The 57,671-nt window shown below is 45.0% G+C and carries 38 protein-coding genes and 1 tRNA gene (2 of these 39 cut by a window edge); 34 read left to right on the forward strand and 5 right to left on the reverse strand.

What is annotated here, in order from left to right; genetic code table 11:
* From HRU80_07985 to HRU80_08045, 13 genes are all read left to right on the forward strand, one after another.
* Positions 1-117 carry the end of a rhamnogalacturonan acetylesterase gene (locus tag HRU80_07985; GenBank protein QOJ30490.1) on the forward strand. Its footprint begins 549 nt before the window's first position, so only the last 117 of its 666 coding nucleotides appear in the window; the start codon falls outside the window, past its left edge; it ends in the stop codon at positions 115-117.
* Between the two features lie 10 nt (positions 118-127).
* Positions 128-1,348 (forward strand): DUF4861 family protein, encoded by a 1,221-nt coding sequence (locus HRU80_07990; protein ID QOJ28825.1) that lies wholly within the window; start codon positions 128-130, stop codon positions 1,346-1,348.
* A gap of 11 nt (positions 1,349-1,359) precedes the next feature.
* Complete coding sequence (gene uxaC / locus HRU80_07995; GenBank protein QOJ28826.1) at positions 1,360-2,772, forward strand: glucuronate isomerase; 1,413 nt, start codon at positions 1,360-1,362, stop codon at positions 2,770-2,772.
* Positions 2,773-2,791: 19 nt separating this feature from the next.
* Positions 2,792-4,342 (forward strand): hypothetical protein, encoded by a 1,551-nt coding sequence (locus tag HRU80_08000; GenBank protein QOJ28827.1) that lies wholly within the window; start codon positions 2,792-2,794, stop codon positions 4,340-4,342.
* Entirely contained in the window at positions 4,339-4,995 is a 657-nt protein-coding gene (gene eda / locus HRU80_08005) for a bifunctional 4-hydroxy-2-oxoglutarate aldolase/2-dehydro-3-deoxy-phosphogluconate aldolase (GenBank protein QOJ28828.1), read from the forward strand. The genes HRU80_08000 and eda overlap by 4 nt, the downstream gene beginning before the upstream one ends.
* Positions 4,992-5,837, forward strand: coding sequence for an SDR family oxidoreductase (locus tag HRU80_08010; GenBank protein QOJ28829.1), 846 nt, complete (start codon positions 4,992-4,994; stop codon positions 5,835-5,837). The genes eda and HRU80_08010 overlap by 4 nt, the downstream gene beginning before the upstream one ends.
* Before the next feature lie 32 nt (positions 5,838-5,869).
* The gene (locus HRU80_08015; GenBank protein ID QOJ28830.1) at positions 5,870-6,949 is read left to right on the forward strand and encodes a sugar kinase; all 1,080 of its coding nucleotides are present in this window, start codon (positions 5,870-5,872) and stop codon (positions 6,947-6,949) included.
* A 79-nt stretch (positions 6,950-7,028) separates the two neighbouring features.
* Positions 7,029-7,919 (forward strand): HAD family hydrolase, encoded by an 891-nt coding sequence (locus tag HRU80_08020; GenBank protein ID QOJ28831.1) that lies wholly within the window; start codon positions 7,029-7,031, stop codon positions 7,917-7,919.
* A 2-nt stretch (positions 7,920-7,921) separates the two neighbouring features.
* Positions 7,922-9,196, forward strand: coding sequence for a DUF2088 domain-containing protein (locus HRU80_08025; GenBank protein ID QOJ28832.1), 1,275 nt, complete (start codon positions 7,922-7,924; stop codon positions 9,194-9,196).
* Positions 9,197-9,201: 5 nt separating this feature from the next.
* Positions 9,202-10,662, forward strand: a complete 1,461-nt coding sequence (gene gnd, locus HRU80_08030) for a decarboxylating NADP(+)-dependent phosphogluconate dehydrogenase (protein ID QOJ28833.1) — start codon at positions 9,202-9,204, stop codon at positions 10,660-10,662.
* 19 nt (positions 10,663-10,681) lie between these two features.
* Positions 10,682-11,206 (forward strand): hypothetical protein, encoded by a 525-nt coding sequence (locus HRU80_08035; GenBank protein ID QOJ28834.1) that lies wholly within the window; start codon positions 10,682-10,684, stop codon positions 11,204-11,206.
* Between the two features lie 36 nt (positions 11,207-11,242).
* Positions 11,243-12,076, forward strand: a complete 834-nt coding sequence (gene kduI, locus HRU80_08040) for a 5-dehydro-4-deoxy-D-glucuronate isomerase (GenBank protein QOJ28835.1) — start codon at positions 11,243-11,245, stop codon at positions 12,074-12,076.
* Positions 12,077-12,096: 20 nt separating this feature from the next.
* Positions 12,097-12,855, forward strand: coding sequence for an SDR family oxidoreductase (locus HRU80_08045; protein ID QOJ28836.1), 759 nt, complete (start codon positions 12,097-12,099; stop codon positions 12,853-12,855).
* A gap of 172 nt (positions 12,856-13,027) precedes the next feature.
* Here HRU80_08045 and HRU80_08050 read toward each other — a convergent pair whose 3' ends face one another.
* A complete protein-coding gene (locus tag HRU80_08050) occupies positions 13,028-14,788 on the reverse strand; it encodes a helix-turn-helix domain-containing protein (GenBank protein ID QOJ28837.1) in 1,761 nt (586 codons plus the stop codon).
* A gap of 419 nt (positions 14,789-15,207) precedes the next feature.
* On the opposite strand from HRU80_08050, the gene HRU80_08055 reads away from it, so the two are divergent.
* The 5 genes from HRU80_08055 to HRU80_08075 all read left to right on the forward strand — a co-directional run bounded on the left by HRU80_08055 (position 15,208) and on the right by HRU80_08075 (position 30,848).
* A complete protein-coding gene (locus tag HRU80_08055; protein ID QOJ28838.1) occupies positions 15,208-16,464 on the forward strand; it encodes a hypothetical protein in 1,257 nt (418 codons plus the stop codon).
* Between the two features lie 13 nt (positions 16,465-16,477).
* Positions 16,478-17,767: a hypothetical protein gene (locus tag HRU80_08060; protein ID QOJ28839.1), complete on the forward strand. Its 1,290-nt coding sequence runs from the start codon at positions 16,478-16,480 to the stop codon at positions 17,765-17,767.
* Positions 17,768-17,893: 126 nt separating this feature from the next.
* Positions 17,894-19,069, forward strand: a complete 1,176-nt coding sequence (locus HRU80_08065) for a hypothetical protein (protein QOJ28840.1) — start codon at positions 17,894-17,896, stop codon at positions 19,067-19,069.
* Positions 19,070-19,128: 59 nt separating this feature from the next.
* On the forward strand, positions 19,129-25,551 hold the full coding sequence (locus tag HRU80_08070; protein ID QOJ28841.1) for a T9SS type A sorting domain-containing protein: 6,423 nt from the start codon (positions 19,129-19,131) through the stop codon (positions 25,549-25,551).
* Positions 25,552-25,646: 95 nt separating this feature from the next.
* A complete protein-coding gene (locus HRU80_08075; GenBank protein QOJ28842.1) occupies positions 25,647-30,848 on the forward strand; it encodes a T9SS type A sorting domain-containing protein in 5,202 nt (1,733 codons plus the stop codon).
* A gap of 439 nt (positions 30,849-31,287) precedes the next feature.
* Here the strand turns inward: HRU80_08075 and HRU80_08080 are convergent, their stop codons facing one another.
* Both HRU80_08080 and HRU80_08085 read right to left on the reverse strand, forming a co-directional pair.
* On the reverse strand, positions 31,288-32,640 hold the full coding sequence (locus HRU80_08080) for a sigma-54-dependent Fis family transcriptional regulator (protein QOJ28843.1): 1,353 nt from the start codon (positions 32,638-32,640) through the stop codon (positions 31,288-31,290).
* A complete protein-coding gene (locus HRU80_08085) occupies positions 32,630-34,153 on the reverse strand; it encodes a hypothetical protein (GenBank protein ID QOJ28844.1) in 1,524 nt (507 codons plus the stop codon). Before HRU80_08085 ends, HRU80_08080 begins: the two co-directional genes overlap by 11 nt.
* Positions 34,154-34,463: 310 nt before the next feature.
* Between HRU80_08085 and HRU80_08090 the strand changes: the two genes are divergently transcribed.
* The 16 genes from HRU80_08090 (at position 34,464) to HRU80_08165 (ending at position 54,737) form a co-directional block, all read left to right on the forward strand.
* Positions 34,464-35,399: an aspartate/glutamate racemase family protein gene (locus tag HRU80_08090; protein QOJ28845.1), complete on the forward strand. Its 936-nt coding sequence runs from the start codon at positions 34,464-34,466 to the stop codon at positions 35,397-35,399.
* A gap of 1 nt (position 35,400) precedes the next feature.
* Entirely contained in the window at positions 35,401-36,600 is a 1,200-nt protein-coding gene (locus HRU80_08095; protein QOJ28846.1) for a hypothetical protein, read from the forward strand.
* 28 nt (positions 36,601-36,628) lie between these two features.
* The gene (locus HRU80_08100) at positions 36,629-38,476 is read left to right on the forward strand and encodes a hypothetical protein (protein ID QOJ28847.1); all 1,848 of its coding nucleotides are present in this window, start codon (positions 36,629-36,631) and stop codon (positions 38,474-38,476) included.
* A gap of 10 nt (positions 38,477-38,486) precedes the next feature.
* A complete protein-coding gene (locus HRU80_08105) occupies positions 38,487-39,755 on the forward strand; it encodes a hypothetical protein (protein ID QOJ28848.1) in 1,269 nt (422 codons plus the stop codon).
* 18 nt (positions 39,756-39,773) lie between these two features.
* Entirely contained in the window at positions 39,774-42,236 is a 2,463-nt protein-coding gene (locus HRU80_08110) for a T9SS type A sorting domain-containing protein (GenBank protein QOJ28849.1), read from the forward strand.
* Positions 42,237-42,247: 11 nt separating this feature from the next.
* A complete protein-coding gene (locus tag HRU80_08115; protein ID QOJ28850.1) occupies positions 42,248-44,983 on the forward strand; it encodes a T9SS type A sorting domain-containing protein in 2,736 nt (911 codons plus the stop codon).
* Between the two features lie 107 nt (positions 44,984-45,090).
* Complete coding sequence (locus tag HRU80_08120; GenBank protein ID QOJ28851.1) at positions 45,091-46,353, forward strand: TRAP transporter large permease subunit; 1,263 nt, start codon at positions 45,091-45,093, stop codon at positions 46,351-46,353.
* A gap of 12 nt (positions 46,354-46,365) precedes the next feature.
* The gene (locus tag HRU80_08125; protein ID QOJ28852.1) at positions 46,366-46,512 is read left to right on the forward strand and encodes a hypothetical protein; all 147 of its coding nucleotides are present in this window, start codon (positions 46,366-46,368) and stop codon (positions 46,510-46,512) included.
* A 1-nt stretch (position 46,513) separates the two neighbouring features.
* On the forward strand, positions 46,514-47,632 hold the full coding sequence (locus HRU80_08130) for a succinylglutamate desuccinylase/aspartoacylase family protein (protein ID QOJ28853.1): 1,119 nt from the start codon (positions 46,514-46,516) through the stop codon (positions 47,630-47,632).
* 18 nt (positions 47,633-47,650) lie between these two features.
* Positions 47,651-48,196, forward strand: a complete 546-nt coding sequence (locus tag HRU80_08135) for a hypothetical protein (GenBank protein ID QOJ28854.1) — start codon at positions 47,651-47,653, stop codon at positions 48,194-48,196.
* Positions 48,197-48,222: 26 nt separating this feature from the next.
* On the forward strand, positions 48,223-50,136 hold the full coding sequence (locus tag HRU80_08140) for a gamma-glutamyltransferase family protein (GenBank protein ID QOJ28855.1): 1,914 nt from the start codon (positions 48,223-48,225) through the stop codon (positions 50,134-50,136).
* A gap of 179 nt (positions 50,137-50,315) precedes the next feature.
* Entirely contained in the window at positions 50,316-51,302 is a 987-nt protein-coding gene (locus HRU80_08145) for a hypothetical protein (GenBank protein ID QOJ28856.1), read from the forward strand.
* On the forward strand, positions 51,299-51,727 hold the full coding sequence (gene pgsC / locus HRU80_08150; GenBank protein ID QOJ28857.1) for a poly-gamma-glutamate biosynthesis protein PgsC: 429 nt from the start codon (positions 51,299-51,301) through the stop codon (positions 51,725-51,727). The genes HRU80_08145 and pgsC overlap by 4 nt, the downstream gene beginning before the upstream one ends.
* Positions 51,724-52,779, forward strand: coding sequence for a poly-gamma-glutamate system protein (pgsW, locus tag HRU80_08155; protein QOJ28858.1), 1,056 nt, complete (start codon positions 51,724-51,726; stop codon positions 52,777-52,779). Before pgsC ends, pgsW begins: the two co-directional genes overlap by 4 nt.
* Before the next feature lie 1,165 nt (positions 52,780-53,944).
* Positions 53,945-54,100, forward strand: coding sequence for a hypothetical protein (locus HRU80_08160; GenBank protein QOJ28859.1), 156 nt, complete (start codon positions 53,945-53,947; stop codon positions 54,098-54,100).
* Between the two features lie 400 nt (positions 54,101-54,500).
* The gene (locus HRU80_08165) at positions 54,501-54,737 is read left to right on the forward strand and encodes a hypothetical protein (GenBank protein ID QOJ28860.1); all 237 of its coding nucleotides are present in this window, start codon (positions 54,501-54,503) and stop codon (positions 54,735-54,737) included.
* A 307-nt stretch (positions 54,738-55,044) separates the two neighbouring features.
* On the opposite strand, the gene HRU80_08170 is transcribed toward HRU80_08165, so the two are convergent.
* Positions 55,045-55,117, reverse strand: a tRNA-Ala gene (locus tag HRU80_08170).
* Between the two features lie 101 nt (positions 55,118-55,218).
* Positions 55,219-57,671, reverse strand: the 3' portion of a protein-coding gene (locus HRU80_08175) for a T9SS type A sorting domain-containing protein (GenBank protein ID QOJ28861.1). Its footprint extends 202 nt past the window's final position; only the last 2,453 of its 2,655 coding nucleotides appear in the window; the start codon falls outside the window, past its right edge; the stop codon is at positions 55,219-55,221.

Below are 57,671 nucleotides of genomic sequence, written 5' to 3' on the forward strand. Positions count from 1 at the left end.
GAAGGGAAAAAAGATGATACCCATTTCTCTCCGTATGGCGCTTTCAGGATTTGTGATCTGGCATTGAGAGAAATAAAAGAAAAAATTCCTGCCCTTCTTCCGTATATAAAAGAGTGAGTGTTCCGATATGAAAGCACTATATGTACCTCTGATGGTTATTTTCTTATTACTGCATATTACAGTCCCCGGGCAGAAAAAGGGAGAAATATTCTCCTATACGAACAACACCGGCTATTCAGTGGACGATGTATTCCTTACTGCAGAGATTCCGGATGATGGCGGGTTGTATCTTCTGTTTTCAGATGGAAAAGAAATTCCTTCTCAGATTATTACTGAAAAGGGAAAACGGTTTGCAGCTTTTACGCTAAATTTTGCGGCAGGTGAGACAAAACTGATTGAAATAAAAAAAGGTGATTTTGCCAACAGACCCGCTTATAAAGCCCGCACCTATGCAGAACTCTCCATGAAACAGACGAATGTCTATTATGACGGGCGCTTCAGAGGAGACCGTTTTGTTAATGTGCAAAAGATTACAGTTCCCGCTATACATAAAGATCATGATGCACTCTTTCGCTATGAGGGGCCGGGCTGGGAATCGGAAAAAGTGGCATACAGATTTTATCTTGACTGGAGAAATGCAACCGATATTTTTGGCAAAAAAACCAATGAACTGATACTGCATACTGTTGGGGTGCATGATACCGTAGCAAAAGATGATTCCTACCATACAATGCAGCCATGGGGAATGGATATCTACAAAGTAGGTTCGACACTCGGTCTTGGCTCAGTTGGTATGTGGAAAAACGCATCTGTTCAGCGGGTTTCTGTTACAGACAGCATCTGGTGTGAAATAGCTGAAAACGGACCCGTGAGATCCATGGTGAGAACAAGTTATTTTGGATGGAATGTATCCGGAAGCAGAAATAACCTGATAACGGATTATTCAATCACAGCCGGAAGCCGTCTGACCTATGCAGTTCAGAAAATTACTCCTTCGCAGGATACACTGGTAACTGGTTTTCCAAAGGCAAAAAGAACCAGCTATTTTACGGAGCCGGGAGAAGGGGAATGGGGATATATTGCCCTTTACGGCACACAGACGCTTGTAAACGATCATGACAATATGGGAATCGCAATCTTTTATAAAAAATCGCAGTCTGCAGCAATAACAGAAGATTCGCAGAGCCATGTAATACTTTTTAAGCCGGGGCAGACCGAAATTTCCTATTATTTTTGTGCAGCCTGGGAACAGGAGCTTTCAGGCATAAAAAGTGAATCTGAATTCAGGGAATATCTTAATCAGACACTCATGCTTCTTAACAATCCTATTACAATTAAACTTCAATAAAGCATAAATTTATGCAAACACTGCTGCTCAACGAAGACCGCTTTTTTAGTCCCGTTCCTGAAGTACGAAAACTCGCGCGGGAGCTGTACGAAAGCGTAAAAAATTTTCCCATTGTAAGCCCCCACGGACATGTTGATCCGGCAATCTTTTCGGAGAATAAACCATTTCCGGATCCGGCGCGGCTTTTTCTCCTGCCTGATCATTATCTTTACCGGATGCTCTATTCACAGGGTATTCCGATGGAGTCACTGGGCATTCTTGATAAGGAAGGGAGGGGAGAGGAAACCGATGCGCGTAAGATCTGGCGGTTATTCGCAAGTAAGTACCACTTGTTCAGGGGAACACCCTCACGCGCCTGGCTTGATTATGAATTCCATATAGTATTCGGAATAGATGAACGCCTTAGCGCGGAGTCCGCAGATCGTATATATGATGAACTGCAGGAAAAGATTAATTCTTCTGAATTTCTGCCAAGAGCGCTTTTTGAAAAATTCAATATCGAGGCGCTTAATACTACCGATGCAGCATCAGATAATCTGATACACCATATACAGATGAGGAAAGACGGCTGGGAAGGAAAGGTTCTGCCCTGCTTCAGACCGGATGCAGTGACAGATCTAACTAATCCTTCATGGTATGCCAATATCAAACTGCTGGGAGAATCTGCGGGAATGGAGATTACCGGATATAAGACATATATCCATGCACTTGAAAAAAGGAGGGAGTTTTTCATTTCCATGGGCGCGGTTTCTACCGATCACGGAGTTTTTTCCCCATATACACACCGGCTCACTGATGAAGAAGCGGTTACTCTGTTTCACCGGGCTTTGAAAGGGGAGCAGACCACCCAGGATGCCTCTCTTTTCACAGCTCATATGCTTATGGAAATGGCAAGGATGAGCTGCGAAGATGGAATGGTGATGCAGATTCATGCAGGCGCTCACCGCAATCATAATGAACTAATATATGCAAAATATGGTCCTGACAAAGGTTGTGATATTCCGCGGCAGACTGAGTATACGGAAAACCTGAAAGAACTGCTCAATACTTATGGAAACGACAGCAGGTTTACCCTGATCGTATTTACACTGGATGAGACAAATTATGCCCGGGAACTGGCTCCCCTTGCCGGACATTATCCCGCAATGAAACTTGGCCCTGCATGGTGGTTCCATGACAGCATCGAAGGTATGACCCGCTACCGTCAGATGGTTACAGAGACAGCAGGTTTTTATAACACGGTCGGATTTAATGATGACACAAGGGCTTTTGTATCCATACCCGCGAGGCATGATCTTGCCCGGAGAGTGGACTCAAATTTTCTCGCAGAACTGACCGCAAAACACATCATAGAACGAAATGAAGCATTTGAACTGGCGGCAGATCTGACTTACAATCTGGTTAAAAAAGCCTACAAACTTTAATGAAACGTAATACAGAGCAATGAATACAACCGAAGAATATACTGAACAAAAAAGATTCACAGTATCAGGAGAACAGATACCATTCCTGAAAAACTTTTCCATTTACCTCGATTCAGTCAGAAAAGATGACGGCGTTACCTTTATGATTGCCTTACGAGGAACAGAGAAATCCCTGCTTCTTATCTATAAGCATGATGGAGTAATGACAGCAGCAAAATTTGACGGAGAAGTTTTCGCCGGTGATGAATCGGGGGATTATACGGTTAAAAATTGCGGGCTTACTACAGCCAACCGTAAAGCGCTGCAGGAAATATTTGAATTTACCAGGCCGGTGGTAGCAGGCCTGAGCAATTCATTCGGATTTGGTGACAGGATAGGTCTCGCGAATGCAGGACATATCCGCTCGCTGAAGGGGAGTGCTTTTAAGCCGATTCTTGCGCAGCAGTCAATAAGAGAACTTGGCAGAACTAACCGGAAACCGGAAGAAGTGATGGATGCAGCCGTGTGGGCTGTATTTCAGGAAGGATATACCGCAGGATTTGGGGCAGACGCAGATCATCTGAAAACCTTTGATGATATAGACCTAATGGTGAATGCGGGTTTCAGGTTTTTTACCTTTGACCCGAGTGAACATGTTCAGAATGAAGCCGATACGCTTGATGAGGCGGGTCTTGATGAGTATATCAGCAAAATTGACTGGACAACACTTAACTCCGGGTTTGAGGAACAGATTGCTTTGTATACTTCAAAGCCATTTGTTTTGCCTGATTCCCTGATTCTTGCTCCTCATCACTCTGATCTGAAGCGTGCTGTGGTGAAGTATGGCAATGCGCTTGCACATATAAAAAAGTTATCTGATCATTTGCATACTGCATACCCTGAATATGAGTCGGAAACAGAAGTTTCAGTTGACGAGACTGATTCTGTTACTTCTCCGTTTGAGCATTTTTATATTGCTGCAGAGCTGAAGCGTATGGGTATTCCTTTTGTCAGTCTGGCTCCGAGATTTATAGGTGCCTTTGAAAAGGGGATTGACTATCGGGGTGATCTTGAACTATTCAGGCAGGAGTATCTGAAACATCTCGCAATTGTGAGGTATCACGGAAGTTACAAAATAAGCCTTCACTCCGGCAGTGACAAGTTTAGTGTATATAAAGTAATCGGCAGTTTGAGCAATGCTTTTACACATGTTAAAACCGCAGGCACAAGCTATCTTGAAGCGCTTAAGGTAGCTGCCATAAAGCAGCCCTCATTGTTCAGGGAAATACTTGATTTTTCCCGCTCCATTTATGAGGGGGAAAAAAAGACTTACCATGTATCTGCTGATCTTAATACAGTTAAGTCAGGAAGTGAACTTGGTGATGCAGAACTGGTTTCCTTGTTCAGTCATGATGACAGCCGCCAGGTCTTACATGTCTGCTTTGGAAGGGTTCTTACAGAAAAAGACCAGTCTGGTAACTACAGGTTTAAACAGAAGCTTATTGACTGCTTAAACGAGAATGAAAATACTCATTACGAAATTCTGATTCAGCATTTCAAAAAACATCTTGAACCTTTTGGGATTGCATGAGCCGGGCAGATATACTTCAGAAATTACTTGAACGTAAAGCCGTTGCGGTAATCCGGGCTAAAGATCCCGAAAAACTCAGAAATATCATACAGGCACTTGCAGCAGGCGGCATCACATTTGCAGAGATTACCATGACTGTTCCCGGGGCCATTCAGCTTATAGAACGGATGACTAAGGAACTGGATAGCAATATCGTAATAGGCGTGGGTTCAGTTCTTAATGCTGAAACAGCATCTCTGGCAATTAAGGCAGGCGCGAAATATGTGGTAAGTCCGGTACTTAAGGAAGATATTATTATGACGGCTCATGAATATGATATACCGGCAATGCCGGGATGTTTTACCCCGACCGAGATACAGAGGGCACACGAGCTTGGCGCTGATATTATTAAGGTTTTTCCGGCGGATATCCTGGGTATGGGTTTCTTCAAATCAGTTCTTGCCCCCATGCCGCATCTTAAATTGATGCCGACCGGAGGAGTTACTTTGACAAATCCCGGCGAATGGATAAAAGCCGGTGCGAGTGCTGTAGGGCTTGGCTCGGCGCTGCTTGATGCAAAAGCCATTGATTTAAATAATTTTGAACAGATTACAAGCAATGCACGGACTGTGATGAACAGTCTGGGAATGATGCAGGAACAGGTATATATATGAACTACGGAACAAACGATCTTAAAGGAAAAGTTTGTCTGGTCACAGGCGGATGCGGTGTTTTTGGCAGGGTTTTTTCCAAAGGTTTGGCTGAGTCCGGGGTAAAAGTGGTGGTTATGGATTATAAACCGGGCAGATGCGACACCTGCGCTCAGAACCTTATGCGCAAAGAAGGAGCAGAAATTCTCTGTGTAGTAGCCAGTGTAGTACGGAAAGACGAACTGCTTGATGCCCGTGAAAAAGTCCGCGAGCGGTTTGGAAAAATTGATGTACTGATAAACTGTGCCGGCGGAAACTCACCGAAGGCAACAACTGCTGATGAGATAATGGATGAAAATAATTTCAGCGATCTTAGCCGTACGTTCTTCGGGCTTGATCCTGATGCATTCAGGAATATATTTGATCTGAATATTCTTGGTACAATATTGCCGACCATGGTCTTTGCTGAGGATATGATACAGCGAGGCGGGTCAGTGATTAACATATCCTCAATGAATGCATTCCGCCCCCTTACCAAAATTGCGGGGTATTCTGCCGCTAAAGCATCGGTGAACAACCTGACTCAGTGGCTGGCAGTTCATTTTGCCAAAGCGAATATCAGGGTGAATGCGATTGCTCCCGGATTCTTCCTCACCGGACAAAACGAGTATTTGCTTATTGATGCCGAAACAAAAGAACTTACTGCGAGAGGAAAAAAAATTGTCTCTCATACGCCCATGGGGAGATTCGGACAGCCGGAGGAACTGCTGGGTGCACTCTTCTATCTTGCATCATCGGCGTCAAAATTTGTAACGGGAGCCATTATTCCGGTTGACGGCGGGTTCAGTTCCTATAGCGGTGTGTAAACATATATATACGAAATGATAAGGAATATTCAATGAGTTTTGAGTTAAGAAAAGAGTATACGTACGCGCTGGTTGTACCTACCAGTATTGGCGTGAGAATTACCCCTGTTAACGGACAGCCGGTTCACAGCAGTGATACCTTTATGATGCAGGCAACAAGCGCTGAAACAAATGTGGCCAGTATATCTGCATACCTGGGACTTCCCGTAAAAGTTTTAACCACATTTGTTAAGGGAAGCCCCATTGCACGATTTATAAAAAATAATCTCCGCTCCCGGAATATGGAGTTTGAAGGAAGAGAAGTTGATCAGGGAGGACCGTGGGGTTACCGTCACCAGTTTAATATTGCAGACAGCGGGTATGGATCCCGCGGTCCTGTTGTACAGAATGACCGGGCCGGTGAAGTGGGCAGAACCCTTAATGTAAAGGATTTTGATCTTGACCGCATTTTTAATAAAGAAGGAGTGCAGGTGCTTCATCTTTCAGGATTGATTGCGGCACTTTCCCCTGAAACCAGTGAGTTCTGCCTTGAACTAGCTCGAACCGCAAAAAAGTATGGTACAAAAATTTCATTCGATCTGAATTATCGCGCAACATTTTGGAAAGGGAGAGAAAAAGAACTTCGCGCTGCCTTTACTGAAATTGCGTCTGTATCTGATATACTGGTCGGCAATGAAGAGGATTTTCAGCTCTGTCTTGGCGTGGAGGGACCTGAGGCAGGTGGTAAAGACATTGAAGCTAAAATTGAAAGTTTTAAGGAAATGATTGCCCGGGTTAGGGCGAAGTTTAGTAACGCAGAAGTATTTGCTACAACACTCCGGGAGGTTGAAAATGCAAACCGGCATCACTGGGGAGCAATCATGCTTGAAGGTGGTAACTGGCATGTAGTGAATCCACGTCCTATTACTGTGCTTGACAGAATTGGCGGCGGTGACGGATTTGTTGGCGGACTGCTTTACGCTGTTCTGAGAGGCTGGACTCCTGAAAAGTGGATTCAGTTTGGATGGGCTTCAGGAGCACTTGCCACAACGTTCCTTACTGACTACGCTCAGCCCTCCGATGAAGAAATGATCTGGAGTGTGTGGTCTGGAAATGCCAGAGTCAAACGATAAAAACATAGCTGGAAATGAGTGATGAGTAATTTTTTTCGCACTTCACAATTCATACTTCATAATCCATAATTCTAAATGTATGTCCGATAACCCCCACCAGCTTTTAGATGCTCTTCAGCCGGAGAAACAATTCTTCATAGGTATTGATTCGGACGGATGTGTTTTTGATTCTATGGAGATTAAGCATAAGGAGTGTTTCTGCCCTGAATATATACGCCATTTCCGTCTTCAAAGAGTTTCAAAATACGCACGGGAAACATGGGAGTTTGTAAATCTTTACTCCAAGACAAGGGGAACAAACCGCTTTAAGGCGCTTGTCCGTTCAATGCAGCTTCTTGCTGAAAGAAAGGAAGTCCGTCAGCGCGGCACTGAAATTACTGACCTGGCTCCGCTGAACGAATGGATGAAACAGGAAAGCAAACTGGGTAATCCGGCTCTGGAGATATATACAAAAAAAACAGACAATCCCGTATTGCAGCAGGTGCTTGCCTGGTCAAAAGATGTGAACTCCTCAATAGAAAAAATGGTATCTGATGTTCCTCCGTTTCCCCTTGTAAAGGAATCCCTAGAAAAGATTTATCCTGGGGCTGATCTGATGGTTGTCTCCCAGACTCCTGTTGCTGCCCTGAAGCGCGAATGGGAGGAGCATCAGATAGATAAATACGTCAGGATGATCGCAGGTCAGGAGTATGGCACCAAGACTGAGCATATTACTTATGCCGCAAAGAATAAATACCCCGATAATCAGATTCTCATGATAGGAGACGCACCAGGTGACCTTGCTGCGGCAAAAGATAATGGTGTTCTTTTTTTTCCGGTAAATCCGGGTCATGAAGAACAGTCCTGGGAGCGCTTTTTTAATGAAGGTGCTGAGAGATTCTTCAGCGGAACCTTTGCAGGAAAATATGAAGACGGACTGATAAAAGAATTTAACGCACTATTGCCGGAAAATCCCGGCTGGAGTAAATAAGTATGCTCTGTTTCGCAAAAGGGAGTACTCAGTATCCACTTTCCGCAGATGAAATTCGTGAGGGACTCATACAGTCGCTTGAGCAGGCAGGGAGTGTAAATAAAGTTATTGCTATCCCACCGGACTTCACCCGCTTTCACTCACAGGCGGGTCTGATCACACGGATGATATATGATCATTATGGTGAACGGCTGACTGATATACTTCCAGCACTTGGAACCCATTTCGCCATGGAAGATAAAGAGATTGAGCAGATGTATCCGGGTGTGCCCAGGCATCTGTTCCGCGTGCATAACTGGAAAGAAGATCTGGTAACGCTCGGCGAAGTGCCTTCTGAATATATATCGGAAGTGTCGGAAGGGAAACTGAATTATACCTGGCCGGCACAGGTTAACCGGCTGCTTGCCGAGGGGGGGCATGATCTGATTCTTTCAGTAGGGCAGGTTGTCCCTCACGAAGTGATCGGGATGGCAAATTATAATAAAAATATCTTTGTTGGCACAGGAGGCAGGGAGGGAATCAATAAAAGCCATTATCTGGGTGCAGTCTATGGAATGGAGCGCATTATGGGAAGGGCAGATACTCCGGTCCGCAGAGTCCTGAATTATGCTTCTGATCATTTTGCCAAGAAGCTCCCTATACTCTATATTCTTACGGTAGTCGCTAGGGATACATCGGGACGGCTCGGGGTCTTCGGACTCTACATTGGAGATGATTACGAATGTTTCCGGCTGGCGGCTGAGCTTTCACTTCAGGTGAACTTTGAAATGCTTCCGGAACCGCTGAAAAAAGTGGTGGTGTATCTTGATCCGGAGGAATTCAAAAGCACCTGGCTGGGCAATAAAAGTATCTACCGGACCCGTATGGCAATAGCCGATGGCGGTGAGCTGATCATCCTTGCACCTGGATTGAAAAGTTTTGGTGAGGACAGGGAAATTGACCGGCTTATCAGAAAATATGGCTATGCCACTACCCCTGAAATCCTGCAATTTGTGGCAGAAAATGATGAATTGCAGAAAAATCTGAGTGCGGCGGCACACCTGATTCATGGCTCCTCAGAAGGGCGGTTTTCAATATCCTATGCTCCCGGACACCTGACTCAGGGGGAAATAGAAAAAGCAAAATTCCGGTGGGCAGACCCTAAAAAGATGCTGGAAAAGTATAATCCTGATATATTGCGGGACGGATTCAACACACTTCCGGACGGTGAGGAGATATTCTATATATCGAACCCTGCTCTGGGGCTGTGGGCATCCGGGCAACGATTCAAAAATTAAACGGAGTGAAAAGCGTGAAAAAAGCAGACATTGCGGTTATCGGTATTGGTGTAATGGGGGAAAATCTTGCTCTGAACATTGAAAGCAGAGGCTACTCGGTTATTGTGTATGATAAGGATGATGCAAAACGTGCAAAACTTGCATCCGGGCGTGCTTCAGGCAGAAATATTACCGTAGCCGGCTCACTTCAGGAGGTCGCTGATTCACTTTCCCTCCCCCGTAAGGCACTGATCATGGTGCCGGCAGGTAAACCCGTAGATGCGGTTATTGATGATCTTGTACCATTTTTTCAGGCCGGGGATATTATTATCGACGGTGGCAATTCTCATTTCCCTGATTCTAACAGACGAACCAAATATCTTGGTGATAAGGGAATGCACTTTGTAGGGGCTGGTGTTTCCGGCGGAGAGGAAGGCGCGCTGAAAGGCCCCTCCATCATGCCCGGCGGTTCTTCTGAGGCATGGCAATATATAAAACCGATATTTCAGCATATTGCAGCCAAAGCTGAGGATGGCAATCCCTGTTGCGACTGGGTAGGGGAAGAGGGCTCAGGGCACTTCGTAAAAATGGTGCATAACGGTATTGAATATGGTGATATGCAGCTCCTCTGCGAGGCCTATCAGATTATGAAAGAACTTATCGGGCTGAATCATGATGAAATGTATGAAATCTTTAAACGCTGGAATGAGGGAGAACTGGAAAGTTACCTGGTTGAAATTACAAGAGATATTCTTGCATTTAAGGATGAGGACGGAGCCCCGCTGGTTGAAAAAATCCTGGATAAGGCAGGACAAAAAGGAACAGGAAAATGGACCGTGGTCTCCTCACTTGACCTTGGCGCTCCGCTCACATTAATATCAGAAGCGGTATTTGCCCGAACTCTTTCATCACTTAAGGATCAGAGAAGTGCTGCCTCTAAAGTGCTGAAGGGACCAGCAGTGAAACTTTCCGTACCCCGTGATCAGTTTATCGCGGATCTTGGCAAGGCTGTTTATGCAGCAAAAATTATTTCGTACGCGCAAGGATATATACTCCTAAGAAACGCGGGCGCTGAATACGGATGGAATCTGAATTACGGAGGTATTGCATCCATGTGGCGCGGCGGCTGCATTATCCGTTCGGTATTTCTCGGGAAAATAAAAGAAGCGTTTAATAACAATCCTGATCTCGGCAACCTGCTTCTTGATCCGTTTTTCCGTGATAAAATTCATTCTTCTCAGGAGGGGTGGCGCCGGGTGGTATCTGAATCGGTAATGAACGGCATCTGGGTTCCCGCGCTCTCAAGTGCGCTTACCTGGTTTGACGGCTACCGGAGTGAACAGCTCCCCGCAAATATGCTGCAGGCACAGCGTGATTACTTTGGCGCTCATCAGTATGAAAGAGTGGATAAACCGCGCGGAGAATATTTTCATACCAATTGGACAGGCAGAGGCGGGGATACAACTTCATCAACGTATACTCTGTAACTGAAGGACTGAAATAAGTATGACCACAGGAATTACAGCGTCTCATTCAGGAAGGATTGTCCTGACTGACCTCCTGGTATTTGCGTTAGTATATATAACACCGGCACTTTCCCATGTGCTGCCGGTTCCTCTCTATGTGCTTGACCCTATGCGGCTTTTCTTCCTTACGGGTATGGTGCTCGCCGGGAGCAGATGGAACAGCTATCTGCTTGCTCTGAGCATTCCATTGTTTTCATCACTGGTCACCGGACATCCCTCCTTCTGGAAGGGTACGCTTATCTCGTTTGAACTTGCAGCAAATTTTTATCTCTTTGTGCAGCTGATGCATATCCGCCGTCTGCCGGTGCCTGTTGTTATTGCAGGTTCAATTATCATCAGCAAGATTCTCTATTACGGAGCAAAACACCTTTATCTGCAAACCGGGCTGATTCAGGGGGAACTGATTTCCACGCCGGTGCACCTGCAGGTCTTGACGGTATTGATCGTGACCACAGTTATTTCATTTATCTTCAGAAAAAAAATTACCGAACAGTACGGTCAGTAATATTGTACAGTTCAGAAAAAAACAAAGCTTTTAACCATGCAAGTACGTTATTCGTTAGACCCCGGAAGTGTCCGCAGATTAACTACTGAGGAACTCCGCGGCTATTTTCTTATTGATACACTTTTCAGACCCGGCACTATTGAGATGGTGTATTCAGACATTGACCGCTCAGTAACCGGATCTGCTGTTCCGCTCGCTGCTTCGCTGCATCTGGCAGCAACTAAAAAAGAACTGGCCGCGGAATATTTCACGGAAAGGCGGGAAATCGGTGTCATTAATACCGGAGGCAGCGGTACAGTTTCGCTGGACGGAAAGATAATTACACTGTTAAATAAGGATGCACTTTACATCGGCAGGGGGGTAAAAGAAATTCTGTTTGCCAGTGACCATGAATCTGAACCGGCAAAGTTTTATTTTGTAAGCTACCCTGCGCATAAGGAATATCCTTCGCGAAAAATTGCGATGGGTGAAGCCACACAGGTGAAACTTGGAAGCAGCGCGGATGCAAATTCCCGGACAATATATAAATTTATTCATCCCGGACTGATGCCCTCCTGCCAGATTGTTATGGGGCTGACCATCCTGAATGAGGGGAGCGTGTGGAATACCATGCCTCCGCATACTCATCTGAGGCGCTCTGAAGTATATATGTATTTTGACCTTCCGGAAGATGCTATGGTTGTTCATCTGATGGGAGAGGGGAATGAAACCCGTCATCTGATAGTAAGGAACGGGCAGGCGGTTCTTTCGCCGAGCTGGTCTCTTCATGCAGGTGCCGGAACACGTAATTATGCATTCATCTGGGCAATGGGGGGAGAAAATCAGGAATTTGATGATATGGATGGAATTGCAATACATGACCTCAGGTAAAAGGATTGAGCAATAGAACCATGAATCAGCTGTTCAGGGTTGACGGAAAAACCGCTCTGATTACCGGTGCAAGAAGAGGAATAGGCCGCGCGTTCGCCGCTTCACTGGCTCATGCCGGAGCGGATATTGTTGCTGTGTCTAAAAGCAGTTCCGCGCCTGAAACGGAGAAACTGGTGAACGATGCCGGCAGAAATTTTACCTATTATTCATGTGATTTTACCAGCCGTGAATCAGTATATACACTCATAAAAACCCTTGAAGAAAACAATACAGAAATTGACATACTGGTAAATAACGCCGGTACCATTCAGCGCAGGCCGGCTGCCGAGCATCCGGACGAATACTGGGATGAAGTGATAGCCGCAAATCTGAGTTCGCAGTTTATTCTCACACGGGAAATTGCAAAGGGAATGCTTTCACGTCGCGGCGGAAAAATTATCTTTGTAGCTTCACTACTTTCATTTCAGGGTGGGATTACCGTTCCGGGGTATGCAGCGTCAAAAGGAGGCATAAAGCAGCTGACCATGGCGCTTGCGAATGAATGGGCAGCTAAAGGTATAAATGTAAATGCCATAGCCCCCGGATATATCTCTACGGACAATACCAAAGCTCTGAGGGAAGATGAAACACGGAACAATGCCATACTCAGCCGGATTCCTCAAGGCCGCTGGGGAACACCTGAAGACCTGACCGGAGCTCTGATTTATCTGAGCAGCCCGGCATCAGATTATTGCAACGGTTCAGTCATCACCGTAGACGGAGGCTGGATGGGCAGATAGCCCTTTTAAACATAATAATTACAGATAGTAAACCCCTGCGGGCAACCCCCGTCAGGGGTTTTTTCGTTTATGGGGGAGGGGTCAAGGGGTTCTTGGATGGTCAGCTTATATACGGTGGTTGTGATTTGTCCGTGCAGAAATCACTGAATAAATTACCATCTCCGCAGAATTGCTAACCTGCCTCCCTGTTTCTCGCCCAGATATCACGCATGAAGAAGGAGGGGGAGACTCCGGTGTGTTTCTGAAATACTTTCGAAAATGTTACGCGGTTATTAAAACCGGATCTTTCAGCTATGCTGTCTATGGTGAGCGATCTGGATTCATCCGAATTCATTATCTGGATCGCTTCGCGGACTCTGTGGCCATTGATGAGATCAGGGAATGTCATGCCGGAGCCATGATGCACTGCCTGAGAAAGATATGTCCGGTTTGTCCCAAGCCGCTCCGCAGCATTTGCAGTGGTTAAGTCGTGAACAAGGTAGATTTTTTCTTCCTGGATGAGATGGTTTAGTTTTGCTGAAAGTTCACGGAGCAGGGTTTCATCAATAGTTTTTTTGCCCTGTGTACCATCGGTCGTTCTTACAGTGACGGGATCTGCATTTTCTTCTTCCTCCTCTTCATCAGCCATGCGTTCCACAACAGGTATTGGTACACTGGCTGCACTGTAAGCAAGTTCAAGATTTTTTTCAACAAGCAGTTTATGGGATTTCCTCAGACGGAAGTAGTACGCAATCAGAATGAGAAAAGATGCTATGCTTATGAAAAGAATACCGATAATCAGATTTTTTTCACGCTGCAAACCCTCAGCGCGATGCTGTAAAATCTGGTGATTATGTTCAGCGTAAATATGAAGAATCTTTGCCCGGTTAAAAATGGAATCCGCGGTTTTTGAAACGGCAACCCATTGTTCAAGGTAGTTTACCGCCTGCCTGTAATCTCCGGCAGCTTTGAACGTATATGCCCGCTCTCTGTTTATGGCTTCTTTATATCTGATGTCTGAATATTCTTTTTCAAGCTGCTCTGCAAGACTTAGTACGGCTTTTGCTGAGTCAAATTTGCTCTTGTGCCTGAGAATTTCCGCATATCCGATGTATAAACCCGGGAGCTCGGCAAATTGCTTAAACTTTTCTGCATAATATTTTCCATTCTCACAATATTCTTCCCCTTTTTTATAATCACCTTTTGCCAGATTTACTTCCATCAGTTTCCTGAAATGATAAACCATTCCGCTTGAATCACTTGCGGACATTGGAGGAGCGGTTAGTTTTTCGAAAGCTGTCAGGAAATAGCTCTCCGCTTCATCCAGCTTGTTTTGCCGGAATTTTATCAGCCCAAGATTGCTGCGCAATGTTATAAATCGCCAGTGTTTCGCAAAATTCTTCTCCTGCTCCATGAGCTGCTGATAGATTTTCTCGGCCTCATCATATTCACCGGCAAAGAAGTGCATATCGGCAATGAGCTGATTGATTTCGTCAAGACTGGAATTAGACTGAATATCCGAAAGGATGGTTTTTGCCATAAGCGCGTACATCATGGCGGAGTCCGGCATAGAGTTATCCCGGAAGATGATGCTCTTAAATGTATAAGCCGCGGCCTGAAGTTCGGGAAGATTTTCGGACCTGGCTAAATCTGCCGCCTCATTGAGCATCCTGAATTTTGTATCAAAAACGTGAAACCGGTAGGAGTGAATCAGGGTATTTATATAGAGAGATTTATTCTGATGATGAACTGATTCCCTGAGCAGACGGCGGCTGAGTGCAAGGCCGGATTCAAAATCTGCTACATACATCAGGACAATCAATTGTCCGGCTGCTTCATCTGCCTCGGGAAACTTCTGACTATTCCAGATTTTCAGGAGACTGTCAACCTTTTCTGACTGAATTGCAGGAAAAAGGCACAGATTCGCCAGGAATATGATTATGAATACTCTCATGAAACGGGAAAAATGAATAGCTACTGCAAAATAATCACAAAGTTTAAATGGGAACAGAAAAAAATGCCGGGCTGATGGTATCAGTTGCGGATTATTTTCTCTGGTTGTTGATATAAAAAGAGGTATTCGCGTAAAAATTGCGCAATTGTAACCGCAAAATGACCTATTTCCGGTAACAATTGCGCAATGATTACCAACTTTTCAGAAAAAACATTTGCGGAGACTCTATTTTTGACCTGCCGCAGTTGTGTGTACTCGGCACTTTCACATCTTTTCAAAATCCAGCACCCTTTCGTAAAGGGAATATCCGGCAGAAAACAAAATTCTGTTTCAGATGTCTCCCGCAAGACCGGCGCAGCATTTTGCTCTTATCCGGAAAATAAATAACCGTAATTCACAAACTATAAGGAAGGTTCACTATGAATCGGATGACATTCAACTTCATCATGATTCTGATGATTGTGCTGGCAGCAGGCAGGGCAAATGCCCAGCCGATGGAGCCAAGCATAGTTCTTCAGGGTATCCTCCGTGACCAGCAGAATAACGCTATCGGTGACGGAGTATATTCTCTCACATTTTCGTTTTACACAAGCCCCAGCGGAGGTTCGGCCGTGTGGTCAAGCCAGATGCGTCAGGTTACGGTGCAAAACGGCTGGTTCTCTGAGAAGTTAAGCGACTTTGGCAGCTCAGTAGATTTCAGCAACCAGTACTATGTCGGGGTATTGGTTGATGGAATGAGCGCTGAATTGCCTAACCGCATAGAACTGACCGCCGCACCATACGCAATGGCGCTGGTAGGGTCAGAAAACGTTCTGGCAGGCACAGGAAACATCGGTATCGGTACTACAACACCGGATGAGAAACTGACGGTCAACGGAAATATGAAGATTTCCGGCAGTATTGAACTGGGTACAGGTCTTATGGCTGAATCGCTCTTGAAATTCGAGGATATTGAAAGCGGGTTGTATAATGATGTGTATCGCCCCATCATCCTGACATCACAGGATGCAACCCTCGGGTCCCGGCTTCAGTTCTTTACCGGCACTGAAAATACAAGCCGGTATTTCGAACTCAATTCACAGCGGGGTCTGGAACTCTCACTTAATACTCCCCTCCGGATAAAAAATTCATCCTGGTCAAGAGGGCTCAGATTCAACTCAAACATTACAGAAGCTCTGGCTGCTGATAATTTTTATATATCAAGGGGCGGCACCACTAATACCCGTGATGAACTGGTATTCCACATTGACAGCAGCGCCGGAAGTACCTTCGCAATCTTAACCCCTTCAGGTGACCCTATTCTAAATGCGAACGGAAATTCAGGAGGAATAGCTATAGGAAAAATGGTCACTACGGACGCAAAACTTGATGTTGAGGGGCCGATCTATATCAAAGGTAAACAGATGTTTGAGCTACGAGAATATGCTTTTAATGGAGGAAGAGATATAGAGACTGGATATGAATCCTCCAAATGGACAGGAGTTATAGCCGGAGTGAGCGTGGACCAATTGGATATATACCGCTATGATACAGGATTCCGGCTTGACTGCTTTGAGCGAAACGGACAGATAAGAGTCCGTGTAAACCTTCCGGCAGACGGAGGAGCTCAGATAATAAGAGTGTTCGTGCTCTTTATTCCAAAAGAGCTGATAGCTAACCCTAATACACCGAATTGAGGAGAGCTGAAAAATGAAAAACATGAATTATTACGAAAGTACCAGAATAATGAAAAAGTTTAATCTTGTAATACTGCTGCTTTTGCTGTTTTCAGCGGCTTCTTTGGCGCAGACCCTGCCAACAGATATTGTGATACAGGGTGTTTTGCGTGATCAGCAGAACAGATCATCAGCCGATGGTGAATATTCCATGACATTCTCCTTATATACTCAGGAATCAGGAGGCACTCCTGTCTGGACAAGTGTACCGCAGGGAGTAATGGTTCAGAATGGAGTATTCTCAGCCCGGCTGAATGAATTTAATGCAAATGTAACATTTCGCAGTAAATACTATGTCGGTATTACCGTTATAGGTATGGGCGCTGAACTGGTCCCCCGGCTTGAATTAACTGCTGCCACAAATGCAATGGCAATTCGCGGCGGTCAGAATATTATTGCAGGAGCAGGATATATCGGTTTAGGAGTACTTAACCCTTCTGAACGTCTGGAAGTTTACGGCAATGTAAAAGTAAGCGGAAATGTATATACCAACGACAGTCTTTCGCTGGGTTCAAAAATCCGTTTCCAGAGTTCACCCGCAGGAATCTATAGCGCTAACGATAAACCTCTCCTTGTGCAAAATTCTTCAGAGGGTGCAGGTGACCGGTTTGTGTTAAGCGCGGGCGGAGATGCTGAGACTCAAAATTCTCTGGAAGTAAACACTGGCAGAGGTGTTGAAACTGGCAATAATACTCCGGTGATAATAAAGAACTCAGAATGGGGCAGAGGTTTGCAGTTCTTTTCAAATCTCGGAGGAGCACTCAGCGGTAATGAGTACTACATGTCGAGAGGTGGTCAGGATAACGCAAAAAATGATTTGGTAATCCATATACCTGAGAACCAGGGAAGCCGTTTGCACCTTATGGCTTCAGGAAATAAATCCATGATGAGTGTTGACGGAAACAGCGGTAATGTGGGTATAGGTAAATCACCAAATCAAAATGCAAAACTTGATGTAGCCGGAAATATTCATGTGGAAGGCTCAAGTCCTATTCATTTCAGAGTTTTTCTGATGGATGGCTTTTTTGCCGAATATAATACTCTTTACAGTGCAGAAGAATGGGTTGGTATAGTTGCTGGTATTAATTCGGCTGATTTTGACCTGTACGAGCATCCCCTCACCGTAATTCAGCGCTATTGTTTTGTAAGAAACGGAACAATATGGATACGGGTTGGACAGCCGGCTCATGGAGGCCCGATTCCTGTGAGAGCAAGCATTATGTTTATTAAGAAGGAACTGGTTAACGGTTCAATGCCAAATTAAACACCGGTATAATTTTTATTAATGAATTTTGAAAGCACAAAAATGAAGAAAATATTTTTACTGCAATTTTTCCTGTGCCTGCTGCTAACAGGAATCATATTTCCGCAGCAGGAAGGTCCTGGTATAGTGTTGCAGGGTATACTGAGAGATCAGACTAACAGACAGGCACCAGATGGTGAATATACTATGTCATTTGCGATTTATGACAGTAAAACAGGCGGCACTGCCCTCTGGACGAGCGGACCGCAAAATGTTATGGTAAATAACGGAGTTTTTAATGCGCAGCTTAAAAACTTCGGCGCAAATGTTACATTTACTTCACAGTACTTTGTCGGGATGACCGTTTCAGGAATGGGGAATGAACTTTCCCCAAGAATAGAGCTGAGCGCTGCACCTTATACACTAGGCATTAATGGTTCAGAGAATAAAGTTGGCGGTGATGGAAATGTTGGGTTTGGTACAACTAACCCGACAGAGCGTCTTGACGTAAACGGAAACGTAAAGATTTCCGGATATCTTGAGACCGGTGAAACCATAGCGCTGAGTTCACGGCTTCGCTTTAAGCAGGGCGGCGGCGGGTTATATGACAGCCATGATAAACCGCTGTTACAGCAGTCCTCAACAGATTTGACAGGTGCTTCACTTGTTTTCAGACCGGGCGGCAGCACCAACTCCCCGTTCAGTTTTCAGTTAAATGATAATAATGGCTTTGAATCTGATAACAACACTCCTTTCATTGTAAATAACAGTGAGTGGACCGGCGGAATCAAATTTTATTCATCACTCAACAATGCGAATAGCGGAGAGAATTATACTATAAGGCGCGGCGGTGACTTTTCCACAAAAAACATGCTGGCGCTTACTATAGAAGATGATATGGGAAGCGGACTGAGTGTAATCTCAGGCGAAAATAATTCTCTTCTCAGATTTGACGGTAATTCCGGTTCAGTAGGACTTGGTATAAACCCACACCCTAATTCAGCATTAGATGTAAACGGTTCAATATTTGTAAATGGAGTTATTCCGTTTGAATATAAGGAATTCCAGGCATATGGTACTCATGTTGAAGTTAACACTAATTACGACGCAGATAAATGGTTTGCTCAGTTTGCAGGCATACATCCAAACGGGTTTGACGTTAATGAATATCCCGGTTCAAACCTTTCTCAATATTGTTTTGTTAAAAACGGCAAAATACATATAAAATCAATACTGCCTGCTCACATGTACAACCCTCTGCAAAGACTCTATATATTATTCATACGCAAGGAGCTGGTTGACGGTGCAATGCCCGTTCAGTAAGCTTAATACGAGTATGCAAAAGGTAATAATTACATAATTAAATAATTAAAGAGATTACAATGAAAAAACAAACAGCATTAAAAAGTCACGGAAGCGGTCCGCTTCTGTTGCATATTTGTGTTGTCTTGCTTGCATTACTGCTTGCACAAAGCCCTCAGTATGCGCAGCAGGCAAAGATGACACAGGGCAGCCATGTGTTTGGTCATGTTGATTCCGTCAGCAGGAATCTGGGACTAAGAATGCAGGCCACCGTTGGAAATGTTTTCGGAATAAACAGCACTGCCGGAAACGGAGGAGCATATATTGGGTTGTCAGGCCACTTTATGCTTCCGCCTAATAGTCCGGTTGTGACTGCTTCACAAGGCGAGTTCCCTGACAAGATTGAGTTAAGATGGTCATTTGATGTCCTGAGTCCTCCGGCAGATAAGGATTACTTTAAGGTTTACCGTGACGGAAACCTTCTTGCGACTCTTCCTATGACTCAGAACTATTATTTTGACTATAATGTTTATCCGGGAACTTACTACAATTATGAGGTAACCGGTAATAACGAGTTCAATGAAAGCGGCAGGGGGCAGTCAATCGGATTTGTTAATCCTAACGGCGTAATAACCGGTAACATAGCCACACAATTCGGAACCCCGGTTCATGATGTTGAAGTGGTGCTTTCCCCAACCGTTGGCAAAGCATTATATTTTGATGGAATAAATGATTATGTGAATGCAGGCAGGACGCTGAACTTTGCAAACAAATCATTTTCAATTGAATTCTGGTTAAAGCGTCCTTCTCCCGATACCGGAATAATATTCAGCCAAAACTATACATCTGCAAATGCGAATGACCCTAACCGGCTTTCCCTTGGCTTTGCTTATCCGGGCAACGTGCTCACCGGTCATGCCGGCGTTCCGTTTTCGGTGACCATAACCGAAGACAGCGCATGGCATCATTATGCATGGGTGCAGGATAACATGGCAAGGAAAGGATATATTTACCGCGATGCCCGGCTGATTCATACGTATGATTTAGGCACAACGGTATATACCGGAACCGGAACGTTTGAAATGGGACGCTCTCTTACAAAATACACGCACATGTATCTTGATGAAATGAGAGTCTGGGGAGCAGTTATTGACTCAGTCACCATTAAACGTAACATGAAAAGAACCGTTAACACAACTTCTCCGAATCTCCTTGCGTATTGGAAATTTGACGAGGGAATAGGAGACAGGATATTTGACCTTTCTCCTGCTACCAATAACGGACTGGTGCATGGCAGTACCTTTAGCGATGAAACAGCAAGAGTAAGGACCACTGCATTTACCGATACCCTCGGGAACTATACCATTGAAGGCATTAACTACGGCGCTTCCACTAACTTTTCAGTTATTCCTTCAAGAGATGCAAGATTGTTTAATCCTCCAACAAGGATTGTAACACTTTCAAGCAGTAATACTGCAGCGAACAATATTGACTTCACCGATGTTTCGCAGATTCCTATAACAGGATTTGTGACGCACTCTGAGACGAGCTGTTTTGTTGACAGTGTGGAAATACTTGTTGACGGCAAATCCTGGAATCCGCGGATTTATACTAACGTCGAAGGCAAATATATTGCTGAGTTTGAGCCGGGAAGCACTCACACACTAACGCCGGTAAGAAAAGGATATACATTCCTTCCTGCTTTCAGGCAGTATCAGAACATAGTTGATCCCATAGCAAGCGGACATTTCAGTCAGACTGAAAAGTTCACCTTCAGCGGTAAAATTGCCGGCGGTGAGTGTGACAATATCATCGGTCCAAGCCGCATAATTTTAGAAAGTATGCCCTCTTGTTATGTTGATACCATTGAAACCAGCGTGAACGGAAGTTTTACTATAACAGGGCTTCCGCCGCTTCTTTATCGAGTCTCTATACAGCCGTTTAATCCGAATATCACTTTTGATGCTGATACGGTCAGCTTAAAAGATACCAGCCAGACCAAGGGCTACAGATACTTCTCGCCTCTTATCGTAGAGGTATCAGGACTGCAGCCGGCACCAAACTGCGATCTGGTTATTCTTGATCAGTTTATAAAGGTTCCTCTCCGTTATAAAATATATGAACAATATACATGGGACGGAGTAACAACAGAATGTGCTGTTGACACGGTTGAACTGACCATCTATAATGATATCAGTGATAAACTGAGCAACCCAAGAACTCTCTTCGCGGTTAATGGTCAGGCACGTGACACAATCATCACCGGTTATCCGAATATTATATTCCCGTTCCTAAAGAAGATTGAAGTAGTAGCCACACACGAAGACGGAAGACAGGCACAGGATACCGCATGGGCAGTAGTTACCGGTATCAGACCGAGAACAAGCGCCTTTACAACAACTTCTCCTGCCATTCCAATTCTCATACTTCGCGACCCTCCGGGAGACGGAAGTTTTGCAACAATGAGCAGTTCAACGTCTGTTTCTAATTCAATTAGTATGTATGGAGAAGACAGAGAAACTTTTGGTATGAGCCGAACAATTTCCCTTGCTCCGGACTTTACTTCAGAGACGGGATTTGGGTTCTCCGTTGAAACTGAAATTGATCTTACTTTTGATATTACCGGAAGCATGGAGTACACTCAGACCGGAAGAAACACTCGTGAACTTGCAACAACTATAACCACATCTGAAACATTCTCAACTGCCGGTGACGGAGGTGTGATTGGAGAAGAGGGTGATGTTTTTGTAGGCGGCGCAATGAATCTGACTTACGGTGTTACTGATGTGCTTGAGTATAATGACTCTTGCGGTTTCAGGCAGTACCGTAGTCTGGTTGTTTCACCTCAGGGTTTTGCCACAACATTTATCTATACACAAGATTATATCAAAAACTTTGTTTTGCCAAGTCTTGAACAGATTGGAGATACAACTAGCATAAAAAGCTGGAATAAAATATTAGCTTACAATGACTCACTTAAGCGGAGTGCTGAATTCTCACGCAATCTTTCATTCAGCGCAGGTACGGTATCTGAGTTTGTTGAAACGACCGAACAGACCATAAGTGAGATTTTTGAATTCGACATGACGGTTGATGCCAGTCTGGCTATTGACCTTGGTGCAACATTTAATGGTGTTGGTACTGTTGACGGATTTACCTTTACGAGCGGATTCAGTTTTGGAGGTTCAAACTCTACTTCTACCACGACCTCTAATACTATCGGATTTACACTGACTGATGATGATCCGGGTGATGCATTCTCCGTGAATGTATATAAGGATAAGGTGTATGGCACTCCGGTATTTGAACTGGTTGCCGGTCAGAGCTCATGTCCCTGGGAACCGGGAACAGTAGCCCGTGATTCAATGGGATTAATTTCTGATAACTCAATAGCAGTGAACGTTCATCCTGATTCATTTGCTGTGTTTAATCTGGGAATCCAGAACTTAGGACAGCTTGGCGAATCACGTGAGACCCAGCTTCGTGTTATTAATGAAAGCAACCCGAACGGCGCTCAGATAGCAGTTAATGGTATAACTCTGCAGGGTGGCCTGAACTATACTGTTCAGCCAAACTCACAGATCAATACCGTGTTAACTATCAAGCGCGGTCCCCAGGCATATACCTATCAGGATATTGCACTGGTGCTTACCTCACCGTGTGAATGGGATCAGGGTGCAGGCGGTGAAATTGCCATAGCTGATACTCTCTACTTCTCAGTATTCTTCCTTGAACCCTGCAGCGAAATTGCAGTGGCTGAACCGGGCCAGAACTGGCTGATAAATACTTCTAACGAGAATGATTTTAACATCAAACTCTTTGGATATGACCGCTTTGATCCGAATCTTCAGGAAGTTGTCCTCCAATACCGTCCGGTGGTAACCGCAGGAAAGCCGGTTCAGAACCGTAAATCTGAACTCGAGGATGAAAACAGATCTGAAGAAAGAAGTAAATCCGGATTAGATGAAAATAAAGAAGCCGGCAGATTGCAGCTTGATTATATATCAGAGCCGATAAGCAAATTTGCATATCGCGAGGTAATTGACTATAGCATGGAAAACAGAGCAGCGCTGCTGCTTTCAAACCCTGCTTATGCTCACTTATTTGACGGACCTGAAAATGTAGAAAACTGGCTTACCATAAAGACCATCCCGAGAGACAGTCTGCAGCCGGATTTCGTAACTGTTCAGTTCCTGACCCAAGGTGTTGCTGACGGCGTTTATGAAATACGCGCGGTTGCACAGTGCGGCGGCGGAACAATCAGCGGAACCTCTGCGCTTGTGGTTGGAAGAATAGATAAAACACGTCCGAGAATAGCCGGTGTACCGCTGCCCGCGGATGGTGTGCTTAACCCGGATGATCAGATTTCAATTACCTTCACCGAGGATATTGAATGTGAAGGCCTTAATGTGGTTGATAATTTTGCATTCATCAACACACAGACCGGCGACCCGGTTGACTATACCTTTACCTGCGGAGGAAAGACTATTACGTTTACTCCTAACGTTGCAAACCGCTTTATCGAAAATAAAGTGCTCAGAATGATTGTTAAGGGAGTTAAAGATAAGAGCGGAAACATCATGTCAGTTCCATTCGGAACTCAGTTCCGTGATTCGACTGCATGGGAGTTCCTTGTTGACCGCAATCCGGTTCGCTGGACAGGTGGTGAGATTGAAGTGGTCAAATATCTTGATGAAAGTGCAGAATTGCAGAGACAGTTAATAAATGATGGCGGCGCAAGTTTCCCTTATACATTGTTTGACTTCCCGCAGTGGATGAATGTAACTCCGATAAACGGAACCGTACAGTCATCAGGTGCAGTAACGGTTACTTTCAGATTTGATACTTCAATTCCGACTGGTACCTACGTAGACACCATTTACGCGAATACCCTCAATGGTGATGAACCTCTTATCGTTAAACTGAGAGTACTCTGCCGTCCGCCGCTCTGGACTATTAATCCGGAGGCGTTTGAGTTCTCCATGAACATGACTGCTAAGCTCTTTATTGATACCACAGCTTCAGACGATATCTATGATAGGGTTGCTGTTTATTCAGGAACTCAGCTCAGAGGTATCGGCGATGTATCACGGATCAGTAACACGAATCAGTATCGCTTATTCATAACAGTATACAGCAATACAATTTCCGGTGAAGCCCTTACCTTCAGAGTGTGGGATGCATCGGGATGTATTGAATATGGTCAGGTTATGGAGCAGTATAGCTTCCAGGCGAACAGCGTGCTTGGTGATATACATAATCCTGTTCCTCTTACTGCAACTCAGCAGATACTGCAGCCATACAGTCTGCCCGAAGGATGGACCTGGCTGAGCTTCAACACTATTTCTGCAGATATGTCTCTTAACAGCGTTCTTTCAGGCGGCAATAATCAGGAAGGTGATGCTATAAAAGACCAGTCACGATTCAGCTTGTATGTAAATAACTATGGCTGGGTAGGCACCCTTGATACAATCCGTCCGGTAAGTAATTACCTATGGAAGAAATCAGCTCCGGTCAACTTTACAAGAACAGGTTATTCTATCCGTCCGGAAGCATATCCGGTCAGGGTTGACTCAGGATGGAACTGGATTGGTTACATACCGCAGGAAAATCTGCCGGTGAATGCTGCCCTGCAGACCCTTCAGCCGCGCAATGGTGATATCATTAAGAGTCAGTTCCAGTTCGCTATCTATGACAGCGTTTATGGCTGGTTCGGTAATCTTCAGTTTATGCAGCCGAAACTTGGCTATCTGATCAAACTGAGCCGCAAGGATACACTTATCTATCCTTCACCTGTTCCTGGAATGCAGAATCTGCTTCTTGAAGAACAGCAGTATGTAAATACACTCGAAACCGTACCGGGCTGGAGCGTGAATGCAGCTTCCTATGATGCTTCAATGATTGTAGTAGCTGCTCTTGAATCAGCAATGTATGATTCAGTCAGTCAGACAAAACGCCTTGGTGTTTTTGCCGGTGAGGAGTGCAGAGGAATAGCTGAACCAATAGCATATACTGATGGCAGACAGCTCTTCATGCTGACCATTTACGGAATGACCGGTCAGGCAGACACACTCAGTTTCAGAGTTGTTGATTTGCAGACAGGAAACATCCGCCAGAAGAGCACGATACTGACCTTTGATGCTAATGCATCATTCGGCAGTCCGCAGGAACCATATATAATTCCTGAGCTCACAACCTCAGCTGATGAAGGTAATCTGATTCCGGAAGAATTTATGCTGGCGCAGAACTACCCGAATCCGTTTAACCCGACAACGACCATAAAATTTGGTCTGCCGGTTGAATCGAACGTGCGTATTACAATCTACGATATGATGGGCGCTGAGATTCTTGTGCTGCAAAACGGCACCATGAAACCTGGTTATCACTCAATGACCTGGGACGGCAGAAACAGCTTTGGTGTGGTTGTTCCCTCAGGAGTATATATTTACTCCATGCAGGCGGATAAGTTCAATCAGAGCAGAAAACTCATTTTCCTGAAATAACATAAACATAACAGGGGTGCTCCTCTTAGGAGCACCCCGTTAATAAAGCAGTGAAAGTTATGAGAAAACAAATTTTATTACTATTCATACTGTGTATGAGCATCATTCATGCACAGGATGCTCCGCCTGACTGGTCGGTGAATCCGACAGCGTATCAGTTCACATCAAATATTGTTGCCGCGGTAAAACTGAATAATGCTCCTGAACCCGCTGGTAGTAATATTGCGGCATTCTTCGCGGGTAACGAGATCAGAGGTGTCGGAACTCCGGTTCAGATCGGCGGTCAGAAACTCTATTTTATAACGGCCTACTCAAACCTTGCAGGTGAAACACTTACTGCAAAAGTTTATATAGCATCACTGGATACGGTGCTCACTGTCACGGAGAGTATCGTTTTTCAGCCAAATGCAGTTATAGGCTCTGTTCAGAGTCCTTTCACGTTGAATGCTTTTCTAAATTTCAATAATCCTCCGGTTCTGACGGGAATCCCTGACCAGACCGTTCCTTACGGAGGAAGTTTTACTCCTATAAATTTACCTGTATATGCTAATGACCCTGACGGTGGTCCTCTGCAATTCAGCTACAGAGGAGCTGATTTACTGTCGGTAACGATAAATGAACAGGGGATTGCAACAGTTACCGCTCCCTCTGCTTCTTTTTCCGGTGCTGATACGATTATCTTTCGTGCTTCAGAGCCGGGTGTTAATGGTTTGTGGGATGAGGATGAGGTTGTATTCAGAGTATTAAACCAGGACAGGCCTCCGCAGCTTAATGGAATCCCCAATCAAAAGGCAGGCAGCAATGGCAGTTTCATACCGCTTAATCTGCGAACGTATCTCACGGAGTTGGATGGAGACAGCATACAGTTCTCTTATTCGTATGCTTCGTTACCTATGCCTGAGCCGATGCCTGACTGGAATATCAATCCCTCACAGTTTCAGTCAACCATGACGCTGGTAGCGGAAGTGTCATCACTCGGTAAACCCGGGGGCAGCTCACAGGGCATGCTTGCGGCATTTTCAGGCAGTCAGCTCAGAGGGTTCACTTCTGAAGTGCAGTTTGGAGGAAGATATCTTTACTTTTTAACAATCTATTCGAATACCAACGGCGATACCATTTCACTCCGGTTTTATGATGAAGATGCAGGAAGATTAGTGCCCGCTGCAGAAAGATATATATTCACGGAAAATGCGGCGATCGGAACTCCGAATGCCCCGGCAAAGCTCCGTGCGGGAAATATCATTGCTCATATATCCTCTTCTGGCGTCGTAAGCTTTGTTACAGCTGATCCTCTCTGGCGGGGAAGGGAAGAAATCATCTTCAAAGCGGCTGATATCGGTACTGCAAATGCCTACTCTGACACAGCTTTGGTGATATTTGAAAAGCTGCAGGACAGAGCACCTGTTCTTGCCGGAATTCCAGATCAGACGGTTTTTGGTCAGCAGCAGTTTTCATCCTTTTCATTGCATGACTATCTTACTGAATATGATGGCGATGCAGTACTGTTCAGTGCAAGGGGAGCGAATCAGCTTTCAGTTTCAATAGGTGCGGGGAATATTGTAACTGTTCATTCCCCACAGTCCTGGACAGGTGAGGAGTATATCATCTTTAAAGTTACTGATCAGACAGTGAATCAGTTATTCGGCGAGGATACGGTGATGTTCAAACGCGCGCCTCAGGATAATCCGCCGGAAATATCCGGAATTCCCGGGCAGACAATCGGACCAAACAGCAGTTTTATGCCAGTAAATCTTCCCGATTATGTAACTGAACTTGATAATGATACTCTCAGGTATTTCTTCAGTTACCTGCCAAAACCTGCTGAGCCGGCACCTCAATGGAATGTAAATCCTTCGCAGTTTCAGCTGACGATGAATATCATAGCGGAGGTGACTGCACTCGGAAGAAAAACAGACAGAACAAACGGCTTTATTTCAGCATGGTCAGGAAATGAAATACGAGGCGCCGGCACTCCGGTTCGCTTTGCGAATAAGACATTGTATTATCTGACCGTATATGCCAATCAGAATGGTGAGGCCATAACGCTCCGCTATTTTGATCCTGAATCAGAGCGGGAACTGCCGGTAGAGAACAGGATTACCTTCATTCAAAACTCCTCACTTGGTTCCCCCTCGCAGCCTGTCCAAATGAGAGCAGGAAATATCATTGTTTCACTTTCTCCGCAGAATACGGCCTCTTTTACTGTTCCTGATCAGTCATGGCAGGGAAGTGAATCAGTGGTTTTTCACGTGCAGGATGCTAATACTTTGAATATGCTCAGAGATTCAGCTGTTGTGGAATTGCGCATTTTGCAGGAACATGCGCCTCTTCTGAGTGGTATTCCTGATCAGATAATTACCGGAGGGCAGGCTTTTAGTGATATTATTTTGACTGATTATCTTTCTGAAGTTGACGGTGATACAGTATCGTTCAGCTATTCAGGCAACAGTTCTCTTCTGGTTGAAATTCTGCCCGGAGCTGTTGCGCGGTTTACTGTGCCTGATTCACTCTTCACCGGAACGGAATATATACGATTCAGGGCAACGGATATTACGCAAAACGCTCTCTTTGGAGAAGATACCGTTATGTTTACGGTGTTGCCAAAGGATAACCATCCTTTTATCGCAGTGATACCTGAGCAGTCAATAGGCATTAACAGCAGTTTTAATTCCTTTGATCTGGACAGTTATCTTACCGAACTTGACGGTGATCAGGTATCATGGAGTTACGAAATCATGCTGCCTGATTCAGCAGATGCCGCGCCGGAGTGGAATATCAATCCCGCAGGATATGAACTTACCATGAATATCATTGCCAGGGTGAAATCTGCAGGAAAGTTCAAGAGCGGACCAGGTCATAAGCTGGCTGCATTTTCTGGCAGTGAGCTTCGCGGTACCGCTGACCCTGTTGCCGTAGGTGGAGAAGCGGTATATTTTCTCACGGTTTACGCGAATAATAACGGGGATCAGATTAGCTTCCGTTTCTATGATGCTGAGAATATGAAAATATATCCGGTCAGGCAAAAAACCGGGTTTGTCAGTAATTCTATTATTGGCAGTGTAAATCAACCGCATCACCTTGATGCAGGATTTATTGTGCTGGAAATGAACAGTGATAATTTTGTATCGGTGGCGATTTCAGACTCTGAGTGGCGCGGCACTGAAAAAGTGAAGTTTACAGTGACGGACATCGGAACAATTAACGGATATTCTTCGTCAAGAGTTGCCCGGTTCACGGTACTGCCCTTTGTGGTGCATCCCATTCCTGCACCAACATCCCTCACAGCTCAGCCGCTCAGAAGACCCTTACGGATAAAACTGGCATGGAACGATAATGCACAGAATGAATCTTCATATATCGTTGAGAAAAAGTCCGGAGATTCTCTGCAGTTAAATGCTTATACCGTTCTGGCAGAACTTTCCGCCGGTTCTTCTGAGTATGTTGATACCATGGTTACAGATACTACATTGTATACCTATAGAGTATATGCAAAGAACGATCAGACAATATCACTCTACAGCAATCAGAGGACAGTAAAGAGTCTTTATACAATACTTCCGGTTGCCTCTCCCGTTTTCAGCGGCGCGGTTAACCTTCAGCCGGGTAAAGTACAGCTTACCTGGGCAGACTCCGCGAATAATGAAACAGGATACCGTGTCTGGAGAAAAGAAGGAGATACTTCCTCCGCGAATATCTATACTGCAATTGCAGAACTTCCTGCTGATGCAGTATCCTTTATTGATACAACCGTTGCATTCCAGATGCAGTATTCTTACAAAGCGGAAGCATTTAATCCGGATACTACATCAGATTTCAGCAACCAGGTATCTATAATAACGTTCCCTCAGGTACCTGATGCCGCAATGCTGATAGCTCCTCCTGCAAATGCAATTGGAGTAATACAGCCGGCTGCTTTTATCTGGAGCCGCAGCCAGAGAGCTGATACTTATCATTTAATGGTAGCGGCCGACAGTTTATTTGCCAGCGTGGTCTGGGCTGATTCTTCCATTACTGATACAGCGGTGTTTGTTTCAGGACTGCAGAATCTGACTAACCATTATTGGAGAGTGCAGGCCAAAAATACCGGTGGTTATTCTGCTTACTCACCGGTTTTTTCATTCAGGACAATTGGGGGTGCATCGGGTTCTCAGCCATTGCTCCCGCTAAATAACAGTGTGAATGTATCAAGAGACAGTGTTGTCTTTGTATGGTCCCGTTCATTTGATATACTACAGAGCCCGGAAACCATACTAAACTACTGGTTTGAGCTCTATACTGATACTGCATCTGCTGCGGTTTATGCGGACTCATTATTGACCGACACATCGGCAGTAGTAAGGAACCTGTTACACGACACGAATTACTTCTGGAGAGTAAGAGCTAAAAACGAAACCGGCTGGAATGCTTTCTCTGCATATAACCGTTTCAGAACCATTGTCCCTATGCCGATGGTTCCGGTGCTATTAAGTCCTGCAAACGGTGTAATAAATACACCTCTTTCATTTGTGATCAGATGGAAGAGAGACCGCTATACCGCAAATTATCATTTGCAGGTATCGGCTGACTCAGCATTCGGAAGTTTCATGATCAACGATTCTGCATTAACTGATACATTAAAACTGCTGCAGAGTCTCACTGACGGATCCGCATATTATTGGCGCGTATCAGGCATGAACGTGGCTGGCAGAAGCAGTTTTAGTGATGCCTGGAAGTTTACAACCCGTATGCATGCGCCTGATAGTCTAAAGGTTGCAGCAATTCCCGGCAGAATTGCGGAATTAAGCTGGCGTGACCGCTCTGCATCCGAACTCCATTACCGTGTTGAAAGAAAAGCAGGTGATGCTTCTCAGCCGGGCGTATATACTCAGATAGCGCTGTTGCCTTCAAATACCGTAAGTTACCGCGATTCGGTAGCAGGCGATACGGTTGTTTATACCTATCGTGTACAGGCAGTAAATAATGATGCGGTATCAGCGTATACCAGCCCGGTCACTACATCGCTTCTGACGGATATCAATGAGGGGGGGATACCAGAAGATTATGCTCTGCATCAGAACTATCCTAATCCGTTTAATCCATCAACGGTGATAAACTATCAGATTCCGGAAGCCGGAATGGTTACCCTGCAGATCTTCTCAATCACAGGAGCGCTCGTATCAACACTGGCTGATGAGTATAAAGAGGCAGGATACCACAGGGCTGAGTTCAAAGCAGACGGCCTGGCAAGCGGTATATATATCGTCAGGCTGAGAGCGGCGGAGTTTACCGCTATGCGGAAAATGCTGCTGGTAAAATAAGCATGGGAGTCCGGAAATGAAAATACCGTTCCGGGAAAGAGGTAGAAAAGAGTATGAAGATTTCATTGAGGTATATAATGCGAAAAATGATAATGCGGATGAAACTTAGCGATGTGGATCTCCTGCCGCTGGCAGTGGCTTTTTATCTTCTGGTGTGTACAGGAGTTCTCATCTATATTTTATTACGCTTTGAATTGCCCTGAGGATTTAGCACGAATGAAGCCCGGGCTGCACGCCCGAGCTTCATCCGGCTGATTAGTATTACGACGGTAATAGATAGTCTGATGAGCTTCGGGGAAAGCTCATCTTATCGTGAGGGAAACGTTCAATAGCAGGAATAAATCAGATATCACATTGATCCCCGCGGTAATTTACCTCGGGGGTTGTGGTGTGCAGGCTGAAGAATCTGAAAACTCAGGCGAGCTATTCCGGATGTATATTATTCAATATCCAGTTCTTTGATCTTATTATACAGCAGTCTGCGGTGGACTCCGAGAAGTTTAGCTGCTTCACTTTTATTGCCCCCGGTTTTTCTGAGTGCGGTTAGGATAAGTTCTTTCTCAAACCTGGCAACCTGCTCATGAAAACTGAGACCGCTTTCCTCGTGAGCATGGCTCTCTTTGGGCCGTGTTGAATCGGGAAGCTGTATCCGGAGCATATTATCATTTGAGATGACTATGCCCCTTTGAATCATGTTTTCAAGTTCCCTGACATTCCCCGGCCAGCTATATGATAGCATGCTGGCTGCTGTTTCTTCACTAAGGATATACTTTTTTACGGGACTGTATTTGCTGATAAAATGATCCGTCAGGGGCCTGATATCCTCAGCTCTTTCGCGCAGAGGCGGTATATATATACGAATGACATTCAGCCGGTAAAACAGGTCTCTTCTGAATCGTCCTTCTTCAACCTCGGATTCAATGTTTTTATTAGTCGCGGCGATTACTCTGACATCAACTGATATCGGGGTTTCTCCTCCCACCCGGTAAAAAGATTTATTTTGTAATACTCTGAGAAGCCGTATCTGCAGGGAATGGGGCATGTTATTAATCTCATCGAGAAAAATAGTCCCGCCGTTCGCAATTTCAAATTTTCCCGGTTTTTGGGCAATAGCTCCGGTAAAAGATCCTTTTTCGTGACCGAAGATCTCACTTTCCAGCAGCGATTCAGCCAGTGCACCGCAGTTAACCTTAACGTAGGGTTTATCTTTGCGCAGGGAATAACGCTGTATTGCATCCGCGATCAGTTCCTTACCGGTTCCTGATTCCCCCTCAATCAGAATAGTAGCATCACTTGGAGCAGCTCTGCCAACCATCTTGAAAACTTCCCTCATCCTGCCGCTTCTGCCGACAAGCTGCGCATCCGCAATAGCTGCTTCAGGTGCATCCTCTGTTCTGTACTGATTTACCTCATTGATCAGTGCTGCATAGTTGACTGCCCGCTGAACGGAGAGAAGAAAGTCATCCAGCTCAAACGGTTTTTCTATATAGTCATATGCACCGTTTTTCATTGCTTCAATTACGCGTTCGTTTGTGCTGAACGCGGTAAAAATGATTACCGGTACCTCAGGATGCAGCTGTTTAATTTTGCCAAGTACGGTAATCCCGTCCGTCTGGGGAAGATTATAATCGAGCAGGATCAGAGAGGGGGAAATGGTTTTAAGCAGCGCAATGCCTTCTTCTCCGTCAGCTGCTTCATAGAGTATATATCCTTCCATAGAAAGCACATCGCGGACGTTGCGTCTCATTGAGGCTTCATCATCAATAACGAGAATTGTTTTTTTATTTTCCATGTTCAACCGGAAGATCAATAACGCAAACTGAACCTGAGCTGTCTGAGGGCAGGAAATAGATCTTACCCCCGTGAGCTTTGATTACTTCATAGGCAATGGAAAGTCCGAGACCGGCACCGCTGGTTTTGGTGGTAAAGAACGGATCAAAAATCTTTCCTTCAATTTCCTTCGGAATTCCCGGACCGGAATCCGAAACGGTTATCCTGATAACCTGTTCATTCCCTCTCCATGCGGTTTTAAGAGTAATAGTTCCTTCGTACTGGATTGCTTCAATGGAGTTGGAAATGAGATTGATGAACACCTGTTCCATTGCGTTAGCATCACACGGATAGCTCGGCAGATGTTCATCAAGATGAGTAGTAAAAGTTATCCGGCTGTCCGTTTCTACAATAATCAGTTCAAGTGTCTGCTGAATCAGTTTGTTAATTTGAAGAGGTTTGAGCGTACCGGTCAGCGGTTTTGAAAAAACCAGTAGACGCTTAACCAGTCTGGTCAGACGGTCAATCTCCCTTATTACCAGCTGCATGGAATCATCTGAAATTATCTCTCCGCCTTTGGTGTTTCCGTTTTTTAAACTTCTCTGCCACATTTGGATGCGTGTTTTTATTATCGCAAGGGGAGTTTTAACTTCGTGGGCGACACCGGCAATAAGATTTCCGAGAGAAGCCATTTTATCCCTTTGATGGAGCTCCTGTTCGAGATACTGGTTCTTCTTATGAGTTTCTGTAAGATCATCAATGAGTTTATTGATGGATGTGGAAACAAATGAGAACACTCCTCCCATTCCGGGGAAACGGTAATCAGAATTCTCCTGAAGTTCTTTTAACCCCTTTTTGATCAGGTTGATATTCTTCCGCTGTCTGAAGACGATAATAACCAGAACAATAAATCCTGCCGCAAACAGCAATGCCACGAACTGATAAACCTGAGTGTACTTTCTGCTGGGTAATTCCCGTTCGATATGAATTCGTGCCCAGACTCCTGCTTTTGCACCGTTTTTTAGCGTAATGCTTTTGGTGGCCAGGGGAAAAATGGCCGGATCGAACCTGTGAACATTTACAATGAGACTATCGGAGCTTATTGATTGCAGCACCTGGTTCTGGATAATTTTGTAGGATCTTGGCGGAGGACCAAAGACCGGAACCGGCGGCGGTGAGGTCGGGAATCCGTAACCGTAGAATTCATTGAGATGGGGAAGATAAAACCCTCCTTCAATTCCGGGGAGGTGAGAAAGTTCTGCGGAGGTGATTCTTTTGAGGCGCTGATCCAGCTGGTCAATTTTATTTTTAGGGAGTGAGTCTGTGGCAAAATAACCCTGCCGGTTCAGACTGTCCAGAGCATCCTGAGCTGCACCGGCAAGCTTTTCAACAACCACTTCAGTTAGTACCTTTTTCCCTTCAATGATGTCATCCGTCCATTCATCAAGAAGCCGAATAGCCACAAAACTGACAATTGCGGCCAGGATAATCAGTACGGAAAAGGAGATGAAAACTCTTCTTTGTGTTTTCCACATGGTATTCTCACTCGGCAAGCATTATGCCAGAAACAGTAGTGAAAAATGCTCAGATGCTTCATAATTAATGTAAATTGTTTCATCAATATGCAATTAATTGTAAACTTTTAGCACACCTCTGAGAAAAAAATGCACAAAAACCTTATTCTTCTTTTCTTAAATGTGCTATTCCTGCCCGTGATGGCTGTATTTCTCATGGCATCATTTTTGTCCGACAATAAATAATTTTAGTCACAATACCAGCGAAGTTAAACTGAGAGTATTTGTTACATTTATAATCATTGCTGTTTCTGTCATCCATCCTCAAAAAATGGCAGATGCAAAAGAGACGCTGAAGAAAAAGGAAATCCGGATAGTGGTTACTGATTCCGGACTCGGCGGGCTGGCGGTTACTGCGCTTGCGGATTCCTTTATATGGAAAAACCGCAGCTACGAAAAAGCGGAACTGATTTTTGTAAACGCTCTCCCATCTAAAGAATTTCGCTATAACGATTTGCCCGATGAACAGTCAAAAGCAGAACTGTTTTCCTCTGTTCTTACCTCAATAACAAAACGATATAACCCCGATCTTATCCTGATTGCATGCAACACGCTGAGTGTTGTGTATCCGAAGACAGCATTTGCCGCAAACCCTCCCGTACCAGTTCTCGGAATTGTTGAGTTTGGCGTAAACGCCATTACTGAAGCTGTGAAAAATTCATCTGCCGGTATAAATACAGCAGTGCTTATTACTGGTACAGAGACAACCATCAGTTCAGATATACATAAGCAAAAAACTATTGAATCGTTAGGAGAGGGATATTTCATTGCAGCACAGGCACTCCCTGAATTAGAAACCGAAATTCAGAATGATCACACCAGTCCCGTTGTTGAAGGCATGATAGAAATGTATCTCGATGAATCACTGATCGGAATTCCAGATAAGACAGGGAAGATAGTGGTGGGTCTATGCTGCTCTCATTATGGATATGTTGAGGGTATGTTCAGGTCGGTAATGGAAAAACAAACGGGAAAAGAAATCAGCATTGTCAATCCTAATATCAGCATGGCAGCATGGGTTGCACCTGCTGCTGAACGGAGTATACAGACAAATATTCTCATCAGAGTAGTCTCGCAGGTGGAAATCACCAGAGAAGAAATCAAGTCACTTGCCCCGCTTCTCAGAAAAGATTCACCGTTCACTGCCGAAGCGCTCGAAAACTATGAATTTGTGAAAGAACTGTTCACAGTACAGGGAAGGAACTGACTTGCAGAAAAAGTTACAAATCCTGATTCCGGTATGGCTGTTCATTTTACTCTATATTTATCCGCAGGGGACGGGGAATTATACTCCGGGAGTTACCTATAAAGGGAGCAACGGATATGTTGAGTATATAGCTGGTAATCTGCCGATTATCCTCTCTGCCCCTCACGGAGGAGATATGAAACCCTCGTTGATACCTGACCGCACGTGGGGAACTACGGTAAATGATTTTAATACTCAGGAACTGACCCGTTACCTGGCGTCGGAAATATTTCTGAAAACCGGGAAATATCCCCATGTTATCATTAATCGTCTGGCGCGCATTAAACTTGACGCAAACCGTGACTCTCTCGAGGCAGCGCAGGAAAATCCGCTCGCACTCCGTGCATGGTATGAGTATCACGCTTTTATTGATACAGCCAAAGCAATCGCCTCAGGAAATTACGGAGCAGGCCTGCTGATTGATATGCATGGTCATGGTCATGAACTGCAGGCAATAGAACTGGGCTATCTGCTCTCTTCATCTGATCTCTCCCGCACCGATATCCAGCTTAACTCTGTTACTTACAGAAATAAGAGCAGTATCCGTTCGCTGGCGACGGTTTCCCCTTTGACTTTTTCCGAACTGCTTCGGGGACCAACCAGTCTGGGGACCCTCTTTGTCAACAATGGTTTTCTTGCCATTCCGAGTGCAACACTTACTGCTCCGGGAAGTAATCCCTATTTTGACGGCGGCTATATCACAGAACGCCATGGTTCAAAGTCCGGCGGCACCATCGATGCGATACAGCTTGAGTTTTACCGGAATGGACTGAGGGATACCGATCAGAATGCCCGCAATTTTGCAAAAAAACTTGAGCAGATTATAAAAACATATATGCAGATTCACTATCCTGGAATCACCGGAACGAGGGAATATGCCGGTATACCCGAAGGATATATATTGCATCAGAACTATCCTAACCCATTTAATCCTGCAACAACAATCAGATTTACCGTTCCGGAATCAGGCAGTCCGTTTGTCCAGATCAGAATCTATAATCAGCTCGGTGAGGCAGTTGCAATGCTTTATGAAGGTGAACTTGCGGGCGGAACCCACGAGTTCAATTTTACCCCTGCTGCTGAAACTGCAGGCGGTGTTCTGTTTTGCAGGATAATCACCGGCTCATTCAGCACGGTTCAGAAAATGATGTACTTAAAGTAATTTAACCAGACGTAAACAGGAAAGAACAATGAAATCAGCCCGCACAAAGATGTATCAGAGGAGAGCCGCCATGCTGCTGCTGCTCCTTTCGGTCACTCTCTCTTCGTGTGATATATATGATTACGACGGAGATGAGAATGCCTCTGCTGTACCGGCAGGAGGGTATTTTTACCTTCTTGAACGCTCAACGGTCAGTCTGATTATGCTGGATGCTCAGCTCAGGGAGATAAAAAAATGGGCATTATATCCGGTCATTAATGATTCAAGCCTTCAGGGAATTACGTTTGACGGAGAATCAGTCTGGATATCATCCGCGGGCAGTGCTGACAAAATCTATCAGCTTGATCTGTCAGGTGATACTGCATCTGTTGTGCGGTCATATGATGCGCCTCCCTCCGGGCAGGGAACAGTGCGTGATATTGCCTGGGCAGAGGGAAGTCTTTGGGCTCTGAATAGCGGTTCATCTACATATAAATCTCCGGCAACACTGTATGAACTGAATCCGCTTACCGGTGCTATTCTCAGTCAGATTGCAATTCCGTCTCCTGAACCCAGGGCACTTGCTTATATACAAGGATATACGAATGTTTATGGTTCCGGTATTGAGGCAGGTTTGTATTATACTGATCCGGAACTGGATAAAATATACCGCTACCGTTTTGACCGTCCTTATTTTGATACATTATTTTCGACACCTCAGCCCCCCCGTGGCGTGTCCTATAACTTCGCGGTCGGACTCACTTTTGACGGATCCACTTTTTGGGAGATAAACAGCAGTGATGTGGCTGATCACCTTTACCGCATCAATTACCTTGGAACGGTACTTGACCGCTACGATCTGCCTTATTCAGAACCGGGTCCCATAGTCTGGACGAAAACCGATGTCCGCGGCGGAGTAATGCCGTCAATTGCAGCACTCCTGCCGAATAATGGTGCAGCCGGCAGGACGCTCGATGTCGAGATATACGGTACGGGCTTTAAACCATCCTCAACAGTACAGTTCGGTGCTGATATAACAGTGAATTCCACAAGTTATTTATCTGCAACACTGCTAAAAAGTAATATAACAATAGCTGCTTCGGCTCCGGCAGGCAAACGGTCAGTGACTGTTACTAACCCTGGCGGAAAGGTGTTTACACTTGATTCAGCTTTCACGATAAGTCTGGTAACCACTATTCCGTATCTCTGGGTTGCTGATCAGGCCAGCACACAGCGGTACTTGTATAAAATCCGCCTGACTGATACCACGGTTGTTCAGGAATGGTCTACTTCGGACGTTGCATCTGACGGTGTTCAGGGTGTCGGGTTTGATGGTACTGATATATGGCTTTCCTATTCAGGGACAACCAAAACACTCTACAAAGTTGATGTATCTGGTGCCGGGCTTGGCATTCTGTCAAGTGTATCAGTAAATCAGCTGCCGGGAGTGCTCCGCGGTATTGTGTTTGACAATGGGTTTATGTGGCAGGCAGCTTCTCAAACTGCTTCGGGCGCGGGCAAAATTTACAAAATTAATCTGGCGACCGGTGTAGTTGTGGATTCTGTGAGCACACCGGGTGCGGAAGTCCGCGGTATTACTTTTGCAAATGGGGTTCTTTACTGCAATGATACCTCACTTGACAGTATATATGCATACAACCCACTGTCAGGCACCTGGAGCAGTGTATTTGCTGTTCCTACTCCTGCAGGCGGCACAACATCAAACCGGTTCTCAACAGGACTAACCTGGGACGGGCAAAGTTTCTGGATCGCCAACAGCACAGGAGACTTTGATCATATCTACAATGTAACTGCTTCAGGTGTCGTTGTCCGTTCGTTCGCTGCACCAAGACTCGGAGCAGCACAAGTCACTGGTATTGTTTTCAGAGAAGAGTAAGGAAAGCATCATGAAACGTATTATAACAGTATTACTTTTAATCATTCTTTCCGTGGCTTCTGATCTTAAAGCTCAGATGAACATTGAAGGGGATTTCCAAATGCGCTGGTATACAGACAGTTTCTCTGAAACACGTGATAACCGCAATCGGGAAAATTATACCAGGTATCTCAGCAGGCTCAGAGGATCTGTGAGAGCAAGTAGAAATATAACTTTTCATACGCAGCTGAGTTCAATTATATATAATGAGACGCAGTCCGCAAGAAATATAGGCGGTACCGGAAAGATGCAGTATGTGATTAATCAGCTGTATTCAGAACTGTCTGAATCCAATGTGTTATTCTTTGACGTTCTTCGGCTTCGTGCAGGAAGACAGGCGTTTGGTATAGGAAACGGGCTTTCCTGGGGTGAATCATATTACTATACTGATAAGTTTGATGGTTTTCGTGCCGATGCTGCTCTGTATGATTTCACTCTGAGTCTCTTTGGCGCAATTACCGGACAGAATCTCAGTGAGAGCGGCCTCTATCCTGAGCCGGGAAGCGACCAGATCTATGCTCTGCGGGTTGGAAGAGAAATTTATAATCAGAATGTTATCGGGTATATGATTAATCAGAAACTGCGCGGGTCCTTCAATGATCACGTGATTTTCGGAGGAGGCAGCACAGGAACATTTCTGAATGAACGTCTGGAGTATTTTGCAGAATTTGCCCGTCAGGATTTTAATACGGCGCCGGGTCTCCCTGCCAAAGGTGGTATCGGATATATGGGGGGAATCAGTTACCGGTTCCCGCTGTGGCTTTTCAGATCGGTAAAGGTTGAAAGCCGTTATGCAGCGTATGAAGGGGATGATAAATCCACTCCTGAACAGGAAATCTTCAGCCCTTCTTACGCAAGCTTTTTCTGGGGAGACCGTTTTGGTTATGTGAATGGTGAAATCGGCGGTACGTTTCCGAACAGGGGGAGAAACAGGGACGGATCGAGAATATGGTATAATCGTTTCTATGTGATACCTGCTGCTTTCCCTGACCTGCGGATACAGCTTCAATATCTCAAGATTAATGAATATAAAGATAATGACGGCTACAATACCTTTGACGATGAACTTTCGCTGCGCCTTTATTATCGTATATACAGGAACACACAGCTTCAGCTCCGTTATTCAATGAGCTTCCCGAATGAAGAAGACCGGGATATCAATAACAGCGGACTCCTCTCATCATCAGAAGACAGGTACTCGTATCAGCGTTTTATGGCTGAACTCCGGGTTGTGTTTTAATATTGGAAAGGTACTGTAATGAAAAAATTGGCTTTACTGGTTTTTGCACTGCTGCAGATTCAGATATCCGCGCAGATTACTACCCTGCAGTCGGGTTCGTGGAATAATCCGGCTGTGTGGTCATGGGGCTCCGTGCCCGATTCGCTCACCGATGTTCTGATCAGTGCCGGGCATATTATTTCAGTGACAGATACGCTTGCAGTCTGCCGGAATATCGCTTTCGGTGATACCGCTGCCCATCTTGATATGGATGCAAATTCGCTGCTTTCTGTGTATGGTGATTTTGTAATCTTCAGTAATGATCATAATGTTTTCTCCGCCGGATGGTCAGCTACAAACGCAGCGGTGCGGTTTGCCGGTGGAGCATATCAGCAGATTAAGAATTTCAGGCATCTTGGGGGTTCAAGCTGTTTTCGTGATCTCATAGTTGATAAATGGGACGGAATCGTTGCCACTGATACAACGGTCAACACCACCATTGCTGTCCAGAATTCTTTTATCATCAGGCGGGGTCAGTTTACTCTCTCTCTCAATGATGATATTGAAGGCCGATTTGCGCAGAGCATTAACTTTGGTGCCTTCCCTGATATTATTGTTGAAAAAGAAGGGACGTTTTTCATGGCAGGCGGCACTTCACACATCCGGAGCAGCAGTTCAAACGGATATATCGGAAAAATGACGGTTTACGGAACTGTTTCATTTGCAACAACAAGCACAAACAGAATAAATATCAATAATATTGATATCGAAGAAGGGGGGCGTGTTTCCTTTACGACCGGATGGAGCACAGCATCGCCCCGGTTCAATCCGGATACGGTGACGGTAAAACCCGGTGGTATGATACGAAACTCTACCACAACAAATTTTTGGGTTGATACCTGTGTGGTCTATCTGATGACCGGCGGCAGTTATGAAACGACAGCATCTGTTACATTTTTCCCCCAGAATTTTATAAATAGGGGAACAGTGCGTTATTCAAGAAACTCCAGTGCAAGTGATCAGACTGTGACAGATATGGATTATCACCGCCTTGAGTTTTCATTTGCATCATCCGGTACAAAAAAGAACTGGACTCTTTCAGCTGACAGAACTATCAGTGACAGTCTTGAAATTAATAACAGTGCAGAACTGGTCCTGACAGGGGCAGCACTCTACAAAGCAACGGTAAACAAAACACTGCGCCTTACCAGCGGTATGCTGAATAATAGTTCTTCATCAGCACAATTGGCCCTGGCTGATTCTATTGTTATTTCCCGGGCGACCGGTCAGATCACCAATCCGCCCGTTTTCGGAAATTCTGTTGATCTCAGATATACAAGCAGCGTTGCTTCAGTAACAACCGGACCTGAAGTGCCGGATGCGGATATTATCCAGGATGTCTCCGTTTTCTCAACCGGCCAGACGGTAACTGCGGGTAAAAGTTTTCGTATAAAGGGCAATCTCACTCTTTCTGCAGGCACTTTTGATAATAACGGTGAGGCTGATGATATGACTGTAACGTTCGCTCCCGGTGCGGGAATACGGCGCGCAACCGGACAGTTATCAGTTCCTCCGGCAGTGGAGGGAGCATTAAACCTTGAATATATCAGTACGGTTGAACAGATAACAACCGGTATTGAAACTGCAGTAGCCCAGAATTCGATTGCGCAGATAACTCTTAGCGGCGATAAAGGAGTTCGGTTGGGCAGTGACCTCTATGCAAACGGAGCAGTAAACACCTCCGGAAGTTCGTTATATACCGATGCCTTTAAACTGGTGCTAAACCCCGGAGCAGTCCTCTTCGAAGGAGAGTATCAGGTATTCGGGAATGTTTACGCTGAGAGAAACGTTTCTGCAGGCAGCCCGGAAAATTTTGGCAATGCAGGATTCAGCGTGAATGCGGCAAACGCTCCGGGACAGATGACGCTTCTCAGAACCAACCTGCCGGATAGCGGCAGCTTCGGTATTAACCGGAAATTTGATATCACGGCAGATAATAACAGCGGTTTGAATGCCACGGTTGTCTTCACTTATGCTGATAATGATTTGAGAAATTTTAACGAAGCGAATCTGGCCCTCTTTAAATCAACTGATGCAGCAGTTAACTGGCTTAATCAGGGGGGAACAGTTGATCTGGCATCCAATACCATAACACTTTCGGGTGTTCAGAGTTTCTCGAAATGGGGAGCAAGCGATAAGGATAATCCGACAAGCACGGAAGAAGATGGAATGCCCGCTCTTTTTGATGTGCTTACTAATTACCCTAATCCGTTTAATCCCGAAACAACACTCCTCTTTTCTGTAAAGGAATCAGGCTCTGCATCGGTGTTGCTTTATGATATATCAGGTGCTGAGGTTGCAGTGCTTTTTAGCGGCGAACTTAAGGCAGGTGAAAGCAGGCAGATAAAAATTTCAGGGACGGGTCTGAGTTCGGGTACTTATTTTGCGGTCCTTCAGACAACCGGAAAAAGATTAATTCATAAACTATCTTACATTAAATAACAGGAGACGCCATGAAAACTTTGCTACACGCAGTATTTCTGGTAATGGTTCTTTCCGCAGTAGTTTCGGCGCAAATCACTACCGCGCAGTCAGGTAACTGGAGCGATGCTTCAACCTGGACAGGCGGTGTGCTTCCCGATTCTGCTTCCAACGTCCTTATCGCGGCCGGGCATACGGTAAATGTTAACTCGATGAACGCAGTATGTAACGCAGTTGCATTTGGTGATACCGCTTCCCATATTACACTGGACACTCTCGCGCGGCTGACCGTATACGGCAACTTTGCCATGTTTTCCACTGCACATAAGGTATTTACCTCCTGGGCTTTCGGATCTGTTATACGATTCGCCGGAGGTGCAGATCAGCTTATCAGCGGGCTGACCACAAGCACAACAGCAGTGTCAACTTCCTTCGCTGAAATTGTCGTGGAGAAATGGGCGGGTAAAGTATATACACCCGGCACCGATATAAAATTCGGATTTGCTAGAAAACTGGAGATTCTCAGCGGTACCTTTGAACTTGGTACAACCGATGATATTCAGGGAAGACAGATAGACTGGACTGCAGCAGCTCCTGAAATACTGATTCATCCTGACGGTATATTTACTATGGCAGGAAGCGGTTCACATATCAGGGTGACCAATCAGTTATCTGATACGGTTGCTTCTAGAATTGGCGCTCTGACGGTTTACGGAGTGGCAAACCTCCGGACAACAAGTACGAACCGGATTAATCTGGGCGGTGTTGTTGTGAAAGAGGGGGGGCTTCTTAATTGCGCGAGTTTTAGTGCATCTGCTCCAAATATTTTTAATTCTGGAATAGTTGAAGTTGAAGCAGGAAGTGAACTCCGTGTAGGAACAACAACAAACTTCTGGCATGGCACGTCTGCTGTTGTACTCAGAGAATTCGGAAACTACCGGATAAATGTTTCTTCAGCTGCAACCGCATTTCCTCCGGTTTTTATTAATAACGGAACAGTGCAGTATGGCAGTTCATCTGACCAGACAATCCGTGATATGGATTATTACCGCCTTGAAGTCAGCTTTAGCGGAATAAAAACCTGGACTCTTGGCGCGAACAGAGTCATTACTGATTCCCTCGAGACAAATAACAGCACCAGTCTGGTTATTACGGCAGCGTCACCATTTGAACTGAAGGTCGGAAAAACACTCCGTCTGACCTCTGGCAGTATTGATAACAGCAGCACAAATGTAACTCTTAAAATAGCTGCTGACGGAGAAATCTCTCGCGCGACGGGAACCCTTACAGCAGCTCCGGTTGCTGAAGGTAATATCAGCTACAGATATACCAGTGTTAATAATGTGACATCCGGTCCTGAACTTCTTCCGCTGATTACCAATCTTACCGTGATCGGAACCGGCGGTATGGTTCTTGGTTCAAATGTGACAGTCACCGGTGCGCTCTTACTTTCAGCAGGTGAATTTGATAATAACGGGTCACTTGATGATAAAATACTTACTATGGCTGATGACAGCAGAATCCGCCGTGCATCAGGGAGCATGACAGCACGTCCGGTAGCAGCAGGTAATCTTAATATCGAATATATATCTGTTGTGACTCAGGTAACTACCGGTAATGAACTCCCTGCTGATTCGAGCAGAATTAAAGATGTACTGGTTACTTCAACACAGGGTGTAATCCTCGGTCAGGATTTATATGTGAGCGGTACACTCAATATCACCGGCAGCCCTCTGCATACCGATGTGCACCGGGTAGTGCTTGGCCCTGATGCTGTTCTTATTGAGTCTCCAGGTAACATTGTTTCCGGAAAAATCAGAACCACCAGAAACGTTGGGACGGGAATTCCTAATACTTTCGGGGGAATCGGATTTGAGATCAACGCGGTTGGTGTTGCTCCCGGATCCACTGAGGTTGAAAGAGTTACCGGATTTGCATTCACGGGTAATAATGCGCAGAGTATTGAAAGATATTATAAGGTTACCCCTGCATTAAATACCGGATTGAATACTTCTGTCCTCATGCGGTATAATGATGATGAACTTAATAATATCCAGGAACATCGTCTTATTGCCCTGCAGTCAACAGATAATGGTGTAACCTGGGCTCCTTTTGAAGGAGTGCTTGATACTGCCGCAAATACTTATGCGCTTAGTTCACTGACATCTCTTGCTCTTTTCACTTTGTGCAACCGTGACAGCATTATTCCCGTTGAACTGACTTCCTTCATTGCCGAAGCTGGCACAGGAAGTGTTACGCTTAGATGGACCACGGCAACCGAGAAGAACAATATGGGTTTTTCTGTTGAGAGGAAAGTTAAGGGAGAAGAATGGCAGAGCATCGGATTTATCCGCGGCGCAGGCACCTCAACAACCATACAACAGTACTCATATACTGACAGGAAAGTTAAAAGCGGTATTTACAGCTACCGCCTGAAGCAGACTGACTTTGACGGTACAACGGAGTATTCATCCGTGGTGTATGCTGATGTGACCGTCCCTGCAAGATTCGAACTTGCCCAGAATTATCCGAATCCTTTCAATCCTTCCACAAGGATTACCTTCACGGTGGCTGAGATGAGTCTCACCCGTGTACAGGTCTATAATATAGCCGGTGAAAAAGTAGCACAGTTATTTAACAGTGTTGCAGAACCGGGCACCTTGTATGAAGTTGAATTCAGCGCAGCAGGTCTGAGCAGCGGTGTCTATTTCGTCAGAATGGAAGCCGGAAAGTTTGTTTCAGTAAAGAAAATGATTCTCGGAAAATAAACCAAAAAAGGCGGAGCTGCCCTGCTTTCTGCGGGGCAGCGCTTCCTTATTATCAGCATGACAGGAATGATTTTGCATTGTATTAAACAGAAGAGAATCTAAGCAGCATGGAAGTATATATACTGATCGCTGTTCTTCTCGTTTTTGCTTTTGGAGTGCTTCTTTTTAAGCTCCCCGCGGGCGTTTCACTGATGCTTGCCTCAGTCACCGGCACTCTGTTGGCAGGAGAGGGTATTCCGCTGCGCCATCTGATTGAAGGTTCATTCGGATTCCTTGAGGCAATAATGATCATTGCTACCGCAATGATTTATATGAAAGCCCTGAGTGCCACAGGGGTGCTGCCGACAATCAGCTACGGTATGATACGGTACTTATACCGCTATCCTGTTGTTCTGATGATTGTTATCATGTTATTTATTATGTTCCCGGGCATGCTCACCGGACTTTCTTCGGCATGTATTCTTACCACCGGAGCTCTGGTGCTTCCGGCGCTATTGGCAATGGGAATGGACAAAAGAACTGCCGGCTCGATGGTAGCCATGGGGGCAGTGCTTGGCGAAGTTGCACCCCCTATAAGTATTCCGGTCATGATTATCGGAGGTGGTGTTGATATGCCCTATATCGGTTTTACCGGGCCATTGCTTATTGCTACTATGCCCCTTGCTGTTATCTATGCCGTATATTTCCGCTACCGCCATCTGAAGGATTTTAATGTGGAGGAAGTGCTTGAACGGCTTGAAAAACCGGTTTACTCAGAATACGGATTCCGGTTGTTTGTACCGATTATTCTGGTAATTGGATATATGACTGCTGAGATACTTTTCCCGGTGGTTATTCCTCACATTGGTGTTCCGCTGGTTTTCATTATCGGCACCATTACAGCAGTCGGGTCAGGAAGGAAATTTAAGTTTCTTGAAATATCCCGTTCAGCCCTGAGAGACGCAATGCCGGTGATGTCTATTCTAGTCGGAGTAGGAATGTTTCTTCAGGTGCTGACTCTAACGGGAGTCCGCGGAATGGTTGCGGTGAGCGCACTGCAGCTTCCGGAAGAGATTAAATATCTGATTGCATTGATTATGCCATTCTTCGGTTCTGCTTATGCTTCGGCATCGGTGATCGGAGTTCCCCTGGTATATGTATTTATCGGCAAGAATTCGATTGTGGTTACCGCCGCTCTGGCTCTTCTGGCTGCTCTTGGTGATCTGATGCCTCCCCCCTCTCTTCTCTGCGCGTATGCAGGACAGATGGTTGGCGAGAAAAATCATTTCTCGATACTTCGTAAAAGCATTCCGCTCATTATCCTCGGACTTGCTGCTGCAATTCTGATGATTATTTTCGCGGCTGAAATAGGATCATTTTTAGGACTTTAAGAGATTTATTGCATGTTATACTGGATATATATAGTTATTCTCGCGGCAATCAGCTATGCTGCCATAAGAGAACTGTTTGATGAAAAAGACTGGAAAAAGCAGATCGGATACGTAATGGTGCTCATTCCTTTCATCCTCAGGATTCTTCAGGTAAAATAACATGATGGATAAGCATAAAATACGGGCATTAATCTTTCTTGCAGCCGCCGCAGCAGTAGCCGGATATAGTTCTCTGGAGTTTTACCGCCAGCAGGAAAAAGAGCCCCTATATCCCTCAGAATACCTTACATCAAAGAGAATGCTGAGTTACTATCATCCGGGAATTCCGGATGCAGCGGATACAGAAGTATATATTTTTGATTCCGGAGTTCCCGGAGCTACTCTGTTTCTTGCGGGGGGAACCCACCCCAATGAACCCGCAGGATACATTGCCGCAGCGGTAATACTTGAAAACCTGAAAGCAGAGGCAGGCAGAGTAATACTGATACCCCGTTCAAATATCAGCGCCTTTTCTCATAACGATCCAATGGAAGGGTTTCCCGGCAAATATACCCTTCAGACTAATTCCGGAGAACGGGAATTCCGTATCGGCTCCCGGCTTTCCAATCCGCTCCACCAGTGGCCTGATCCCCTGGTGTATATACAATATCCATCCGGTCAGAAACTCAGCGGTTTTGAAGCCAGAAATCTGAACCGTACTTTTCCGGGCAGGGAAGGCGGAACCTTTACTGAAGAGATTGCGTTTGGTATTCTTCAGTTGATAAAAAAAGAACAGGTATCGGTTGCGATTGACCTCCATGAGGCAGCTCCTGAAATTCCGATTATTAACGCGATTGTTTATCACGAAAAGTGTGAAGAGATGACACTGAATGCAGTCCTTGCTCTGGAGTTTGAAGGCCTCAGTTATTCACCCGAACGTTCTCCGGAAAATTTTCGCGGGCTTACTCATCGTGAGTGGGGAGATTATTCGGATGCAAATCCCTTTCTGATGGAAACATGCAATCCCATTCAGGGGCGCCTGCGGGGAAAGACTGATGCGGATCTGGTCGTGAAGGGGGTAAGTGAATTTTATAAGTCAGCAAAGGAAAGCGGTAAACTCCGGATTGAATATGATATAAACGGTGAACCGCTCTGGCGAAGGGTTGCCCGCCACACCGAAGGATTTAAAGCGATTATTAATGCATATAATGAAGCGCATCCCGGCAGCATGATACTTGTTTCCGGAATTCCCTCCTATGCAGAACTTGAGGCACAGGGTGCCGGTGCATTTTTAAGATAACATACATAAAGGAAAAAAATGAAAAAGTATATATTTTTGATAACCGCGATTCTTCTTGCAGGCACAGCAGTTCTTCAGGCACAGGATCAGAAATTTAAGACAAAAATTCTGGTTTCTTCAGCAGGCCAGAGTGCTGATACCAAACTGGTCGGCATGGTACTGAAAAAGCTTAAACTCAGCACTTCTGAAGTCCTGCTTGCCAAACCTTCAGACCTTACGGGTATTGAGACTCTGATTTTGGTTCCCGGCTTTAGCTCCAAGGGACTCGGAGCCGCAGGTATCAGCATTGATCAGGAGACTGCACGGGTAAAGGAACTGATTCAGGCAGCAAAGCAGAAAAATATTCCTGTAATCTGCATACACATCGGCGGAACGGCCCGCAGAAAAGGGAATTCTGATGAATTTAACAAAATGGTCGCCGATGTTTCCAAATACATCATCGTTGTGAAACAGGGGGATGAAGATAAGTTCTTTACCAATATCGGTTCCGGCAAAAAGATTCCGGTAAAGGTGGTTGAAAAAATTGCGGAAATATCAGACGAACTGAATAAACTTTTTAATTAATGATTTAACCGGGAAGCGGTACCGTCATGAAACAACTGAAATTTTATCAGTATAAGTATATACGAACATTCCTTCTTCTGCTTGTCTTTTCCATGCCCTTCCTGGCAGGGGGATGGTCTTCGGCTGAAGATACAGGCGTATCCAATAAAAGCAGCCAGGGTGTGGTTGCAACTGCCCATCCTCTTGCTACGGCAGCCGGGGTGGAAATGCTGCAAAAAGGGGGAAACGCCATTGATGCTGCAGTTGCCGCTGCATTCGCAATTGGTGTGGTTGAACCTGACGGCTCTGGTATTGGAGGCGGAGGCGGTATGGTTATCCGGCTTGCAAAAGAGAATAAGGTGATATTTATTAATTATTACCAGAGCGCGTCCTGGAGTATAGATCAGCTGAATTATAACTTTGTTGAAGACCGGAAATCAGCAAAGGCTATTCTTGTCCCCGGTACGGTTGCAGGACTTACTAAAGCACATGAACTGTACGGATCACTGCCGCTGAGTGAAATTCTCGCTCCGGCTGTCCGTTATGCTGAAGAAGGGTTTGAAATTGACGCAACGCTCGGTTCTCTCATTCTGGATAACACTGAGGACCTTAGCAGATATTCATCCACGGCGGCAATATATACCAGCGAAGGATTCCCCAGAATGGAAGGGGAACTGCTGGTACAGAAGGATCTTGGATATACCCTGAGAAAAATCAGTGAGAAAGGCCGTGATGGATTTTATAAGGGCGAGATAGCAGAAACCATGGTGCGTGAGATCAGGGAAGCAGGGGGAATGCTTACTATGGAAGATCTGGAACGCTATGATGCCAGGGTTGAGCCGGCGGTAAAAGGAACGTACCGGGGCTATGATATATATGCGGCAGGCCTTCCGCAGTCCGGGGCTTCCATCATCCAGTCTCTGAATATGCTGGAATTCCGTAATCTGGCTTCGCTTGGACATTACAGCGTTTCAACAGAATCCGCTCACTTTCTTGCTGAAATATTCAGGAGAGTGTATGCAGACCGCACTGCCTACATGGCTGATCCTCGGTATTCATTCACACCCCTTCTGGGCTTAATATCAAAGGACTATGCCCGTACCCGCTACCTGGATATTGATATGAATGCATCCAATCCTCCGGAATATAGAAAAACAAAGGAGGGGAACCCTGTTCCCTACAATACCGGCAGCAAAACGACAAACAACGATATCCCGCCTGTAACAAATGACGGCAAAGTATTTACCGATGATCCTGATGACGAGGGTACTTCTCAGCGTGACGGATGGGGAGATGATCAGTTTGATTCATGGGGAAAAAAGAAAAAAGGAAATCAGAAGAAAGACAATAAAAAGAACACAAAAAAGGAAACTGATTCAACCAGCAAGGATTTAGATACCGAGTATGACGGTCATACAACTCATCTCTCTGTTATAGACAGGGAAGGCAACATGGTTTCACTGACGCAGACTCTTGGGACATTCTTTGGTTCATTTTTTACAACTGCGGGTGTTCTGTATAATTCCTCAATGTCAAATTACTCAGAGACCATGAAACTTAACAGTGTTGAGCCGGGGAAACAGCCGCGCAGTTCCATCTCTCCGCTGATTGTTCTGAAGGATAATAAACCCTTCCTGATTGCAGGATCGCCCGGAGCCGGAAGAATTATCACGACAGTGGTTCAGCTCGTTTCTAACGTAATTGATTTCAAAATGGATGCAGAAGCAGCAAATGATGCTCCAAGATTATTCCTGCAGAAAAATGATGATTTTCTCAGGATGGAAAAACGGTTCACTGAAGAAGTTAAAGAAGGACTTAAGCAGAAAGGACACAAACTCAGAATCTATGGTGATTATGATCTCTTCTTCGGAGGAGCATCCCTTATTACCATTGATCCGGTAACAGGAGTAGCTACCGGCTCTGCTGATCCGAGACGCGGAGGCAATGCGATAGGTTTGTAAAACCTGCGTATATTTCCGCAGCTATGGAAATAAATCTTCTATTTTTATACACCGCAGGGACACTTATAGTGTCCCTGTGTTATTTTATTACAGAACAGCTGCTTCTGAAACGAGCTTACAGGAAAGTACCTGTCAGAATCCTGGTGACGGGTACACGCGGAAAATCTACTGTAACAGAATTGACTGCTCTCTTACTGCGTTCTCTCAGGAAAGTTCAGGGTAAAATAACGGGTGTTAAACCGGCACTTATTGATGAATATGGGAAAAAGTTTCTGATAAGAAGAAGGGGCGTCAGAATTCAGGAACAATTCCGTTTATTGATAAAAGCATCGTTTAAGGGATATGATGCGGTGGTTTTTGAGACTATGGCTGTCCATCCGGATTTACTCAAAACTGAAATTACCTGGCTGAACCCCACCCATCTTGTCATTACAAATATTCGTGACGATCACCGTGAGGCACTTGGGGGTACACGTGAGGAACAAATGCATAGGTTTATTAAAGCGCTGCCCGAGGTCCCCTGCATTATTACCGCAGATGAATTTGTATATACTGAGATAAAGAAAACCAGAAAACCTGACGATAACACCATCCTCTGTATCTCACCGGCAGCAGGAAGTTATACTTCTAATGCTCTGCTTGCATGCAGGACAGCTGAACTGGCCTCCGGAAAATCCTTTAACCCGGAAGAGATTGAATCATTTATTCCGCAGCCGGTACTCGTTCAGGGGGCTAACAGAGATGGAGAATTTTCCTGGGTAATAGATGGTCTGAGCATCAACGATACTGATACGGCAGATATAGTATTGGAGCAGGCGCTTTCCTTCCCAGCAGAATCCGGAGCGGTGTCATTGCTTATTAATACGAGAAATGACCGCCCGCTCAGGACTAAACAGTTTCTGGACTGGGCTGTCAAAAGAAAAAATATACACCATATTTATCTTTCCGGAGATCACATCCCCTTTGCACTGAGATACCTAAGGAACTTGAAATCCGAGATACCTGGAAATTCTTTGCCAGATATTTCTGATAGTGCCGGAGCGTCTGTGTTCCTGCATTCTTTGAAAAAAGGAGAACTGCTTTTTATGACTGGTAATATTCATGGAACAGGCTTTTTACTCAGGGAAGCTCTGGAAAAAATCATATTGCAGAAGGAATCAGTTTGATAACGGAAGCCCTGTTGATAGGACTGGTTGCAGGTTTTATCTGCTACGAATTGTTTGATGTATCGCCCGGCGGTATTGTAAGCCCGGGCTATCTTGCTCTTTTTATAAGTGAACCTCTCCGGCTGGGTACAACTGTTCTGATTGCACTCATAGTTTGGATGCTGATAGAAGTTCTTTCAAAGCACCTGATTCTCTATGGGAAGAGAAAATTTTTCCTTGCGCTTCTGACAGGATTCCTGCTGAAGATGTTGTCAGAGCAGGTGATCATGCCGGGATTCGAACTGCAGACGGGCCTGATGTCAATCGGATATATCATTCCCGGGTTGATAGCAAGCGAAATGTCCCGGCAGAAACCGGTTCCGACACTGCTTGCCCTGGGAATCGTCACATTATTCACTGCATTGGTAATCCTGATCATCAGGTGAAAAAAGACACTATCCTTCGTCTCTCATTTCTCTTTGCAGCTTCGCTGACAGTGTACCTGATAGTATTATTTTCGGCAGAAAAGGGAGAGGCTGATGAATATTCGGAGGGAATGCTCAGAGCAGAAGTTTTAAGCAGAAGGTGGCTTACTTCTGCTGATAGCCTCGCCCGTGCGGTGCGAGGCAGAGACACCTATCCTGTTTATCAGGAATTTGGCGGTCTGATCGGACCTGAGTATTCAGAGATAACAACGACGACGGGAACGTTGGATGCAAAGATAACTTCACTTAACCCATGCTTTGCTGCTCTGATATATAAGTGGCTAAAAGAGGCAGAAATTGATTCATCATCCGCTATTACACTGCAGATATCAGGGTCATTTCCAGCTCTTGCGATATCTGCTCTTGCTGCATTACAGGTATCGGGTGCACGAGTTTCGGTGATGAGTTCAATCGGAGCATCGATGTATGGTGCGAATGATACATTGTTCCCATGGCCGGCAATTGAAAAACATCTTACTGAAGAGTGCGGACTTTTATACAAATCATCCATTATGACTTCGGGCGGAGATGACGAAAGGGGAGAGGGTATTCCGTTTGCGGATACTTCAATATTTTTTCGTCTCGCTGAGCGGCATGGTTTTAGATTATATATCCCTGAGGATCTGAATGCAGTATTATCCGCAAAGCTTGACCTGATCAGAAAATCCGGAAGCAAGATGTATATTAATATCGGGGGAAGCCATTCGGCTCTTGGGAACTGCAGTCATATATTGCAGGTCAGGCCTGGTTTTCACAGACAGTTACAGAGCTGCAAAGATCCTTTGCGGGGGCTTCTCTTCAGAGCGTCTGAGGAAGGGCTGCCGGTTATCCATCTGCTGAACATCCGCGAGCTTGCATTGCAATACGGATTTCCCATTGCTCCTTCTGAATTCAACAAAAAACCGGATAAACTTATTGCCCCTGCGGAGTATCCAAAGCTTTATATATACGCAGGAATTGTAATGATAACACTGCTCGCCTATGCACTGAGGATTAAGAAATTGAATCGGTGAATTTGATTTTTCGTGATCAGTCCATAAATCTCTTGACAAGTTTTACGAGAGGGAACCGTAATAAAAAGCGTATTTAAACCCGGGAAATCTGATGGGATTTTTTAAACCCGGAAATATCATAAATTTAAGTAGTTTTTCGAAAGAGTACTACTATTCAAAAAATGCACTTTTTACTGTAGCATGCAGTTCAAAATCAGGCGGCCAATGGTAAGGATTGCTCTTCATATATGAACTGATTGCAGGCAGGAGATTACCTTTGATCATTAAGAAACAATTCTTATACAATCAGAATCAGACCCGGGATTTTCTCCAGTGAGTGTGGTTCTAAGATTTAGATAGAATATCAGACTTTACAGCAACTGTTCAACATACGGTTTTTCATATGAAAACGTCATGTGAGTAATTTCTGGATGAATGGAAGTAGATTAGGAGATTACCTCTACCGATTTTTTGCATATTCAGTATGAAGTAGAATAATGAAATAATTCTCTCACAACAGAAATAAATACTTGGTAGATATCTTTACCAAAGATAACACTGATGTAGGTCAGTACCATTCCGTAATGATATGACACACTGTAAGGAAGTACAAAAGGATATTATCCAAGAATACGAGGTCGTCCATTTGAGAATACGTTGAATACTTTTATTATAGAGGCAAAATCTATTAATAATGAATGGTTACGTTCCGGCAACAAATATTTATGCAATAATGTGATTGATTATCTGAAGGAGACATTTGTCATTATGGGGAAAACTAAAGTTAGTCTACTCAGAGCAGACAGTGGTTTTTTTTGGGGGGCAATGCCTGGAATACTATGAATCAAATGGGCGTCTCCATATCATCGCAGCCAGATTTTATGCCTTCCTGAAGAAAATACGGCTGGCCAACAGACAATGGATACCCTAAAGTAAGGGTCTTAGGGTAACAGAATTTGAGTAAAAAGCCGGAACCTGGACTTATGCACAATGGTGCATTGCAGTCAGAAAGGATATTGACTTATATCTCAATGCTTCAGTGTATTAGCTTCCATCATTTTTTCGAATAAAAGGATCAATAAAAACCTGCCGTTTTAGCGTAGTGTTTACAAGTTTGGATCTGCCAGCGTCGCAGGTGTGGAATCTGTATTGCAGTCTATCTGATGCTGAGAAAAGAATCAAGGAGTTGAAATATGATTTTACTATTACGGGATTCTCATCAGAAGATTTTTATGCAACAGAAGCCACTTTCCGTTTTGCCTTACTCTTCAATGATATTTTTGTCATCATTCGTCTTGTTGCCCTGGGTGACAGGAAAGCCCGCAGGATAGCAAAACTCTGACTTTAATGCATTCCATTAAAGAATTGAGTCAAAACAGAACTATAAAACTAGCTGTTCCGCAGAAAAAACGAGGTTGGATTGATATCTTATTCAACACCTTGCTGATTATCAGCCTCAAATTTAAACTGCTTTTCACGATTCGGGTTAATCAGCTTTTTCTTGAAGTACTCGCTGTAAAAGATAGCTCTTTTTTCCATGTTTTGTCCTTTCTGTGATTATTTTGGTGTCAACCTATTTCAGGACGGTACACCGGGTCCCCGAGCGGAGCCAACCCGGTCCCCGAGCGTAGCCGAGGGGAAGTCGAGGGGGAAGTCGAGGGGCTGAGCCGAGGGGGAAGTGCTTGGGATGAGGTTTCTTTACTTCATACTTCATCCTTATTTAGTATATTTGATCTATGCAGATGATACAAATTCCCGAAGAAGAATACAGGGCGCTCAAAGAGCAAATTGCTCTCCTCAGCGATACAGCTCTTCTTAAAAAAGTCAACAAATTAATAGACCTGCTCTATCAGGAGAAATATGGTCTTTACATGGGGGATTTTACTGACGATCTGACAGAACATACTGTTGGCAGGCAGTGGGATGGGACTGACAGTGGATGGGATAGTTTTTCTTCAGATAAAGATGGACCGCACTAAAAACTCTATAAATAACGGCTCTTGGAATTTCCGCCTGACGCTTTGCCTTTGTTAACAGTCTGCTGTAATTGTTTTTCACAAAATAGCGTTATTGTAAGCGTTTTTCATTTCCCATAAGCGTTTTTCTCGGAAAATTTGTTTAAAAATTATTTATCACAGATTCTTACTTAAAGTCCGGGTGGACTTTTGAGCATTTTTCTGCAACTCGCGTGCAAAGTTGTTCCCAATTTTGTTCCCAATGGCACTTTCGGGGTACCCTTTAAAAAAGCAAACCCTCGTAAGTCATTGATTTACAAGGGTTTATGAGTGGAGCTAAGCGGGTTCGAACCGCTGGCCTCTTGAATGCCATTCAAGCGCTCTCCCAACTGAGCTATAGCCCCATTTTTCCATACACAAATTTACGAATTCATCTTGAAATAAAAAACCCCCGCCGGTCTGACCCGGCAGGGGTTATTCTGTTTAACAGATTTTTATGGGGAGGTTACTTCAGTAACTGCATCTTCTTGGTTACTACGCTCTTTCCTGCCTGTAAACGGTAGATATAGGTACCGCTTGCAAGTCTGGTTGCATCAAAAACAGCACTGTGGCTGCCAGCTTCGTAGTATCTGTTGTTTGCAAGTACTGCAACTTCCTGACCGAGCATGTTGTATATACGGAGATCAACTACTTCAGCAGTTGGTAATCCGAACTTAATGGTGGTGCTCGGGTTAAACGGATTCGGATAGTTCTGATCTACATAGAACTGTGTCGGGATTGCATCCTTCACTCCAACCGGAATCGCTCTGATGATTCTGATGTTGAATGTATCCTGGCTGGGAATAAAGGTGATGCTGTTTCCGCCGCGTGCACGAACGGTCCACTTGGTGTTCAGTGTGTCAGCGGTACCGAGCCATCCTAATGCCTGTGTTCCGGTAAAGGTGAATAAACTGTCATTCAGCGGGTTTGATCCGAAAACAGGAGTTTTAAGCAGCTGGAACTGATACTGAACTGCATCACCATCTACATCAATGGTCTTTGTCCAGTTAGCAGTAAAACTCTGCGCGGAATCCGTTACGAGAATGGTTGCATCATCACCCGGAGCATTAAGGAAGAAATATGGATGCGGATTTGTTGCTACACCCTGTGTAATGCCTGCATAAGCATTCGGTGATATCTGATAACCGCCGTTAGCAGGTGTGCCGGTGAAGAACTGTGTTGCAAGTCCAACAACATTAATCGGGTAGGTAGGAGCGGGCTGTCCGTCGCAATCAGTATCACGGTCAATTCTAAGGATTGCTCTTGTATATCCGTTCCAGATGTTGATGTTTGCATCAGCATTTGAAGCAGGCCAGTTAACGGTATTTTCAGGGGTCGTGGTGACTCCGTTTACTTTAACGAGCATGCTTTCATATTTTTCAGCATCGGCTATGAACTCGGTGAGATTCAATTCAACCGGTGTGAGAGGATTATTGATATCAAGCAGTTCAATATCAGTGCCGAGATTAGTCAGATTAAGCTGGGTTACACCATTAAAATGACCAACAGTACCTGTTACCAGGAGTCTGTCACCGATATTATATACTGGTCCGCCGCCGGTTTCACTTCCTTTAGTGATAATGATGCCTGCGGTTGCATCCTGAATGCCGTACTGAAATCTGTTGGAGGATGCTGTGAAATTGACTGAGTTAACAACACCGATTACGGTAACCACTTCATTCAGACGATCCGGTACAAAATCACCGTTTGCGTCAATACGCACTGCCGCGATAGTTTCAGCAAAGATAACTTTGATCGGATTAAGCGCGGGAGTGGTAAAGGTATTACCGCTGCCCGGACGTGAAATTACGATAACTTCTTCGTTTGAATTCTCAAAGAAAACGATATTACCTGCTGCGTCAACTGCAACATCCGCGCGGATAGAGGTAATGTTGTTCTGATAATCCTGGAATGCCAGTTCTGCCACGGGAGCGGCGCTGTTATATATATCCTTAACAGCGAAGATACCCTGGACAAAAGCGTTGCCTGAGGCAATTCTTGATCTGGTAAAATAAATGATGTCATCATTCGAGGTAGCACCATAATAAATTGCGGCAGTAGTAACAAGACCGGTATCATTGCGGACTGTCCATACGGTATCAGCAAAGGTTTTGGTTCCTGTGAATGAACTGCCTAAATGGAATCGTGCTAATCCGGGTTTAGTTGAGCCGTTTGGAATACCCACAAACGTTACGTAGAGTGAGTTGTTTGGATCACGGCCGGCAACTGCATCATACATACCGATTCCTGCACCCTGGGTTGATATCAGCACTTCTTTTTGTCCGTAGAAGGTATAATTGTTTCCGATGTTAAGACGGTAAACAACCGTGTCAGCAACAACGATAATCTGTTTGCCGGCACCGGTACCAACTACCTGAAGACCACGGATTGCAGCAGTATATCCTGAGTCAATCTCAACAACATTCAGTGTGTCCGTGTGGTAACGGAAGATTTTTCTCTGAGAGGTACTCAGCAGATAAATATATCCGTCTTCATCAGCTTCGGATGAGTGGCGGACTTCTCCCGGACCGACAGGTACGCCGGTTGTGGTGAGAAGAGCGGTACCCTGAGCATTGCCCCACTGTTCGCCGTTTGCAGCGTGGCGTGCAACACCGGTTGCATATCCGCCGTTATCAGCAGTAAAAATAAAACCGAAATTTTTGAGAGCTTTATTTTTTACCGTTGTTACACCGCGGGTAAAGATTGCAGGGGTTGAATAGTGGATTGTTTTATAAGTAGCATAACCCGAGTTCCAGGTCTTCACTTCGAAAGTGTAATTGCCTGTAGGAACTGAGCTGCCTGAATTATTATTGCCATCCCATACCACAAAAGTATCGCGAACGCCGGCTGAATCAACATAGTTGAATCCGGTTGCGGTAATGGTTCTGACGAGGGTAGCCCCGTTGTATATATTTATCC

Source organism: Ignavibacteriales bacterium (genome assembly GCA_015709675.1).
In the GTDB taxonomy this organism is placed as follows: Bacteria; Bacteroidota; Ignavibacteria; order Ignavibacteriales; family Ignavibacteriaceae; genus H2-BAC3.

Bases quoted from the DNA above. Each gene is read 5' to 3' on its own strand.
- HRU80_08135 (QOJ28854.1), top strand. From the start codon at position 47,651: ATGAAAAAGTATATATTTTTGATAACCGCGATTCTTCTTGCAGGCACA.
- HRU80_08075 (QOJ28842.1), top strand. From the start codon at position 25,647: ATGAGCATCATTCATGCACAGGATGCTCCGCCTGACTGGTCGGTGAAT.
- HRU80_08015 (QOJ28830.1), top strand. From the start codon at position 5,870: ATGAGTTTTGAGTTAAGAAAAGAGTATACGTACGCGCTGGTTGTACCT.
- eda (QOJ28828.1), top strand. From the start codon at position 4,339: ATGAGCCGGGCAGATATACTTCAGAAATTACTTGAACGTAAAGCCGTT.
- HRU80_08085 (QOJ28844.1), bottom strand. From the start codon at position 34,153: ATGTGGAAAACACAAAGAAGAGTTTTCATCTCCTTTTCCGTACTGATT.
- HRU80_08060 (QOJ28839.1), top strand. From the start codon at position 16,478: ATGAAAAACATGAATTATTACGAAAGTACCAGAATAATGAAAAAGTTT.
- HRU80_08100 (QOJ28847.1), top strand. From the start codon at position 36,629: ATGAAATCAGCCCGCACAAAGATGTATCAGAGGAGAGCCGCCATGCTG.
- HRU80_08165 (QOJ28860.1), top strand. From the start codon at position 54,501: ATGATACAAATTCCCGAAGAAGAATACAGGGCGCTCAAAGAGCAAATT.
- HRU80_08050 (QOJ28837.1), bottom strand. From the start codon at position 14,788: ATGAGAGTATTCATAATCATATTCCTGGCGAATCTGTGCCTTTTTCCT.
- HRU80_08025 (QOJ28832.1), top strand. From the start codon at position 7,922: ATGCTCTGTTTCGCAAAAGGGAGTACTCAGTATCCACTTTCCGCAGAT.
- HRU80_08090 (QOJ28845.1), top strand. From the start codon at position 34,464: ATGGCAGATGCAAAAGAGACGCTGAAGAAAAAGGAAATCCGGATAGTG.
- HRU80_08105 (QOJ28848.1), top strand. From the start codon at position 38,487: ATGAAACGTATTATAACAGTATTACTTTTAATCATTCTTTCCGTGGCT.
- HRU80_08055 (QOJ28838.1), top strand. From the start codon at position 15,208: ATGAATCGGATGACATTCAACTTCATCATGATTCTGATGATTGTGCTG.
- HRU80_08020 (QOJ28831.1), top strand. From the start codon at position 7,029: ATGTCCGATAACCCCCACCAGCTTTTAGATGCTCTTCAGCCGGAGAAA.
- HRU80_08125 (QOJ28852.1), top strand. From the start codon at position 46,366: ATGTTATACTGGATATATATAGTTATTCTCGCGGCAATCAGCTATGCT.
- uxaC (QOJ28826.1), top strand. From the start codon at position 1,360: ATGCAAACACTGCTGCTCAACGAAGACCGCTTTTTTAGTCCCGTTCCT.
- HRU80_07990 (QOJ28825.1), top strand. From the start codon at position 128: ATGAAAGCACTATATGTACCTCTGATGGTTATTTTCTTATTACTGCAT.
- kduI (QOJ28835.1), top strand. From the start codon at position 11,243: ATGCAAGTACGTTATTCGTTAGACCCCGGAAGTGTCCGCAGATTAACT.
- HRU80_08080 (QOJ28843.1), bottom strand. From the start codon at position 32,640: ATGGAAAATAAAAAAACAATTCTCGTTATTGATGATGAAGCCTCAATG.
- HRU80_08035 (QOJ28834.1), top strand. From the start codon at position 10,682: ATGACCACAGGAATTACAGCGTCTCATTCAGGAAGGATTGTCCTGACT.
- HRU80_08140 (QOJ28855.1), top strand. From the start codon at position 48,223: ATGAAACAACTGAAATTTTATCAGTATAAGTATATACGAACATTCCTT.
- HRU80_08115 (QOJ28850.1), top strand. From the start codon at position 42,248: ATGAAAACTTTGCTACACGCAGTATTTCTGGTAATGGTTCTTTCCGCA.
- HRU80_08045 (QOJ28836.1), top strand. From the start codon at position 12,097: ATGAATCAGCTGTTCAGGGTTGACGGAAAAACCGCTCTGATTACCGGT.
- HRU80_08000 (QOJ28827.1), top strand. From the start codon at position 2,792: ATGAATACAACCGAAGAATATACTGAACAAAAAAGATTCACAGTATCA.
- HRU80_08010 (QOJ28829.1), top strand. From the start codon at position 4,992: ATGAACTACGGAACAAACGATCTTAAAGGAAAAGTTTGTCTGGTCACA.
- HRU80_08120 (QOJ28851.1), top strand. From the start codon at position 45,091: ATGGAAGTATATATACTGATCGCTGTTCTTCTCGTTTTTGCTTTTGGA.
- HRU80_08070 (QOJ28841.1), top strand. From the start codon at position 19,129: ATGAAAAAACAAACAGCATTAAAAAGTCACGGAAGCGGTCCGCTTCTG.
- HRU80_08110 (QOJ28849.1), top strand. From the start codon at position 39,774: ATGAAAAAATTGGCTTTACTGGTTTTTGCACTGCTGCAGATTCAGATA.
- HRU80_08130 (QOJ28853.1), top strand. From the start codon at position 46,514: ATGATGGATAAGCATAAAATACGGGCATTAATCTTTCTTGCAGCCGCC.